This is a genomic window from Synergistes jonesii, assembly GCF_000712295.1.
Classification (GTDB): Bacteria; Synergistota; Synergistia; order Synergistales; family Synergistaceae; genus Synergistes; species Synergistes jonesii.
Genome location: NZ_JMKI01000035.1, coordinates 1 through 57,671, shown reverse-complemented (window position 1 = coordinate 57,671; position 57,671 = coordinate 1). Strand labels below are relative to the sequence as shown.

Genomic DNA, 57,671 nt, shown 5'->3' with positions numbered 1-57,671 from the left:
CGAAGCTCTCTCTTGAGCTCGTCGAATGTGTCATAGCCGCGCGCTATCCACTCGCGTATAGTGTCTATCTCTATTTCTTCGCAGCGGCATATCACGTTTGCTTTCGCCATTTCAGCACACCACCTTTACTGGACCTTCACGGCGCGGATGTCGTCCGCTTTATCTTTGGGGATGAGCACGCTCAGAACGTAGGTCTTGTCTTTCGAAGGCTCCGTCACAGATGTGATTTCCCCCTCCGCCACTTCTTCGCCGACTCTGTTCAGGCATTTGACTTTCTGTCCTTTTGACGGCAGCGGCAGCATTTCGTACGGTAGTTTGATGAGAGCCTGCCCTTTTCCCACCGTAAGGTCTATCACGAAGCACGCAAGACCCGGGCAGCGCGATACGCAGATGCCGCAGCCGGTGCATTTGTCGTAGTCTATTTTCGGCGTGTCGTTTATGTCTTCGAAGGGCAGCACGGCCCCGGTGGGGCAGCTGGTATGGCAGGGGTTGCAGGGGATGCGCTTGGGGCATTCTATCACCACGTAACCGCCTTTTTTGGCTTCCCATTTCTCTTGCGGCGGCAGCAGCGCTCCTTCCACGTGTTCTACCAGCACTCCGCTGTTGAAGAGTTTGTCTTTGTCGCAGCTCATTGTTACGCCTCCCATCCCTGTACGAGTACTTGGTTTATGCCGGCTGTGATTTTTTCTCCTACTTCGCCGGCGCGCAGGTGGTGGAGTCTCGTCCAGTATTCGTCGAATTTACCGTCGTCTACCGGAAGTCCCAGCGCTTTGGCCGCCGAGTGCCCCGCAACCCGGCCTTCTACCATCGCTGCGGAGGCTTCTTCTATGCCAGAGGCGTCTCCCGCCACCCAGATGTCGGGGTTGCTGGTGCGCATGTTTTTGTCTCTGTAGGGGACGTAGCCGCAGAGCTGCGGAACGTATTGCATTTTGCAGCCGGCCTGCCAGAAGAGTTCCGTGGTGGGCGTGAGTCCTACCGCCATGCAGATGATGTCGCACTCTATTTTCTCCGGCTCGCCTATGAGCTGGAATTTGTCGTCCAGTTCCTGGATCACGGCGCCTTCGAGTATTTTGTCTCCTATGGCCTCCACTACGGTGTGTCTTAGGAGTACGGGGATGCCCAGCCTTCTGATTTTCGCCGCGTGTACCCAGTAGCCGCCTATTTTAGGCATGGCTTCGACTACCGCCGCTACTTCCACTCCCGCCTGCTTAAGCTGGTAGCTGACTATGAGCCCTATGTTGCCCGCTCCCACCATGACGACTCTTTTGCCCGGCACTACGCCGTATACGTTCATCAGGGTCTGTACCGCTCCCGCTCCGTATACGCCGGGAAGGTCGTTGTTCGTGAAGGGGATCATTCTTTCCTGCGCCCCGGTCGCTATCACCGCTTTTTTCGCCTTGATGCGGTAGTACTCTTCTTCTCCCTGCATCACGGTGTATACCCCGTCTTCCGGGTAGTAGCCGGTGACTGTGGAGTTGCAGCTTATTTGCACTCTGTCTCCCAGCCCAGCTATCTCCTCAAGGAGGATGTCCGCTATCTTGTAGCCGCGCGTCCCCGCGTATTCGTCTTTCGAACCGAAGAATTTGTGGGTCTGTTTGACTAACTGCCCTCCGGCGTGCAGGTCGCTTTCTATAACGGTCACCTTGGCGCCGGCTCCCCCGGCTTCCGCCGCCGCGCAAAGGCCTGCGGCTCCGCCGCCTATGACCAGAAGGTCTGTCTCATATACCTTCTTCATCTTCTCTCTACCTCCTTAGCAGACTTCCAGGGGAACGCGTCCCTTGTCCTTCTGCGTCTCCACCTTCATGCCCGCGGAAAGCGGCGTTACGCAGGTGCGTACGTTGGGGACTCCGTCCACCACCATGAAGCAGGAGCTGCATTTGCCTATGGCGCAGAAGAAACCGCGCGTCCTCTTCATCTCCGGCGTGACGCGGTAGACCTGGACGCCGTTGGCGTGCAGCGCCATCGCTATGGGCTCCCCCTCATATCCCTTGAGCTCTTTCCCGTCGAAGGTGAATGCAACTTCCCGACCGTGGCTGTACTCCAGGATCGGATGGCTCTCGATCAGTTTCATTCTCTCTCTCCCTCCTTGGATTTGTTGCGCCGCCCTTTTCGGCGCGGCGAAGTGAATGTGAAATAACGGTTATTAAAAATAGATGCTTAAACGTTACATCAAAAAATTGTTATTTATCAATTTTTTGATGTAACCATAGAATATTGTTATACCATATTGAAATTTTGTCAAGGATAAAAATTAATTTACACCTAAAACTATAAATGTACACGCGGAGATGTGATTATTTAGCGTTCTCCCGCTGTTTCTGTATCTCTCTGATGTACGCGTATATCGTAAATTTTGTGTTGCCCATCTCGGCAGCGAGCGTGTCGACGGCTCCCTTCAGGCGGAAAAAGCCTCTGTCGAGGAGCTCCTGGATGATCAACTTTTTTTCCGGCTTCGTCAGGAATCTCAGCGGCTTGCCGGCGTTCTTCCTGACAGTTTCGAGAGAATCTCCTATGACCTCTTCCAAATTCTGAGCGAAAGATTCGCGCACGAGCTCGGGGAATTTACCGCCGGATTTCTCCCCCGCCTCGAGCCTTTCCGGGTATTGCTCGACCTTTCCCATGCCGACGCTGACGAGGCTTTCGATCAATTCCTGCGCCGCGAAGGCTTTTTTAAGGTCGTAGTTGATGCAGAGGAAGGCGATTATCTGCCCCTCTTCGTCTCTTATGAAGATGCAGCTGCATTTGATCAGCTCGCCCCTGTTGTTTTTAGCGAGGTAGTTGAAAATTCCTTCTTTATCGCGATATTTCTCGGACTGCAGCATGAACAGGCCGAAATCCGTCATCGGGCCGCCTTCGCTGCGGCCGGTTACATAGCCGTTCTCGCAGAGGACGAGCGAGTGTTCGGGCATCGAAACGTCGTGAAGATTCACCTCATAGTCCTTGCCCAGCGTTTGGGCGAGGCCGCGGACGACGGGGATGAGTATTTTTAATTTTGGATTCATTTTCGGCATATCCGTCACGCAATCACCTCCAACGGAAAATATTGTACACTATATCACGCGACAAACAAACAAAAAATTGACGATAACAAAAAATTAGGCCATCTCTGCGGCATCGTTCGGCTTCCTGTTCGCGGTACTCGCCAACCCCGCGTCCGTACATACGACAAACTTCGACAGCTTGAAAGCGTGTGGCAGTTTACGTTCAAGAGGCTCTAAGGGTACCTGCTCGTTAGTATTGTCGGGCGTCGTGAAGAAGCGGCGTTCTTATTTAGATACTTTCAATCGCATAAATCCACCTCCCCGTAGCGCTGTTTTAACACGGCGTCCAAAAGTACTCAATAAATAGACAAAAAAATGACAAAAACCACTAAGAAAAAGCACAGCAGGCTTTATGAGGGGTATTAGATTGAATTTATGTCAAAAAAATACAATTTAGCAAACTTATATTAAATACAATGTGTTGTCTCTTAATTTCTACTTTTCAAAATTATTACATATGATATAATAATTGTGACCTATATTTTATACACTATAAAATGTTATCTTGGACTGTTAAGTTGCTATAGAAAGGAAGCGAAAAAAATGTTAAGAAGGCTATTGACAAGAGGACGGAAATGCCCGATGCTCAGTCAGTCAGTCAGTCAGTCAGTCAGTCAGTCAGTCAGTCAGTCAGTCAGTCAGTCAGTCAGTCAGTCAGTCATAACTCATAAGCTATCATTGCTAATTGAGCGGCTGTCTATGTACGCCATGTACATGGACAGCCGCTTTTTTGTTCGAATCCATTGGGCATTGCTGTACTGCCTATAAAAATTCTTGTGTGTTTATGAGGGGAGGAACGCATGATGAAGTATGTACTCGCTAAGTCTATCGGCGAAGCTTTGGGAGCGCTGGCTGACGCTCAGGGAAAGGGACGCGTTATATCCGGCGGCACGGATTTGACCATAGACATGGAAGAGGGGAAGATAAGTGCAGACGTTCTGATCGATGTAACACAGATCCCGGAAATGAAAGAGATACGCATCGAGGGCGACGAGCTTGTGATCGGCGCGTCGGCAACGCTGACGGAGATCACGCACAACCCCCTGGTGCGCAGGTATTTCTTGTCTCTGACAAAGGGAACCGGCTGCATTGGATCATTGCAAATACGCAATTCCGCCACTTTGACCGGAAATGTGGTCAGCGCGCAGCCAGCCGCCGACGGCGGCATGGCTGTAGCTCCTTTGAATCCGGCCTATGTGATTTCCAGAGAGGGTGCGGAAGATAAGAAATTAAATACGCAGGAGATGTACGCGGGCTTCGGCCGTACGGCCATCGATCCGCACAACGAGATGGTAAAAGAAATCCGTATCCCCCTGCCTAAGGAGAATGAGGCTTCTTCGTATGTCCGTCTGGAGCTTAGAAAGTCGTTGTCTCTGCCGATGCTGAACGTCGCGGCCATGGCCGGCGCGACAGGCGGCGAAGTGGACTGGGTGCGGATTACGATGGGACCGGTCGGCGTAGGGCCCGTTCGCGCCCGCCATGCTGAAGAATGGCTGGCTGGTAAAAAATTGAACTGGAAGAATATGGCGGAAGCCGGCAATATGGCGCTCCTTGACGCGAAGCCCAGAAGCAACCCTCTTCGCGGCAGCAGGGAATATCGTGAAGCGACGCTTCCGATCCTTGTCAGACGCGCGCTGGAAGATATTGCGACTCAGCTGGGTGTGAAATATGAGAAGGAGGGGTAAGAGTATGCGCGAGAAGATTTCATTTACGCTGAACGGCGTTTTTATGGAAACGGATGTGGATCCGGATATGCGGCTTGCTGATTTCCTGCGCGACGAGCTGCATCTGATAGGGACCAAGATCGGCTGCAAACGCGGCGAGTGCGGCGCCTGTACGGTTATTTTCAACGGCAAGGCGGTTACGAGTTGTCTCGTTCCGGTAATGCGCGCGGATGGCGCGGTTATAGAAACAATCGAAGGTCTGGCTGAGGGGGACAAGCTTCACCCGATTCAGGAAGAGTTTATTAATCATGGCGCAGTCCAGTGTGGTTTCTGCACACCGGGCATGATCATGTCGGCTAAGGCGCTTCTGGATGAGAATCCAAACCCGACGCCTACTGAAGTGCGTGAAGCGTTGGGTGGAAATATATGCCGCTGCACAGGCTATAAGAAAATCCAAGAAGCTGTTCTCGCCGCAGCAGAGCGTATGCGGAAAGGATGGTAACGGATATGACAACATATGTAGGTGAAAGTATTCCCCGCAACGATGGTTACGACAAGGTCACCGGCTGCGGAAAGTTTACCGCGGATATCTATCTTCCTCACATGCTTTACGCTAAGGCTGTCCGGAGCCCTTACGCACATGCTAAGGTCCTCTCCATCGACACCAGCAAGGCGGAAGCGCTTCACGGCGTAAAAGCGATCATCACCTGGGAGAACACGAAGCACATCCCTTTTAATACCAGTGCTACGATGGTTACCACGAATCCGCCTGAGGAGCCGATCCGCGACCAATATATCGTCACGAACGAACCCCTTTACATCGGCGACGAGGTCGCCGCGGTCGCCGCAACGAGCGAAGCGATCGCAGAGCAGGCTGTGAAGCTGATCAGGGTAGAATATGAGGAACTGCCGGCGGTCTACGATCCTCTTGAGGCCATCAAGCCCGAGGCTGTCACGCTTCATCCGGAGATCGGCAAGACCGAAGTAAACAATGCCTGCGGGGTCGTCGTGCATATAGACGTTTTCCAGGGCGATTTGGAAGAGCATTTCAAGAATTGCGATCACGTTGTAGAAACGGACATTGAGTTGCCTCGTGTTAAACAGTGTCAGATGGAGACCCACGGCGCCGTCGCGGATTATAAGAACGGCCGCCTGGATGTCTGGTGCACGACGCAGACGCCGCATCCTACCAAAATGATTCTAGCTTATGCGCTTGACATGCCGGAGAGCAAGGTGCACGTTCAGAACCCGCCTTACGTAGGCGGGGGCTTCGGCGTACGAATCGGTATTTCGGGTAAGGCAGAAATCATCGCTGCGGCTCTTGCCGTAGAGGCGCATGCGCCTGTCAAATTTATCTATACGCGTGCGGAAGATATGCTTTGCTCCGATACGCGCCATGGCGGATATCTGCATTGCCGTCTGGGCGCGGATAAAAACGGCAAGTTCATGGCGATGGATACGACGGCCTGGCTCAACACCGGCGCGTATGCAACTTTTGGCATCGAGCTGCTGGGCGTCTGCGGCGCCTGCGGCACGCAGGGCACGTATTATATTCCGGCAAATCGTTACACGGGTTATCCGGTTTATACTAATCAGGAAACGGCCGGCGCTTTCCGCGGATTTGGCACGCCGCAGGGTACGGCGATCGTTGAGGCCGCCGTTGATAAAATGGCTCAGGTATTGGGCATGGATCCGATCGAGCTGCGCCACCTGAATACGCGTCGGGAAGAGAATCCTCTTGGATTCTGGCCCTTCCCGGTCGGCTCCATCGGAGTGGACGAGTGTCTGGACCGCGCGGCTCTTGCGATCGGATGGAAGGAGAAGCGCGGCAGGAAGCAGAGCGGAAACATCCGCCGCGGCGTCGGCATCGCCTGCGGGACGCACGTTTCTAATGCGGCTCCCTTCTGTGTCGACTACAACGCGATCGTTATGCGTTTAGAGCAGGATGGCTCGCTGTTCGTCTCTTCGGGTATTCCGGAGATCGGCCCGGGATCGACGACAGCTCTTATGCAGGTTGCCTGTGACCTCGTCGGCGTTCCGTTCGAATCGGCTACGATGCAGTTCGGAGATACTGCCGCCGGCCCCTTCGATATCGGTTCTCACGCGACAAGAACGCTTTATACGGTCGGCTATGTTATGAGTTGTGCGGCTAAGAAGCTTCGTGCGGATATCTTCGGCTTCGCATCTAAGATGATGGAAGTTCCGGCTGAAGAGCTGGATTTAAAGGATGGTATCGTTTTTGGCGGAGGGAAGGAGATGACGATTAAGAAACTTGCTTACCAGGCTCACCTTCGGGGACATCAATTTATTGCAAGTGAATGTCAGATTCCTCCGAACAGTCTGCCTTGGTTTGCGCAGGCCGCCGAAGTCGAGGTCGATATGGAGCTTGGCCTTGTAAAGGTCCTGAAGGTCGCCGCTGCGCATGACGTCGGTCAGGTTGTAAACCCGGTCCTTTGCGAAAGCCAGGTTGAAGGCGGCGTTGCCCAGGGTGTCGGCTACGCGACCCGTGAGGAGATGACTTACGTCGAGGGCAAAGGCTTCTATAATGACGGCTTCCATAAATATATGCTGCCGACGGCGGATGATATTTGTGAGATCGAGACGATTCTTGTGGAGAGCCGAGATCCTTACGGCGTCTATGGCATTAAGGGCATCGGAGAGTGCGGCGTTAACCCGACGCTCCCCGCTATTTTGTCGGCCGTTGAGGATGCGACAGGAGTCCGATTCGAGGCTTGCCCGCTCGTGCCTGGCCGTGTGCTTTCCGGACTTAAGAAGGCTGGGTTGGTGAAGTAGATTAGTAGATTCTATAAGAGACGTATGGACAGCGAAGAAAAACGCTGCTTCTGCGTTTTTTGCGAGTCGGCTGGCTGTAGCGTGCGATACACGCGGCGCGCCAGCCGACTCGGATTCAGAGTCTAAAGTACCGAGGCGAGCCTTTTGATGCCGTCGCGGATCATTTCGTCGGTGGAGTTCGTGTAATTGAGCCTGAAGGTGTTCACGTCGTGTTTGTCGACGTAAAAAGGATCCCCGGGAACAAACGCGACCTTCTTTTCCATCGCCTTGTGGAAGAGCGCGAGCGCCGACTGCCCTTCCGGGAGCGTCACCCAGATGAACATTCCGCCTTCCGGCTCCGTGTATCTCACGTGAGGCGGGAAGAATTCCCTCATCGCGGAGAGCATCGAGTCGGACTGTTCCCTGTAGAGCGCCGTTATCTTGTCGACGTGCTTCTGGTATTCGTTATGCGCGAGGTAATCCGCGATCATGTACTGCGAGAAGATGTTAGTGTGCAGGTCGCTCGACTGTTTCGCGGTGACGAGGTGCCCCATAAGCTCCTCGTCCTGCGTGATTATGTAGCCAAGCCGCATGCCGGGCGTGACCGTCTTTGAAAAGGTGCCGAGCAGCACGCTGTGCGCTAGCTTGCCCGCGCCGATGTAGGGCAGCTTCTTTCCCTTGAAGCGCAGTTCGCCGTAGGGGTCGTCTTCTACAAGCACGGTGTCGTATTTGTCGAAGAGTTTGCAGATCGCTTCGCGGCGCTCCTGCGTGTATGTGAGTCCGGAGGGGTTCTGGAAGTTCGGAACGAGATAGGCGAACTTCGCGCCCGCTTTCAACGCGTTTTCCAGCTCTTCGAGGTTGAGTCCCTCATGTTCGAGCGTTACCGGCATGAACTGCGGCTCGAACATGCAGAACGCCTGTATCGCGCCGAGGTAGCCGGGCTCTTCGACGATGACCTTGTCTCCGTTGTTGAGCAGAGCTTTCGCGATGAGGTCGAGCGCCTGCTGCGAGCCCGTTGTGATCAAAACGTCGGCCGGCTTGATATTAAGCCCGAAATTTTTGTTGTACTTGTCGGCGACGAACTGGCGGAGCGGCAGGTACCCCTCCGTCGTTGAGTACTGAAATACTTTCGCGCCGTAATTGTCGATGATGTTGCAGGCCGATTCTTTCAGAGCTTCCTGCGGGAAGGAAATGGGGTTCGGCAGGCCGCCGGCGAAAGATGTTACCGACGGATCTTCCGTGACTTTCAGTATGTCGCGGATAAACGATGACGGCGTAGCTAAGATTCTCCTTGAGTAGCGCATGGCGCATCACTCTCCTTTAGGCTTTCTTTCCGTATTATCAAGCCGCGCCGCGGAACAAGCCCGCGGCGCGGCTCGTTTTTAAATTGATCGCGGCGTTACTTTTCTTTTGCTTCCGCTTCCGCCGTGCGCACCTCGTCGACGATATCCGAGAATACCGCGAGAGCCTGCGCGAAGTCGCGGCGGCCGAGTCCGACGCGGAAATGGTTTGTGTCTAAGCCGTAGGCGCGCTCTCCTACGATGAGCAGATCCTTTTCTTCCATCGCCTTTTCGCACATCTCTGTGACGTCGAAGGGCGGCAACAGGCGCGGGAAGGCGGTCGCGCCTCCGTTCGGCTGCACCCACTGGAAGAGGTCCCTGTTCTTTTTGAAAAAGGCCTCGGCGATGCTCAGATTTTCGAGGACGATCTTATGGTTGCGCTGCAACAGGTCCGCCGCGTTCCTCATGGCGATCGTCGCGAGCACTTCGCCCGGCGCGTTGTTACAAAGCGTGGTATAGTCTTTGTAGGCCGCGCACTCTTCGATTATCTGGCGGCTCTTCGAGACGAGCCAGCCCATGCGCGTTCCCGGCAGTCCGTATTTATTGAGGCCGCCTATGACGACGGCGCGGTGATATATGTCCGCAAGCGACGGAATGGCGGCCGCGGGGTCGTGCTCCATGCCTCTGTAGGTCTCTTCGTTGAAGACCCACGTGCCGTTGCGGTCCGCGAGGTTGAGTATCCTGTCGAGCTCTGTGCGCACTGGGATATATCCGGTCGGGTTGTTTGGGATGTTCAGAACGAGAAGCTTCGTCTTCGGCGTGATGTTTTCCGCGAGGAAGTTCACGTCGAGGCGCCAGCCCCAGCTCGTCACTTCGAGCGGCCATTTTATCACCCTGCAGCCGAGCGCGCGCGGCAGCTCGTAGAGCGAAGGCAGCGTCGGGTGCATGACGATGACCTCGTCGCCCTCGTCGAGCATATTGTTCATGAAAATGAAAATGCCCTCTTCCGGCGTCAGCTCAAGGATGTCGGAAGGGCGTATGGAGGTGTAACGCGTCGTTATGGCCTCGCGCAGCGGGCGGAAGCCTTCGGGGCGCGTATAGCCGAGGCTGAGGTTGTCCCAGAGTTTTTTGCACTCCGGGTCGGCCATGTCGAGAACCTCCTGCATCGTGCAGCCCTCGCAGGAGGACTGGCTCAGCATATACTTCGCCTTTTCCGCGTAACGGGCAAAGAGCCTTTCGAGCTTGAACGTTTTGATCCTCATAAAAGTTGCTCCTTTCGCTTATCGTCTGCAAATCACAAGCCCAATATCGTATCTGTACAGTATAACCTCTTTTTTGAAAGCTGTAATCCCTTTTGCAAAATTATTTTTCGCTGGTTGATCACAAAATGAAGTTGCGCAGACGGTTAGAAGCTGCACAGTGAAAAAGATCCACAGCGAATCTCCGGTAGAATTATTTCGCCAAAAACAAAAGCTACGGAGGCAATCGCCACGAATCAGAAATATTTTATCTGTCATTTAGATGGCCACCTTGCAAGGTATTTATTTTTGACAGATGCTTTATGGAGCATACCGTATGTGCTGTCAAACTGAGGTGTTATAGGATAGAATGTTCTATTAGGGAAGACGAAGCCGTCTGCCTTGGGCGCACGCGCTTTGACCGGCGTTGTTCCTATTCTTGCATTCGCAAGTGTGGAATGTCAAAGAGCCGCGTCCGATATTATTTTTTACGTAGGAGGAGTTCAAATGTCAGTAAACTCGGAATCTGTCGCAAAGAAAATCAAAGAGCTGCCCCACATTTTTGTGATCCTCTTTTGCGTGATTGTTTTATCGGCCATTGCCACTTATATCATCCCGGCAGGACAATACACCAGGGTTATGGATGAGGGTATCAAGAGGATGGTGATCGATCCGACCTCTTTCAGATATATACCGAATACCCCCGTAGGCCCATTTGCAATGTTCGTCGCCATAGAGTTGGGGCTGATCGAGGCAGCCAATATCACCTTTCTCATTTTTGCCGCTTTTTCGTGCCTGTATCTGATGGAAAAGACGGGGGCTGTTGACGCTAGCATTGCCCTTATGGTAAACAAAACTAAAAAAAATCCCAAGTTTTCGATCGGGCTGATCGTCGTGCTGATGATAATTCTTGCTGTCTGGGGGTCGACCGGAACGCTGTCGTACGAGGAGATCATCGCTTTCGCGCCGATCTTTGTGGCCCTCAGCATCGCCCTTGGCTACGATGCGATCACCGGCGTGGCGATCTCCGTCGTTCCCGTGGGAATAGGGTTCGCCTCCGCGACCGTCAACCCCTTCACTATAGGCGTAGCGCAGACCATCGCGGAGCTTCCCGTGTTTTCCGGCCTTGGCTATCGCTGTGCCGTGCTTGTCGTCATGACGACGTTCACTATCGTATACGTTATGCGTTACGCAAGCATGGTAAAGAAAGATCCCTCTAAAAGCCTCGTGAGCGGGATCGACTACTCTGATTTCACCATTGACGACGCGAGGATGAGCACGCCGTTTACTTTTCAGCGCAAGCTTTCGATGCTCACGCTGTTTGTCGGCGTATGTGTAATGGGTTACGGTCTGATTTTCCTGAAATGGTATATCAACCAGGTCGCGGCGATATTCATGATCGTCTCCGTAATTGTTGGAATAATAAACCGCTGGAGCGCCAACCGTATCGCCAATACTCTCTGCGAGGGACTGTCGAAGGGGGTACTCGCCGCGCTGATAGTCGGGGTGGCCAGAGGCATACTCGTTGTGATCACGCAGGGCAACATCCTTGATACGATAATCCATAGCTGCGTCGGCGTCCTGCAGCACCTTTCGCTGCATGTGAGCGCCATCGGCATGTTGGTGTTCCAAAATTTACTGAACTTTTTGATCCCTTCCGGCTCGGGGCAGGCCGCCGTCTCCATGCCGATAATGACCCCCATTGCGGACTTAATCCATATGAACAGGCAGATCGCCGTGCTCATCTTCCAGTTTGGAGACGGTTTTTCCAACTTGCTCTGGCCCACAAGCTTCATGGTGATAGTCTGCGCTATGGTGAGGATACCGCTTTCGCGATACTACAGATGGATCATCCCGTTCTACGCCATCTGCTTCCTGCTCCAGGCGGCGTTCATTCTCGGCGCGGTCGCGATAAACTACGGCCCGTTCTAAACTCCCCTTGGCGGTGAAGGCTATGTTGACGTCGGAAAAGATAAAGGCGCAAATAAGTTTGTACGCAGACAGGATCGTTTCTTTCAGAAGGCAGCTGCATATGCACCCTGAAACAGGCTTCGAGACTAAGGAGACCGAAGCGTATATAAAACAATTCCTCATTGCGGAGGGGATCGACGTGCTCGAATCCACCGTCGGCGTGTTGGGCATGATCCGCGGCGGATGTGCCGGCGACGGACGCTGCTCCGCGCTGCGGGCTGATATCGACGCGCTGCCGCTTGCGGAGGAGAATGACGTCGCCTACAGATCTCAAGTCGAGGGAAAAATGCATGCCTGCGGCCACGACGGGCATACGGCAATGCTCATGGGTGCCGCCCATGTTTTGCATCAAAACAGGCACGAGCTGTGCGGCGACGTCGTACTGCTCTTCCAGCCGGCGGAAGAGGGGCCGTTTCCAGGAGGCGCCAAAATAATGCTGGAGGATTTAGAATCGCTGGGGCTGGCGAAAAACATAAGGGCCATCTCGGCGCTGCACCTTACCACGGAATATAGCTGCGGCAAGATCGCCGTAGGGTATGGCTCGATGATGGCCTCTACGGATGAGTTTGACATCGAGATCATAGGAGTGGGCGGTCATGTAGGTCTACCTCATAGGACTGTAGACGCCCTCTCTGTAGCGGCCAAGTTCATAACGGGAATGGAGAGTTTCATGTCAAAGCGAATAGACCCCTTCGACTCGTCAGTTTTTGCCGTCGGCATGCTGAACGCCGGCTCTGCGCGCAACATAATTCCCGAAAAGGCGTCGATTTCCGGAGGGGTGCGCTGTCAGCGTGAAGAAACAAGGGCCTTTGTGCTGGAAGGCGCCGAAAAACTCTTAAAGGCCCTGTGCAGCTGCTCCGGTGCTTCGTACAAGATGAATATTCGGCGCGGCCTTCCGGTTTTGATCAACGACACGGAAAAAAGCAGGCAGATGGAGCTCTGTGCCCGAGAGCTGGTGGGAGCGGATAATGTGATCCAACTCAAGTATTCCAACATGGGAGCCGAGGATTTTGCCTTCTTGGCTGAAAAAATTCCCGCTGTTTTCGTCTGGATAGGGGCTCGGAACGAGGAGAAAGGTTTTACCAATATGATGCACAGCCCCCGGTTCGACATAGACGAGGGTGCTTTGTCAGTAGGCGCTTCGCTGCTATGTAAGGCCGCGGTCTCCATCCGCTGATATACTTTGCGTTTGAAGCCGATAAGCAGCCGAGCTGACTTCCGCTGCCCTTCCGCACGGCGCGGGAGAGTTGTCGATTACATGGATTTCGGCACTGCGCCGTACACGAATTTTGTCAGGTCCGTTATGTCGAATACCGGTAGGCCGGTCGCTTCGCGGATGTCGTCCGCATAGGGCGGCATGTTGGTGCATTCCAGCACGATGGCGCGCACGTCGGGATTCTCTCTGCACATTTTCCTGGCGGTGGCCATGTGGTCGGCGCGTGCGCCGTCGACGTCGAGCTCACAGGTATTCTCGCGTATCGGTCTTGCAAAGTGCGGGGAATCCTCCATGCCGTAAACGACCTTTGGGATATTCTCTATGCCGGCGCCGCGGAAATGGCGCTCCGTCAGCAGTTTGCCGTTGAAGGTCATGATCCCTATTTTGCTGTCCTCCGGCAACATTGAATAAACAAGCGGGACTATCAGCAGCGCCGAAGTAAATACCGGCACGGAAAGAGCCTCGGCCAGCTCTCGCTGAAATATGGCCAGAAAACCGCAGCTCGTAGTTATCGCTTGCGCGCCCTGAGCGATCAACTCCTTAGCGCCGTAGATAAAGGGATTCAGCAGTGTCGGGTCTCCTTCGCTCACCACCCTTTGGACCGACGCGCCTCTGACGAGCTTGTAGAGAACGGGGAAGTCCCATGTAAGGGCGTTGCCGATCTCGCCGGGGATGCGCGGGAAATCAGTGTCAAGCATCAGTATCCCCAGTGAAAAACCGTAGATGTTCCTGCCTCCGCGGGCAATGCCGGTAAATCTTTTCATAGCTGTCATCCGCCTACGCCAAGAGTTTTATTTTCACTGGTTTAACTGGTGGTCTCATCGTCCCAGGGGACAGTTCGGCGACGGGTTTGCCGGTCGCCTTAGCTATCTCGCGCAGTATGATGTCGCGGCAGCCGCGTCCCTGACAGGGGCCCATGCCGACGCGAAGCTCTCTCTTGAGCTCGTCGAATGTGTCATAGCCGCGCGCTATCCACTCGCGTATAGTGTCTATCTCTATTTCTTCGCAGCGGCATATCACGTTTGCTTTCGCCATTTCAGCACACCACCTTCGAAGGAGGACGCAACTTCCCGACCGCGGCTGTAACCCAGGATCGGGGGCTCCCAATCAGTTTCATTGCGGTTGTCCCTTAGCTATATGTAGAGGAAAAGCATTCCGACAAGCACCATGTATAGGCTGAGAGGGAAGTAGCCCATCATGCTCTTAATCGGGTCGACTTTTTTGTTGAGTATGCCGCCGACGAGCGCGCAGACGACAAGCGCTGTGATGCTGGTAGGAGGGAAACCCTGCGCGCCTGATGCAATGTGAGCGGCTGCGACCGCAACTTTTTCAGGCGCGAGCCCAATGTTTACTAACGCGGGTGCAAGCCACGAGAAAATTGTGTTCTGTGCCGTCGACTGTGAGCCGGTAAGCGTAGCAACGACGATCATTGCGAGAGAACCCCCTATTTTCAGCGCATCAGGCGAAAGCTTTGTTGCAAATTCATTAACTGCGTCAATTTGTCCCGCTGTGTAGAATGATCCAAGGAGCAGCGCGGACCCCATGAAAACTCTGAGTCCTGGGACTGCGTTCAAAATGCCTCTTTTGATTATATGACCGCCGTTTTGTCTCACACTCTTATATGCGAATGAGATAATCGTTGCGGATATGAGGAATGTTACGATGTAGTTCGCAATACCTTTTATAATCGTGATGCCGCTCAGAAATTTTACAAGCGGGCCTGCAATGAGGTTGACGACGTTGATTCTCCAAACGGTATTCACTATGACCATGAGAATGAGCGCAAGAAGTGGAATGAAGGAAAGCCATTTGCCCTTCATCATGTCTGACAGCGAGCCTTTCGGTATCATGTTTTCCGGTAGTTCTTTGATTTTGACAAAACGGGCGCAGAGGTAGAATGTAACTAAAATGATACCGATGCTTATTGTAATGTAGGTGTAGTTGCAAGGAACATTAACGTCGACGCCGACAAGCGAAGATGAAAGGAATATTGCCTGCGTGATGGGCGGCATTATCGAGCCGAGCATGGCGCCCGATGTGATGATCGCGACGATGCCTTCCGGCTCGATTTTCAAGTCTTCAAGAGATTTGATGACCAAGATGCCGATAACCGTCGCGCTTGCGACCGCGTCGCCGAGCAGGGAGCCGGCTATTCCGAGAGCGATTACAGTTGCGACGACAATGCCTTTCGGCGATTTTCCGAACATGCTTCTAAGAAGCGTCAAGACGGAGTCAAGAGTTTTTAGCTCTGTCTGTGTCTCGGCGTAGATACTGCCGAAAAGGCCGAGTGCAATAATCCATGCGAGCTTGTCAAGGCCGAGTATCCACGCTTTTATCCACTCCACGGGATTGTAGACTTTCCCCATAAGAAGCGCGACGAATCCCGCTATCATCAGACACCACATTACATTTCCTCTGACAAGAGGCAGTTTTTTGCAGAGAATAAGAAATATAAGCAAACAAATTGGCACGATAACTATTATCATTGTTTATCTCCTTTATGGATTTTGTCAAATGGGGGTTAATCACATTCGAGCATAACTACCGTAAGTGCGCGCAGTACCTTTGCTTCGCGCAGGCTTCCTCCATTTACGACGGCGTCTGCCTCGTGCGAGCAGGACATATGAATATGGATTATGTAGTCCGACGCGGCGGTGTCGATAATTTCTTTCGGCAGGCTTTTTGCGGCTTCCGCTTTCGGTGTTATTTCTCCGATGAAAGAAACAACTTCGCATGGCGCTTCAATTTTTTTCTTACACAAAACTTTGAGATCGTAGGTGCCAGGATTTCCCAACATTACGTCATAGATTGAGCCGACTCCTGCGACAATTACCGCTCCTTTCCATTTTTTGTCCATCATGTACTCATGGAGAGCGGTCATTACGTCCTGATCTTTTGCGATTGTACAGATATGCATATTAGTCATAAAAATCCCTCCTCGTATAATTAAGTAGTACAAGAGAAGGCAAGAAGTTTCAGTTCTTGTACGATACGTGCAACACTGTGGACTGGTACCCCCTGTCTTTTGTGCGTCATCTCTTTCAATGCTTCTCTATTTTGCGGTCTATCGCGAACGGCGCCAGGTCGGCCTCCGTTTTGCCGTCGACGACCAGTTCGGCGATGCTCTTTCCGGTGATCGGCGTGTAGGCGATGCCGTCGCCCTCGTGGCCGGCAGCGATATAGAGGCCCCTGTACCCCGGCACGGCGCCCATGAAGGCTCTGCCGTCCGGCGTATACGGGCGCAGGCCGGCGAACGTGCGCACGATGCGAATCTCGTTCAGCGCCGGCACTATCCTCGCCGCGTGCTGCGTCACCGCCCTGATGCCGGCGATCGTCGTCGAACGATTCTCGCCCACGAACTCGCGCGTAGCCCCGATCAGCAGCCCGCCGCTCTCGGTCTGCTCAAGCGCCATGCCGACGCCGAGGCGCACCGATTCGTCGGAGGAATCCTCAAGCAGCTCCGGGTGATATTTGGCCGCGATGTACCTTGCGCAAAGCATTACACGATGAATCAGAGGATTGACCGGTTCGGTGATCGCGAGTTGCCCGCGGCGCGGCTTTATCGGCAGGTCGTAGCCGATCTGAGAAAAAAGTTCCGGCGCGCCGATGCTGTTGCAGACGACGACATTGTCCGCGTAGAGCCTCTCATCGCCGCAGCGGACGCCCTTCACCGCGCCATTCTCGATAAGGAAGCCCGTCGCCTTCGTCTGTTTGCGGATACGCAGTCCGAGGCGCTTGCCTGCGGTGATGAAGCCGTTGACAAGGTGCAGCGGGTTGACCTGCGCGTCGCGCGAACTGACCGTCGCGCCGACGATATGCTTCGCAAGCGCCGGTTCGATGCTGCGCGCCTCGTCGCCGTCGATCAGCGAAACGTCAAGCCCAAGGTCCTTCTGCTTAGACATAAATATCCTCATCGCCTCGAGCTCCGCTTCGCGCTCGATCACGACCATACCGCCGCAGTGACGGTAGCCGATGTCATAGGCGAGCTCCTCGGACAGCGTCCTGTAGAGCACCTCGGATGCCAGCGCCATCGTCAGGTGCGGCCCCGGGCTCTTTGATTGCAGAATGACGAAACCGTCGCACGCCGAAGAAGCGCCGCATCCGATAGTCTTTGCTTCGATCATCAGGACGGAAGCGCCCCTCTTCAGAATGTTGTAAGCCACCGCGGAACCTATGACTCCGGAGCCGACCACGACGACGTCTGCACATTTCTCCACTTGGTTCCCCTCCCTCTGGATCGCACGGCACAAAAAACAGATAAAGATAAAAATTCGATCAAAATGCCTGCGATACGCGATAATTGCCTTGATGTTGCCTACCTGCGTCCCCCTGTAACGTTCACGACGCAGGCCTTGCACGCGACGCATTTCGCAAAACACTACTAATTATTGATGAGTGATGCAAGTATAAGTTTCGTTAGGTTATTTGTCAATACTTTTCGCATAACTTTTTATGATATTTGTAATTTATATAAATTATCTTTAAAAAGTGCTCTAAATTAACGCGGTACTCTCGTATTTCCGGCAAAAAACGCGAGAACTCCCGCGGTTGACAAGGTCGGGCCTGCCCTGGGCGCTCGGCTGGAAGAATATTGTACTCGAATTTTTGTCTTGCGCGCTCTGAAGCGTATGTGTATGATATATTTGTGAGCGCCGCGCATCTGCGCGCTGCGCCATTGAATGGGCGCGGGAGTGTCGAGGATGAATATTCCAAGAGAAGACGAACTCATATATGAGGTGCTTTCCTATATGAAGGAAGAGGGGAAGGCGGTCGGTGCGGGGTCTGTGCAGCGCCGCCTCGAAACTCGCGGATATTTTATGGCGGAGGCTTCCGTCGGGCGTCTGCTGCGCGAGATGGAGTATCGCGGCCTGCTCGAGAAGGAAAGCAACCTCGGCCGTTCCATATCGCCGCAGGGGGAGGAGAAGCTGCGCGATCTGGACGTTGCGAGATGGCAGGGCAACTGGGCGCAGGAGTTCTTTAGCGGCAATGGCTCATCTGATAAGGAACACCTAACGGAACTGCTCATCGCCAGACGTCCGGTGGAGATCGAAGTGGCTCGGCTCGCCGCCAAGAACGCTACCAACGAGGAGATCGGCGAGCTACGCCGTATCGTGGATAAGCACGAGCAGATGGCGAAGGCCGGGAAAGCTGTCTCGCACCTCGACACCGAGTTTCACCAGTATCTAGCAAAGATAAGCCACAACTCTATACTTGAAGCGATCGTCGAACTTCTGCGCAAAAAAGAGGAGGACGCGACCAAGCTCGAAGGCATCAGGCGCCACGCCGGCAATATCAGCAACGACGAACACAGAAAGATTTTCGAAGCCGTCGAGCAGCACGACGTCGAGCTGGCTGTACTGGCTATGAAGAGGCATATAAGCAACCTTATGCACACGCTGAAAGAGAAAAAATAATTCGCCGGCGCAGATATGGCCAAAATCTATCCAAAATCAGAACAGGGCACAAGTTCTTACATTTCATATCAGGCGCAGACGACTTAAATTGGGCGGAGAAATTTGAAGCTCCCGCTTGACACGAACGTCTGCCTATGTATAATCTAATCATTATTGATGAGTGATATATTCAAAGGGCGCTTCTGCGCCCTTTGGAGAAAAAATTTTTCGCACAGACATACGCCAAGGCCGCGGCCGGGGCGTAAAAGGAGGCATATTTATGAAGTGCGGCAGGATTCTGTTGGAAATGCTGAAAAAATATGACGTCGAATATGTATTCGGCCTTCCGGGCGAGACGACTCTTCACTGGTACGATGAGTGGAAAAAATTCCCGGACATTGAACATGTGATGGTGCGCGACGAGCGCAACGCGGCCTTCATGGCCGACGGCTATGCGAAGGTCAGCGGAAAACCGGGCGTCTGTGAGGGGCCGAGCGTCGGCGCGCCGCATATGCTGCCCGGCATCGTCGAGTCGTTCAGCTCGTGTGTCCCGGTGATAGCAATCACCAGCGACATCCCACTCAACGGCGAGAAACATAACATACTGACCGGCGCCGACCAGACCTCCATGTTCAAGCCATTTGTAAAGGAGTCGCTGACGGTCTATAAAGCAACGGATATCCCCTTCATCGTCAGACGCGCGTTCCGCCTTGCGACCAGCGGGAGGCCCGGACCAGTGCACATCAGGCTGCCGCAGGACGTTCTCGGCGAAGACGCTGAAGCGGCCGACCTCTTCGCGCAGCCGGAGTTCGCGCATATCCCCGGCAAGCGCTGCGCGGCGGCCGCCGACGACGTCAAAAGGGCGATCGAGGCGCTGAAAGGCGCTGAGCGCGGCGTGATGATCTGCGGGCAGGGGGCCCTGTCGTCGCAGGCATGGGATGAGGTACGGGCCACGGCGGAGAAATTCGAGCTTGCAGTGCTCACGACGATAAACGCGAAGGGCGTCATCGCCGAGACGCATCCGCTCTCGGGCGGCGTCTGCGGCGCGCGCGGTGCTAACAGTTTTTCCAACGGCCTCGTCCTTGACGCGGATGTGGTTTTCTTTGTCGGTTCCAGCACCGATTCTGCCGGAACCTGGGGATGGAAGGTCCCGGCGAAGGATACGAAAGCGCAGATCGTTGAACTCAACGTCGGCGAGGGCGACCTGGGCAATAATTATGACGCCAAGGTCCTGATGCTCGGCGACGTCAAGGAGACTCTCGCCAAGCTGCTCGAATACAGCGGTAATTATAAAAAGGGAGCCGGCGCCTACACGGCGTCCATCGCCGCAAAGCGCGCCGCCTATGAGGAATCGCTTGCCGAGGGGCTTAAGGATTCGGCCGCCTTCCCATGCGACCCGCTCTATGTGATGGATCAGATCGCCGCGGCGATGCCGGAGGATTCTATCCTCGTCGTTGACCCGGGCATCTCGGCCGTCTACCCTGCCGGCTTCATCAAGATGAAGAAGGCGGGCCGCCGCTTCGTCTGCAACTTTGCGCAGGGCTCGCTCGGCTACGCCACCGCGGCTGCGATAGGAGCGGCGAAGGCGTCGCCCGGAAGCACGATCGTTCACATTACCGGCGACGGCAGCTTTGGCTTCTGCGCCGGCGAGTACGAGACGCTTGTGAGAACCGGCGCCGACGTAAAGGTGATTCTCGCGAACAACCGCAGCTTCGGCTGGATACGCGTCTCGAATTCCATGGCTTTCAACAATGAGCCCTTCGCGACTCAATTCGCCGAGCTCGACTATGTGACGCTGATGAAGGGCTTTGGCATACCGGCGGCCAGGGTAGACGGGCCGCTCCGCGTCGCCGACGCCCTGAAGGGGCTCTTCGCCGCAAAGGGGCCCGCGTTCCTCGAAATACCGTTCGAACCGGAGGACAAATGCGTGCCGCCAGTTCCGGGCTGGGCCGAGAAGGCGCGCAAAGCCGGCGGGAAAAACTTTTATTAGGGCGGCGGATGAGCTACGAGACGCCGTAGATGCAATATACAAAGGATTATGGTGTGTTTAGAAATCACCATTGGCCAACTAGGCTTCGTGCGGGTGCTCTCAGTTCCCGGGCTATAACGCTGGCTGGCAGATACTCTTTGGTTATTTATGTATCGACGGCGCTGCTTTGCCTGAAGAATAGTACGTAGTTAGAGGCGTTCTATGAAAGTTTTGTTCCGTTGTGGGAAAACTGTATTTCACAATGTTCTGTGATTTATTTTCTTAATATTGACAACGCTGGGATGTTTCCTATATTCTACATACAATTCATCTATGATGAATAGTAGTAGAATAATAATGATTTAAGGAGGCACTAAGATGATGTTTCGAAAGCAATTTTCAGCTGTTTTAATAACGTTTTTGCTTGTAGCGTTTTTCGCTACCGCAGCGGCGGCAAAGACCACCCTTATGGCTCTGACCGTCTGGAACGAAGAGAACTATCAGACACGAGGTCTTATGTTGATGGCAAAACGAGTCTCAGAGCTCACTAAAGGGGATTTGTCACTGCGCGTAGAATACGGCGGTTCTCTGGGATATAAGGGTGCCGAACTGCTTAACGCCGTTAATGACGGGCAGCTTGACATCGCCGAAATGGTCACATCCAATGTCGCTGGTGACGCGCCTGTGCTGGCATTGCGTACACTGCCGATGATGGTCGACAGTTGGCAGGAGGTAGAGCTCTTCGATAAGCTCGCGAAGCCTTACTATGAGAAAGTCCTCGACAGAAAAAATCAAAAATTGTTGCTGATATCGCCGTGGCCGTTTGGCGGACTGTGGAGCAAAAAGAAGGTGACTGACATCAAGGACATGCAAGGACTGAAGATACGCTCGTACGACAGGAACGGCGCGCTCTTTGCTGCCGCCTGTAAGGCACAGGCGCTGAATGTTCCTTATGCAGAGACCTATACCGGTCTTGCGACCGGACTTATAGACTCTACTATCACGTCGTCTATATCAGTCAGAGAGGGTAAGTTCTACGAAGTATGCAAATTCCATATGCCGATACGCTTCTCTACCGCTTCCAGCATCACCACTATCAACAGAAAAGTATGGGATAAGCTAACTCCTGATCAGCAGAAAGCCCTTATGACGGCAGCGGCGGAGTGCGAGAAGTTCCTGCGCGATGAAGTCAAGAGGGTAGTAGCTGAGAATGATGACTTCTGCTACCATAACGGCGTTACGAAGGTCGATGTATCCGGCACATATCACAATCAGCTCGTCGCGGCGGCCGGAATGGTAGCAAACGACTGGCTTGAGAGCAATAAAAAGGCGGCAGATGCCATCGAGCTTTACAATAAGTTCATGACGGAAAAGAAGAAACTTAAATAGATAATGCCGCTGGGGGAGGCGTCCGTCACAAGGAGACAGCCGCCCCCTTTTTAGGCTCTGAAGGGAATTGATTGAATCATGCAGCCTTTATTCAAGATCGTCGAAAAGGTGAACAAGTTGGCTGGCTGGTTGGCCGGCTTCTGTATCTGCGCTGCGGCAATCCTGATAGTCGCGGAGATAATCATCAGGAGCTGCTTTGCAAGTACTCTGTATGTCGCTGACGAGTTCACAGGCTATCTCATGGCAGCCAGCAGTATGCTGGGCCTTGGTTATGTCGAAGCTGTGCACGGACACATCAGGATGGACCTTGTAGATTTGTTGAGGGAAAAATTCCCTAAATTAATTCGGTCGCTTAACTATATAGCCTATATTGCGGCGATCATTGTAGCCTTGTATCTGACTTGGGTATCCTATAAGACCTTTGATCAATCTTTTGCTAACGGCAGTAGGTCAATGCAGATATCCGAAACGCTCCTCTGGATACCGCAGATATTCCTGCCGATTGGCTCGGCGCTGCTGCTGTTGCAGTATTGTGTAAATTTCGTGCTGTTCGCTTCAGGGCGCTCACAAAAGTAGGTGATTTTGTATGGAATGGCAGTCGTTGCTCACGGTCATACTTCTGCTTATGCTATTCCTTGGCTGCGGCGTCTGGATCGGCGTGTCTCTCTTTTTCACCAGCTGGCTTGTGCTGGCTATTTTTACCGACCTGCCTGTCATGCGCGTGCTGGGCAGTGTCATTTGGAACAACGTCAACAGCAGCAGCCTGATGGCTCTGCCGTTGTTTATAATGATGGGAGAGGTGTTGGCCAGGACAAAGATATCAGACGATCTTTTCGACGGGCTTACGCCGTGGGTCTCCGGTCTGCCTGGCGGTCTGCTGCACGTCAATGTCATAGCCTGCGCCATCTTTGCCGCTATAACTGGCTCGGTCAACGCCACGACAGCCACCGTCGGCAAAATCACGATACCCGAGTTCCGTCGCCGCGGCTACAGCGAGATGCTGTCGATCGGCAGCCTCACGAGCTCCGGCACTTTGGGTATTCTTATCCCCCCCAGCGTACCGATGCTGATCTACGGGGTCACGGCCAATTGTAGCATCGGCAGACTTTTTATAGCCGGTCTTGTGCCGGGTTTGCTGCTGATGCTGTTTTTCTGCGGTTACATCATGATAGCGTCGAAAGCTAAAGGCGAAAGCGGCGCAAGAATAAACAGTGAAAGGTACGGCTGGTGCGAGAAAATAAAGAGCACGCCTAAGATTTTTCCGGTAGTCGTACTGATAGGCTTCGTGCTCGGAAGCATATATGCTGGATGGACTACGCCTACAGAAGCGGCTGCGGTCGGCCTCACTGGCGCGCTGGTGCTTGCTATCGCTACGCGTTGCCTGACATGGAAGCTGTTCGCTGAGTGCCTTATGAGCGCGGTGCGCACGAATTGCATGGTGATGCTTATACTAATCGGTGCATCTTTCTTCTCGGTTGCGCTTGGCTTCCTGAACCTACCGCGCTGGATTAGCGAGTCAATAGTGACGCTGGGTGCTGGCAAATACACCGCCCTTGCACTTATGACAGTGGTTTATATCATTCTCGGCTGTCTCGTTGACGGCTACTCTATGATAGTAATGACGGTGCCGATGTTCCTGCCGCTTGCGAAGACCTATGGTCTGGATCCGATCTGGTTCGGCATCTTCGTTATTCTGCTCGTGCAGATCGCTAACATAACGCCGCCGATCGGTTTTAACCTCTTCTTGATGACAGGACTTGCCGAGCGCAGCATCGGTTTTATATCGCGCTCTGTGATGCCATTTATCCTGATAATAGTGGCCTTTGCATTCATAATGGCGGTATTCCCACAGGTCGTGATGTTCCTGCCGGATCTGATGGCGAACTGAAGCCCTAGCACAACTACATCAAGCGGGCGGGGCCTGTTTCATATGCTTCGCCCACTGTTTTTTAATCTGCCTCATATCCGCATGCTGCTGCATCGGCACAGTAAAACGTTGCCTGGGTTAGCTCTTTATACCCGTCTTTCGTCGACGACCCCGTCGTCTATCATTGCGCCCTCGTGCGCCTGCAGCGCGGTCTTTGCGTAGATGCCGAGTATGCCGCGCTCCCTTTTCTTCGGCAGCTTCCACTTCGCCAAGCGCGCGTTTATTTCTTCTTCGGGAACATCGAGGTCGAGCCGGCGTTTTTCAATATCGATGCTGACGATATCGCCCTCTTCTATAACTGCGATGGCCCCGCCAACTGCGGCTTCAGGGGAAATGTGTCCGATGGCCGCGCCCTCGGTGAAGCCGGAGAAGCGCCCGTCGGTCAGCACGAAGACGTCCTGTCCCATGCCGAGGCCGACGAGCGCGTCGGTCGTCATCATCATCTCGCGCATTCCGGGAGCGCCGCGCGGTCCCTCGTAGCGGATCACTACGACGTCGCCCTTTTTGATTTTTCCCGCGACGACGGCACCGTGCGCCTCTTCGTCCGAGTTGAAGACACGCGCGGGACCTGTGAATTTGCGCGCCTTTTCCGAGATCGTCGTAGTGCGGCAGATCGCGCCGTTCGGAGATATGTTGCCGCGCATTACGGCGATGCCGCCGTTTTTGAATACCGGATCGTCGGCTGAGGTCAGCGTTTCGCGGTCGGAGGAGCGGCACAGCTCAGCGAGCTCCCCGATCGTCCGGCCTGATACGGTGACGCATTCCCCATGCAGATAATCCTTCAGCTCTCCAAGCACCGCCGGAACGCCGCCGGCGTTGTAGAGGTCTATCACAGTCGCGCGCCCGGTCGGGATCACGCGGCTTATGACGGGGATCTCGCGCGATAGCCTGTCGAAGTCGTCAAGTGTCAGCTCGACGCCGACTTCGCGTGCGAAGGAGAGCAGGTGCAGCACGGCGTTCGTCGAGCCGGCGAGCGCGAGGGTGATTATAACGCCGTTCAGCAGCGCTTCGCGCGTCAGTATATCCCTCGGGGTCACGCCTTCCCTCACGAGCTCGACGATTCTGCGCCCGCTCTGCGTCGCATAGCGCTCTTTTTCGGCGTATACGGCAGGTGCCGTCGAGGATCCGGGCAGAGCCATGCCGAGCCCCTCGGCGAGTATCTGCATCGTGTTCGCCGTGCCCATAAGCGAGCAGGCGCCGGGACCAGGGCATACGTGATCCTCAAGGTAACGAATCTTTTCCTCCACTTCGCTGCCGGCGTAGCCGGCGCCGAAAACGAGCTGGTCAAGCTCGCTCATCACGACGCTGCGCCCGCCGCTTTTGCAGACCTCCTGCGGCCCGCCCGTCAGCATGATGCACGGAAGGCCGGAGCGTATGCCTCCTATCAGCACGCCGGGGATGATGCTGTCGCAGGAGGCGAGCAGGACGAGCCCGTCGAGCAGCTGGACGCCGGCCATTATTTCGACGGAGGAGGCTATCACGTCGCGAATCACGAGCTCGTAGCGGAATTGCGGCATCCCGATCGGCACTGCGCCGCAGGTCGCTATCGTGCCGAATTCGAACGGCGTGCCTCCCGCCTGAAGTATCCCGGCGCGCACGCGAGCGGCGAGGCGGTCTAAGTGGACGTGCCCGAGCCCAGCGTCGTTCGCGGTGTTGACGATGCCTATCAAAGGCTTCGAAAGGTCTGCGTCGTCGTAGCCGCAGCCTTTGTAGATCGCGCGGCGTGACGAAGAGCCGCGTCCTGAAAAAAGAGCGAGTTTCTTTGACCTGTATGTCATTGTGCCTGCCTCCTTCTTTCTTTTCCCGTAAGCGGCGTTTGCTGCGAACAGACCCGCGTTGCGCCCCATTATTTTTTATCACGCGGGTCTGCTCAGGGCTAACGCCCTTCATCCTAAAAATTTATGAAACGAATCTCTCCAGCGGCGCGGGCGTATATCGCGTCGATGTACCGCGCAAAATCCATCGTCGCAGGCTCCTCCCTGTCCCGTCGACTCGATAATATTATATGATAATTGACAAAAATCAGCTCCCCGGCAACAGACTCAGCCCTAAGGATCCTGAAGGTCCCGAAGCACCGCAAGACGAGCGGCGAGGTCGTCGAAGCGTCTCTTCCGGCGCCAGCCGGCTTTTATATATGAAATTTATTACATAAATATTTTTAAAATAGTTCATTTATTTATTGACAAATGAAAAGTAATTATGTAGCATTTAGATAAATGCTGTTATTTACATTTTTTAAGGAGGTGTGCGGAATGAGCGAGAAAAGACTCAAATTCAAGATGCCGCATGTATTCGTCCTGCTGATGCTTATCATAATGATCTGCGGAATTCTGTCGTACGTCGTGCCTGCGGGACAGTACCAGCGCGTGCATCTGGATCCCGCCGACGAGACGAGCAGGATGGTCATCGACCCGGCTTCGTTCAAATACGTTGACCAGACGCCCGTAAGCCTTATGACGGCGCTGTCCTCTCTGGCTGGAGGCATGTCTCAGGCGGCCGACATAATTTTCTTCATCTTTATCGTCGGCGGCTCCATTGCCGTACTGCAGAAGAGCGGGGCGCTTGAAGGCGGTCTCAGGAGGCTTGCCAAAGGAATGGCGGGCAGGGAAGTGGCTACGATTCCGGTCATCATGGTCTTGATCGTTACGATGACGGTTGTAATGGGCGCGTGCGAGGAATTTATTCCTGTGATTCCTATCATGGTCGCGCTTGCGCTCCGCGTGGGCTTCGACTCCATAACCGGCACGGCCATGATCATATGTTCGACGTCGACCGGCTTCGCCTGTTCCATCCTCAATCCTTTCAACGTAGGAGTGGCCCAGAGCATTTCGGAGCTGCCTCCCTACAGCGGATGGCAGTTCAGGGCGGTCATGCTGGCCGTCATGTTCGGCGTCACTATCTTTTTGGTGTGCCGTTACGCGCTGAAGGTAAAAAAGACGCCGCAGCTCAGCGCGATGTATGAATTCGACCGCACGAGAGAAGAGGTCGTCGAAGAAAACGAAGAGATGCCTTTCGGGACGAGGGAAAAATTGGTCATCGCCGTCTTCCTGGCGACTATCGTGATGCTGGTGGTCGGCGTGCTAAAGTTCGGATGGTATTTCAGCGAGATCGGGGCGCTCTTCCTGGGAATGTCGATCGTCATAGGAGTCGTCGCGAAAATGGGCTTGGACGGCTATGGACAGGCGCTGGCGGACGGCATGGCCGACATATGCAGCGGGGCGCTGGTGGTCGGTTTTGCGACCGGCATCCTCTACATCCTGAATCAGGGCAACATCCTTGACACGATTCTTCACGGAGCCGCGACTCTTCTTCAGGGGCTCCCTTCGCAGGCGTCGGCAGTCGGGATGTACGTCTTCCAGTGCCTGATGAACTACCTGATACCGTCCGGCTCGGGGCAGGCCGCCGTGACGATGCCGATACTCTCCCCTCTGTCGGACTTGGTCGGCGTCACCAGGCAGACTGCGGTCATTGCCTTCCAGCTCGGCGACGGCATATCCAACGCTATAACGCCTACTAGCGGGGTGCTGATGGCAAGCCTCGCTCTCGCGAAAATTCCGTGGGCGAAGTGGGCGAAGTGGTTCCTGCCCGTCATGATGATTCAGTACGCCATCGGGCTCGCTTTCGTCATAGCGGCGCAGTCTATCGGGCTCGGCCCGTTCTGATCTGAACTAACTATACGACACGGCGTATGCTCTTGCTGAACGCGGGAGCATACGCTTCAAAAGGTGGATGCGCATGGAACAGAACATTATGCAGAGAATAGATTCGGCGGTCGAACGCCTGAAGCCCGAGCTGACGGAGCTGACCCTGAAGATACATGACAATCCCGAGCTTGGCAAGGAGGAGCGCAAAGCCGTCGAATGGCAGCTGGCGCTTCTTCGGAAATACGGCTTCGACGTCGCGGAGAAATACTGCGGCATCGAAACGGCGTACCGTGCGGTCTACAAAGGCGCCAAGGCCGGGCCGAAAATAGCGCTGCTTGCCGAGTACGACGCGCTGCCGGGAATCGGACACGGCTGCGGGCATAACCTGATAGCCATGATGTCGGTTGGAGCGGGGATAGCGCTTGCGGAATTCGCGGACGAGTACGGGGCCGAAATAAACGTCTTCGGCACCCCGGCGGAGGAGACCGAGGGGGCGAAGGTCGTGATGTCTAAAATGGGAGCCTTCGACGAGATGGACGTAGCGATGATGTCGCATCCTTCGATGGAAAGCACAAGCTCTATCAACTCGATGGCGCTCTGCTGCCGCACCGTCGAATTCTTCGGCAAAACGTCGCACGCCGCCTCCGCTCCCGAGAACGGGCTCAACGCGCTGGACGCGATGATCAATTTCTTTAACCTCGTTAACGCGCTCAGACAACAGACCAAGCCGGACGTGAGGCTGCACGGCATAATCACCGACGGCGGCAAGGCTCCAAACATCATCCCGGACTATACGAGCGCGCTCTTCTACGTCAGGAGCAGCAAGGCGGCGGAGATCGCGCCGCTGCTCGACAGGGTCGAAGCCTGCGCCAAGGGCGCGGCGATCGGGACCGGCACCACGTATAAAATCACGCCCGCCGAAGTCGATTTTATGGACACGTGCAGCAACATGGCCCTCAACAGGCTTGCCTGCGATAACATGGAAGCGCTAGGCGTAAAGATGAAATGGCTCGGCGACGAAGCTCATATGGGCTCGTCGGACTTGGGCGACGTCAGCTACAGATGCCCGGCCATACAGCTCAACAGCGGTATGGGGCCGTTGTCGGACGGACGCGCTTATTCCGCCCATACGGCGGAATTCGCCGAGAAAGCGCGCAGCCGGGAGGCGATAGAGACGTCGTTCCTCTTTATCAGGGGGCTTGCGAAAACCGCCGTCGACCTGATGATGAAGCCCGAGCTCCTTGTCGAAATAAAAGAAGAGTTCGCCAAACTGAAAAGATGATCGCAGCGGCGTATCCGTAAAAAGCGGGTGAGCGGAAAAGTCCGCCCTCCCGCTTTGCCGCCTGCGCCTCTATGCTCTTGCGGTCGCCATCAGCAGCTTCAGCCTGTTCAGCTGGTTCGTCGTGCTCACGCTCGCGTCGTAGTCGAGTGGCAGGATGTTCGCGCCGGGGTAGCGGCGCTTTATTTCTTTCACGACGCCCTTGCCGGTGATATGGTTCGGCAGGCAGGCGAAGGGCTGCACGCAGAGCACGTTGCGTACGCCGGATTCTATCAGGGTCATCATCTCTGCCGTGAGGAGCCAGCCCTCTCCGCCCTGATTGGCCGGCGAAACGACCTGCGAGCTGCGCGCCCTGAGGTCGCTTATTTCGTGCATCTCGCCGAAGCGCGTCCCCGCCAGCGCTTTTGCCACGGGCGCCTTTATCTTTTCGAGGGCCCATATGCCGAATTCGCCGCCCAGGCGCGGCAGATAAGCGCCGTTCAGATGTTCGTTCGCGACTATCGGGTCGCAGAGGCAGTAGGCGAGGAAGTTCGCCATGTCCGGAACGACGGCTTCGCCTCCCTCTTCTTCTATCACGTCTATCAGCCTTTCGTTCGCGTTCGCGTGGTATTTTACGAGGATTTCGCCGACGATGCCGACGCGCGGGCGCTGTACGCCGCAGATCGGCAGCGCGGAGAAGTCGCGCACCATTTCGGCTACGTTCTTCTTATACTGGAACCAGCTGCCGCTGCGTATGTTTTCCTTTATGCGCCTGACCCAGCCGTCGTGGAGCGCGTTCGCCGAGCCCTTTTCGACTTCGTAGGGGCGCGTGCGGAGCAGCAGGCGCATCAGCAGGTCGCCGTAGAAGAGCCCGAGCAGCGCGCGCCAGCCCGTGCGAGGCTGAATCTTGAAAGCTTCCGCTTCGCCCTCCTTCTGGCGGTTGACTGCGAGCACGCGCACCTGCGGGAAGCCGGCCGCGTCAAGCGCGCCGCGCAGCAGGTGGATGTAGTTGCTGGCTCTGCACGGCCCGCCGGTCTGAGCGTAGAGGCAGTCGGTCCTGTCGGGGTCGTAAAGGCCGCTTTGCAGTGCCGAGATGAATTCGCCGACGACCATCATAGCTGGGTAGCAGACGTCGTTGTTGACGTAGCGCAGCCCGAGCTCGACCGTTTCGCGCGTGCCCTGCGGCATTACGCGCAGGTTAATGCCGCTGCCCTCGAACACGCTCTCCATGAACTGGAAGTGGAACGGCGATAGCGGCGGGCAGAGCAGTGTGCGCGGGCCGTCCGAGATCTGCGGCCGAGATATCGGAGCGCGCTCGACGTAGGCGTTCCCGCTCTCTTTGCGAGCCTTCATCGCCGCGAGCAGAGAGCGAATCCTTATCCTCACCGCGCCGTTGTTCTTGCCCTCGTCGATCTTTATCAGAGTGTGCAGCTTGCCGCTGCGCGTCAGCAGCTCGGCCGTCTGCTCCGCGCTTATCGCGTCCAGCCCGCAGCCGAAGGAATTGAACTGTACGAGCTCGACGTTTTTGAAGGCCGGATGGCGCGCGACGACCATCGCGGCGCGGTAGAGGCGCGAATGATAAGCCCACTGGTCGACCGCTCCGACGTCTTGTGGCTTTTCGAGGCCTTCGGCGAGCCCCATGATCGAATCTTCTGTGAAGAGTGTCACGCCGTAGCCGTTTATGAGCTCCGGTATGCCGTGATTGACCTCCGGCGAGAGATGGTACGGATGCCCCGCGAGCACGACGCCGACGCCGCCCTCCCTCCTGAGCTCTTCAAGAGCGGCGGCTCCGAACGCGGCTATGTCCGCCTTGTACTTTTCGCGCGCCTTCTGCGCCGCTTCCGCCGCGGCGCGCAGCTCGCGCTTCGCCACGCCGAATTCCGCAAGCGCCGGATAAAGCGTCTTCGCTGCCGATTCTCCGCTGTCGATGCATACGGCCGGCGAGATGAAGTTCACGCCGCTTTCGCGCGCCTTGTCGATGTTGAGGCGCGAAACGTCGGGGTAGCCAGTGACGACGGGGCAGTTGTAATCGTTCTGCGCGCGGTCGAATTCTCCCTTCTCGTGCAGTATGACGGGATAAAAAATATTTTTCACGCCGCTTGCTATCAGCTCCGTTATGTGCCTGTGCGCAAGCTTCGCCGGATAGCAGAGCGTCTGCGAAGGTATCGTATCGATGCCGAGATTCTCGTCGGGCGACTCCGACGAAAGGCGCACGGAGAAGCCAAGCTCCGTAAGCAGTGTGAACCAGAAGGGATAGTTGTCGTATATGTTGAGGACGCGCGGTATCCCCATCACGCCGCGCGGCGCTGCGCTTTCGGAGAGCGGCCTGTAATAGCCGAAGAGGCGGCGGTACTTCTTTTCGAAGACGTTGGCGGGCAGCCGCTTCCTTTCCTCAGAGGTGCCGCCGCGTTCGCAGCGGTTTCCCGAGACGTATTTTCTGCCGTCGGGGAAGCGCGTCAGCGTCAGAAGACATTTGTTGCCGCAGCCGCCGCAGTTCGTCGTCGTGACCGTCGTCTTGAACTCGGCGATCTGCTTCGCCGAAAGCAGCGTGCTTCTCTCGCATTTCTGCTCCTTCGCGGCGAGCGCGGCGCCGAAGGCGCCCATCAGCTCGGAGATGTCGGGGCGCGCCACCTCGCGCCCCGTTACGAGCTCGAAGGCGCGCAGCAGCGCGTCGTTCTTGAAGGTGCCGCCCTGAACGACGATCTTCTCTCCGAGCTCGCGCGGGTCCTTGATCTTTAAGACTTTGTAAAGCGCGTTTTTGACGACGGAGTAGACGAGACCAGCCGATATGTCGCGCACCGACGCTCCCTCCTTTTGCGCCTGGCGCACGCGCGAGTTCATGAAGACCGTGCAGCGCGAGCCCAGGTCGACCGGGGTCTGCGACTTTTCGGCTTCGCGCGCAAATTCGCCTATCTCCATGTTCAGAGACTTGGCGAAGCTCTGTAGGAAGGAGCCGCAGCCGGAGGAGCAGGCCTCGTTGAGGAAGACCCCCGTTATAACGCCTTCCTTTATCTTCAGGCATTTCATGTCCTGTCCGCCTATGTCTATAACGAAGTCGGCGCCGGGCAGCACGAAATCCGCCGCCTTAGCGTGGGCGACGGTCTCGACCTCGCCTACGTCTATGCCGAACGCGGCCTTTATTAGCTTCTCGCCGTAGCCCGTTACTCCGCTTGCCGCTATTTTTATATCCGGCGTCATATGCGAATAAAGCTCCGTCAAAGCCTCGCGCACGGCCGCAAGCGGCTCGCCGACGCCTGTCAGCCTGTACTTTGCGAAGAGCAGTTCGCCGTCTTCACCGATCAGCACGAGCTTTGTCGTCGTTGAGCCGACGTCGACGCCGAGATAGGCGTTTCCCTTGTAATCCTTCATATCAACGCGCTTCGCGCGGCAGCGGGAATGCTTTTCCCTGAAGGCGGCCAGCTCCGCGTCGCTTTTGAAAAGAGGTGCGCAGCTGCCGCGGCGCTCGTCGCCGTGCGAGATGAAGAAGCGTTCCGCCCGCCGCTGCAGAGCGCCGGCTTCCATCGCGTCGCGCTCCTTCGCGCTTATCGCCGCGCCCATCGCTACGAAGAGGTGCGGGTTCCGTGGGAAGACGCACTTCTCCGGCGTTAGGTGCAGCGTGTCGGCGAAGCGCGCGCGCAGCTCGGAGAGGAAGTACAGGGGCCCGCCTAGGAAGGCGACGCGCCCCGTTATCCTGCGCCCGCAGGCGAGGCCGCTTATCGTCTGGTTCACTATCGCCTGGAATATCGACGCCGCTATGTCCGGCTTCGCCGCGCCGTCGTTGAGCAGCGCCTGCACGTCCGTCTTGGCGAAGACGCCGCAGCGCGACGCGACGGGGTAAATCGTCTTATAACCCTTCGCGAGCTCGTTCAGCCCCGAGGCGTCCGTGCCGAAGAGCGTCGCCATCTGATCTATGAACGCGCCCGTGCCGCCGGCGCAGGTCTCGTTCATGCGCTGCTCCGCGCCGTTTTCGCCGAAGAAGGTTATCTTCGAATCCTCGCCGCCGAGCTCTATACAGACGTCGACGCCGTGCAGGAAGCGCGTTATCGACGCAGCGCAGGCGATCTGCTCCTGTGTGAATGGCACATCCATGCCGCGCGCTATTTCCAGCGCGCCGGAGCCCGCCATCGCGAGCGTCAGCATCGCGCCGGAGAAGCTGTCCTTTATCTCGCCGACGAGCCTTTCCACGGCCGCGCGTATGTCGGCGAAATGTCTTCCATATCTGTAAAATATTATCTTGTCGCGTTCGTCCAGGACGACTGCTTTTGCCGTCGTGGAGCCTATGTCAAGGCCGGCGTGCAGTAACTCCATCGCCATTCCCCCTAAAAATACCCTGTCGTGCAGGAAGCTCCGCTAAAGCGCCTTGCCGCCTGCGAAAGCCGTGCCGCTAACTGCGGCGTCAAATATGAAGTATTTTTATAAAAGGGAAAATTATTTCCTTGCCACCATGTTGGAGGAAGATTGCGATTCCTTTATGCCGTCTATGAAAATGCTCCAAAGAGCGAAACGCTCGGCGCAGAAGGCGTCGAGCTCGGATTTTTCGGTAAAAGCGTCGCAGAGCTGCCTCGGCGCCTGCACACATCCGGAAAGCTGCGCCAGAGAACCGTAATCGGTATTGCGCTGCGTGACGGCGGCGTGCGAAAGCGCCGTCATCGCTTCCATGATGTAGATGCTGCCTGTGTCTTGAAGGGGAGAGGCCGACGGCCCCTCGCAGAAGGCGAAGAGGAATATCTGCATCACAATATAGCAGAAGACGACGGCCGCCGTGCAGCCGCATTTTTTCCTGATGCCGCAGATGGTATCCATATGACCGCCTCCCTTCGCCGATTTAGAACAGCATAGCAAAAAACGCGCCAAAGCGCAAATTTTTATATAAAGGAGAAGGGAAAAATTATCGAAAGTTAAACTATTTAAAAAATAAAAGCCGCAAACGCTAAGTACGGAGAGTGGCTTTCACGCGCTCGGTATTCAGCAGCAAATCAAGCCCATCGAGCGCGCTGCGCACCAGAATATCAGCGTGCGGAAGAAGCGCGGCGCATACGCCCTCGCGGTCCATCACCGCTATCGAAAGCTCCGCCGCGTCAAACATCTCTATATCGTTGAAGCCGTTGCCGACGCAGGCCGCGCCGCCGCCGAGGGCGTGGACGATTCCCTCCTTGCAGGCAGCTGCCCCTGCGCGCGGAAAAGTTTTCACGGCCGCGCCGAGCCCCCCGCACTGTGCTTCGGCCGTGCCGTAGCTGTCGGCCGTCAGTACGAAGACCTCGGCGAGCCCGCAGAGCTCTTTTATTTTTTCCGCGGCGCCCGGCAGGAGCTCGCCGTCCGCCGCGATCGTACCGTTGTAATCCAGCACGACGTAATTTATCTCCAAAGTTTTCCTTCCTGGTATTTCGATTTTTATCATCATCCCGCCTCCTCAATATATTCTCCTCGTATTTATAACACGAAAAACGCCGAAGCGCCGTTTTCGAGGGCGCCGAGCGCGCGGAAATTATTTTCGCCTTGTCTTGCGCGGTACTTTTGAAGTATTATACTCTTTTGAGATGAGAGCCGTTTTTGCCGCGTCCGCGGCGCGGCGGTAAAGAACGCATTTTAAACTACCGGGAGGCGGTTGTTATGGAAGCAGTGAAGGCCCCGCGCGGCACGAGGGACATACTCGGCGACGAATCTTGGAAGTGGGCTTACGTGACCGGCGTTTGCCGCGACGTGGCGGATGATTACGGATATAAAGAAGTTCATCTCCCGATATTTGAACATACGGAGCTATTCTGCCGCGGCGTCGGCGATACGACGGACATCGTTGAAAAAGAGATGTACACTTTCACAGACAAAGGCGGCCGCAGCGTGACGCTGCGCCCCGAGCTCACGGCGTCGATGGTGCGCTCCTACATTGAAAATGAAATGAGTAAGGGGCCGCAGCCAGCGAAGCTCTGGGGCATCGGCCCGATGTTCCGCTACGAGAGGCCGCAGAAGGGGCGCTATCGCCAGTTCGTCCAGCTCGACATCGAAGCGTTGGGCGCGCAGGACGCTCTCGTCGACCTCGAAGTCATAGATTTTTCGATGGAGCTCTACCGCAGGCTCGGGCTCCGCAACCTTCAGGTCGTGCTCAACTCCGTCGGCTGCCCGAAGTGCCGCCCCGTCTACCGCAGGGTGCTGCAGGACTTCCTTAGCCCGCGCTTCGACGAGCTCTGCGACACGTGCAAAAGCCGCTTCGACAGGAACCCTCTGCGCATACTCGACTGCAAGAGCCCGATATGCAAAGAGATAACGGAAGACGCGCCGGCCGTGACGGACTGCCTCTGCGACGAGTGCCGCGAGCACTATGAGCGGCTCAACCGCGGGCTTGAAAAGATCGGCGCATCCGTCGTCCACGACAAGCGCCTTGTGCGCGGTCTCGACTATTACACGAAGACCGCCTACGAGATTCAGTCCGGCGACTTGGGCGCTCAGAACGCGGTGTGCGGCGGCGGACGCTACGACAATCTCGCCGAAGCCATAGGCGGCCCGCACGTTCCCGGCGTCGGCTTCGCCTCCGGCATCGAGCGCGTCGTGCTTACGATGGAGGCTCAGGGCTGCTCCTTCGGCGAAAAGCCGGAGAGCAAAGTCTACGTCGTCGCTGCGGAGCCCTCGGCGCGCCTCGACGCGATGGCCCTCCTGCGCGAGCTGCGCATGAACAGAATCTCCGCCGACATGGATTACATGGGACGCTCGATGAAGGGACAGATGAAAGCGGCCGGAGCTGCGGCCGAATACGCCTGCATCATAGGTACGAGTGAAATCGAAAAGGGCGTCGTCACCGTCAAAAATCTCAAAGAGGGCGCGCAGGAAGAGCTTACCGCGGAGCAGCTGATAAACAAGCTGAAGTAAGAGAGTAAATCATATAAAGAGGGATAATTATGGAACGACATTATGACGCCGCATGGCAGAGGACGATGTACTGCGGGGCTCCGCGCGTCGAAGACGCCGGAAAGAAGGCCGTGCTCAACGGCTGGCTCAGATGCCGCCGCGACCTTGGCGGAATCATCTTCATCGAACTGTGGGACAAGACCGGGGTGACTCAGGTGGTCTTCAACCCCGAGCTCAACGCCGAGGCGCACGGACGCGCCGGAGCGCTGCGCAGCGAGTACGTCTTAGCCGTGCGCGGCACGCTTCGCAGGCGCCCCGAGGGGACGGAAAATCCGGAGCTCGCGACCGGTGAAGTCGAACTTCTCGTCGAAGACTTCATCGTGCTGTCGCCGGCTAAGCTCATCCCCTTCGAAATAGACAACGCGGACAGCGTGAACGAAGACCTCCGCCTTAAGTACCGCTATCTCGACCTGCGCCGCGCGTCGATGCAGGCCAACCTGAAAGCGCGCCACGACGTCACGCTTTACACGCGAAACTACTTCTCCGACAACGGCTTCATCGAAATAGAGACGCCGATGCTCACGAAGTCGACGCCGGAGGGCGCGCGCGACTACCTCGTGCCGTCGCGCGTCAATCCAGGCAAATTCTACGCGCTGCCGCAGTCGCCGCAGATATTCAAACAGCTGCTGATGGTAGGCGGCTGCGACCGCTACATGCAGATAGTGAAGTGCTTCCGCGACGAAGACCTGCGCGCCGACCGCCAGCCGGAATTCACGCAGATAGACCTTGAGATGAGCTTCATCACCGAAGAGGACATAATGACGCTCGTCGAAAACTACCTCGCAGGGCTCTTCAAGGCAGTCAGGGGCGCGGAGGTCGAAACGCCCTTCCCGCGCATGACGTGGAGGGAAGCGATGGACAAATACGGCGTCGACAAACCGGACATGAGAATCCCCATGGAGATGGTCTCGCTGGAAGAAGCTTTCAAAGGCGGAGAAAATCCCTTCTCCGGCCTCGCCGAAAACGGGACGATAAAGGGGTTGCGCCTGCCCGGAGGGGCCGCGCTCTCGCGCAAAGAGCTCTCGGAGCTCGAAAGCCGCGCGAAGGCGCTCGGCGCGAAGGGAATGGCCAACTTCCAGGTCAAGGGCGGAGAGCTCAAAGGCCCTCTCGTCAAATTCATGAGCGAAGAACAGACGGCGAAGCTGAAAGAAATATCCTGCATAGAAGACGGCGACGCGCTCTTCATCATGGCCGATGAAAACTGGCGCAAGGCCTGCGAGATATTAGGGCAGATCCGCCTCGAGCTCGGACGCGACCGCGGCATGGTGCGGGAGGGCTTCCGCTTCCTCTGGGTCACCGAATTCCCGCTCTTCGGATGGGACGACGAAGAGGGGCGCTACACGGCCGTCCATCATCCCTTCACCGCTCCGATGAACGAGGACGTCGATTTCCTGCTAACGGAGCCGGGCAAAGTGCGTTCGCGCGCCTACGACGTCGTCCTCAACGGCACGGAGCTCGGCGGCGGCTCGATAAGGATACACAACCCCGAAATGCAGCAGAAGGCCTTCCAGGCGCTCAACTTCACGCCCGAAGCAGCGAAGGAACGCTTCGGCTTCCTGCTCGAAGGGCTCAGCTACGGCACGCCGCCGCACGGCGGGCTGGCGATCGGCCTCGACCGCCTCGTCATGCTGATGACGGGCGGCAAATCGATACGCGACGTCATGGCCTTCCCGAAAAACCAGAAGGCGCAGTGCCCGATGAGCGACGCGCCGTCCGAAGTCGAAAAAAAACAGCTTGACGAGCTATCTATAAAAACGATAGAGCCGCTCGTGAAATAAAAAGGCGACAAAGCCGCTCCGACGCGCGGAGCGGCTTATTTTAAAAAATCAGGAGGGAAACTCAATGGAAAAATTCATCGAACTTGCGAAAAAGCGCGGAAGCTGCCGCGCCTTCACCGACAAAGCTGTGGAAAAGGAGCTGCTGCTCTCCTGCGTCGAAGCCGCCTCTCTCGCGCCTTCGGCGTGCAACAGCCAGCCCTGGAAATTCACGATAGTCACCGATCCGGAGAAGAGAAAAGAGCTCGCCGAACTGACGCACGACACCGGCTTCAACCAGTGGGCCGACAAAGCGCCGGCCTTCATCGTAGTATCGGAAGACGCGCACCCCGCGGTCATCAAGAGCGTAGCAGACCGCTACGGCGAAAGCCGCTTCTCCGAAGGCGACGTCGGCATGGCGACCGCCTACCTGCTGCTGCAGGCCGAAGAACTCGGCCTTGGCAGCTGCGTGATAGGGACCTTCGTCGACGCGAAAGTCAAGCGACTGCTCGGCATCAGCGAAGCGGACACCGCGCGCGCCATAATCGCGCTCGGCTACCCAGCCGAAGCGCCGCGTCCCAAAAAGCGCAAGGGCGTCGAAGAGATCGCGAAAATAATATAAGCTCAATACCGCCGCGGCGCCGCGGATCTCACGCGCGCCGCGGCTGATTTTTTCTTAACGCCGAGTTTGGACAGGAATTTTTTATTTCAGAAACGGAGGAGTAACCAATATAAAGGGCTGTGGGCAAAACCGGTACTCCGGACAAAGCTTTAAGGAGGATAATTTTGTAATGACTTTGCAGGAGGGAGCTGAAAAATATTTAAGCCCTATAAATGACGATAAAAAATATGCCGAACAAAAGCGCCGCCTATTCAAGGAGTTTTGGAAAGAGAAAAGCGAAGAGTTCAGAAAGTATGAGATCAAATCGCCTGAAGACATAGCTAATATCACAAAGGTCAGAAAAGTAGTAGTGAACAGTTATGTGAACAGCCCGGATTTCGAAGCACGTCTGCGTATGCGTAATGCAATCAACTCAACGATTTTTTTGACACTTTCGATAAAAAATGGAAAAGCATCCAGCCGATGTGCATGATATATAAATATCTGAGCCCGACAGAGAAAACAGGCTTTACAAAGACTCCCTCAGGCAGAGATGTGAAAAAGGGTTACAGGCCGGAACAGATCGGTGGAGAGGAAGTCTGGCGGCTCGGTATGTTGGAAAAACTTACTTATGGCAGGCATGATGTCGAAATGAAACAGCCAATTGCAATAAGAAGTTTCACAGCGATCCACCCTGTGGTAAAAACCTCGCAGGCGCCGCGTCTTTTATGTGGCGCTGCTTTCGCGCTTGACGAAAAGCGCGCGGCGCGGGCAAAATATAGTGGCGGCGTTTCGCCGCCGGGAACGAGCCGCGCGCCGGCATGATCGACATCATTTTCAGGGGGCGGTATAGTGCCTTTGACAGTCGCTGCCTATTATAATATTTCCGATAGGGCGAAGGAACTGCGCGCTTTTTACGACGAGTACAAAACGGACGCGGCGTTCGTCGTCCCGTCGGGGCTCGACCGAGACGCTTTGAGCGATCTCATCTGCGGCGACGAACCATTTTTCGGCGCGCGCCCGACGGTCTGGACGCTCGGCGACCTGCTCGGCGAATTTTCCCATATCACGGGCTCCCGCGTTCGGATCATCGACCCGCCAGACCATCATTTGATTCTCAGGCATCTTCTTGAAAAATATATCGCGGAGCGCGAAGCGGCCGGCGCCTCCGTAGCGCCCGGGCTGCGCCACCGCGGTTTCGTCTCCCTGCTCGGAGAAAATATCAAGGATCTGCTCTCGGAGGAGGTTTCGCCGGAGCGCCTCAAGTCGTCGCTCTTCGGCGAAGAGGAGCCGGACGCGTCGCGCCCGGAGGACATCCTGCTCTCTCTTTACGAAAGATATGTGGATTATCTCAGAGAATACGATTTAGCCGACGCGGCGCAGATTCCCACGCTTGCGCGCGAAGAGCTGAATAATTCTCTCGTCCTTGATTTCGTCAAAAGCAAAAAATTTATTTTCGCCGGCTTCCTCTCCTTCAACGGCGCTCAACTCAAATTCGTCAAGGCTCTCGCCGAGGCCGCGGAGCTTGCTATGTTTCAGCCGGAGACCGGGCTGGACGATTTTTACGACGGCATAAGGCAGCTTGACAGCGAATATTCGCAGCGCCCGGAATGGGACGTCCCCGTCGTCAGGCTCGAAGCGGGCTCCGACGGCCTGGAAGCCGAGTCGGCGGCGCGCGAGATAGCGCTGTGGGCGAAGGGCGAAGGCGTTCTGACGGCACTCGGAGAGCTCGACAATTACGGCGAGATAGGGATTTCGGCACCGGCAAGATGGCTTGCGCTGATGGAGTACGCGCTGTCGCGCTATAAGATCGCTTACAACGTCAGGGTGCGCGGCACAGTCGCCGAAACGCTGGCAGGCGAGCTGCCGGGGATGATATGGCGCGCCTGCGCCTCCGGCTTCGACAGTTACAACACGTCTATACTGCTCGCGAACCCGCTGCTTTTTTCGAGCGTGGACGGCAAAACGCTCGGCGCGCGCTGCCCCTCCTCTCTACTGCCGGAGGGGCGCAAAGGCTGGCGCGCGGCTCTGAGCGGAGAGGACAGAGCGCGCTTCGAAGAGATATGCGTGCTCTGCGATGATCTTTACGGTGATAAAAAGAGGCACAGACCGTCGGACGTCCTTTCCATCTGGCGTGATTTTCTGGAGAAGTGCCGCGTCGTCGAGGCCGCGTCGCGCGTCGCGGCCGACGAAAGCGGGCTCGACGGCGGCGTCCGCGACGTCTCTTACGCGCTGCACGAGCTGGAGAAGAAGATTCGAAATCTTGACGACGCCGCGAAGTATATCGGCCCGGCGGCCGATATATCTCTTTGCGGAGCGGAAGCGGCCGCCTTCGTCGACGACTGGGCGGCTGCCGCGACGCTGCCGATACAGCTGCCGCAGCGCCGTTCGCTGACGCTTTACGCCGGGATGCCGCCGACGCTCACGGAACATAAGTACTGGTTCGTAATGGGGGCCGACGGGAACAGCTGGCCGGGCGTCATGCGCGAGTCGATGCTGTTGCGCAACGAATATAAGTCGAAGTTCAACGCGGCTCAGTTGAAGGGCGAGCCTGAAAGGGAGAAGGGCGCGCCGCATCTGCCTGAAATACGCGAGGAACGCGAGCGCCGCGAGGCGATATTCCGCCGTCTCGCCGCGACGGGGCGGGAGGGAGTCGTCTTTTGCCGCGCGCTTTACGACGAGTCTCGCGAGCAGGCGCCGGATTCGCAGTTCGTACTTTCGATGCTCAAAGAGAGGCCGGGCTGCGGCAGGAAGTGGCGCCTTGCCGCTTCGGCGCGCTTCGGCACCCAGGATGCCCTTCCGGACGGCGAAAGGCCGCGCTTCCTGGGCGCGGAGGTCTCGGGCTCGCGCTGTGAGCGCGGTGCGGAATTCGTCAAACCTGTCGGCGTCGCAACGCCGACAGGCGAAAAGCCGATCGTGCGCGTGAGCGATCTCGACCTCTGGCGCGCCTGCCCGTATCTTTACTGGTGCGAAAGACATCTGCGCCTCGAAGTCCCCGGCGCGGAGCTATACGACCCGCTTGCCGCTGGGACGCTCTCCCACAGGGTGTGGGAGGAGGCTTTCGGCGGAAAGAAGAAAAATCCGGAGCTTTCCCTTCGCGGCTGCGCGGCGGAGAGCTGGACGCGCCTAAAAGCGGAATCTTACCCCGCGCTCGACGCGGACAGGCGCCTCGCGCGCTTTGAAAAGAGCCTGATGCGGCAGATTTTAGACCTCGCAGCTTTGCAGGACGAAATAGAGGCGCGCATCCCGCGGTTCGGAAGGCTCGAAGTCAAAAGCGAATACAAGCTCGACGATTTTGAAGTCGACGGCGTGATTTTCAGAGCGAAGGCGGACAGGGTCGACTTTTACGAAAATGGCGCCGTCGTTATGGATTACAAGCTCGGGAAGAGCTACCCACATATGCCGGAGCTTCAGGTCCCCGCCTATGGCGTTATCCTGAACGCAGCGGGGATCGATATTCTCGGGCTCGGGTGGTTCGGACAGAGCGACTGCACCCTTTCGGGATATTTCAGCGGCGAAATTTTCGGCGCTTACGATGTGCAGGGCACTAAAAGGTCGCGCAAGTGCCCGGAGGAGCGCATGGAGGAAGCGACGGCCTCGATGTCCGAAATGGCCGGCGCGGTCAAAAGGGGCGTTTACGAGCCGAGCTACAACTCTGATTCGGCTCTCTGTAAAAATTGCCGGTATTTCACTCTCTGCCGCAAGCGCGATCTGCCGTGGTATTTAGTGAAGGAAGAGGAGGAGGGGAGCGATGAGTAAAGAAAATGGCGCCCCCGCGTGGCATTCGCTGATAAATGGCACTGAGGCGCAGATAGACGCGCTCAAGAGCGACAAGTACCTCACGGTCGTGAGCGCCGGAGCCGGAACGGGAAAGACTCAGACGCTCGCCCAGCGCTTCGCTTGGCTGCTCGCCTCCGACCCCGAATGCCGCGCCGGCGAAATACTCGTGCTGACCTTTACGAAGAAGGCGGCCGGCGAAATGCGCGACCGCATAAAAAATACGCTCGTCAAATGGCGTTCGGCGTTTCCGAAGGAGCTCGCACACCTTCAGTCTGCGATAGATTCGATGGATGACGCGTACATTTCGACGATCCACTCCTTCGCGATGAAGATGATCAGGGAATCGGGACTTGAGCTCGACGTCGACCCCGCCGCGTCGATCATGCCGGAGGCGAAGGCCGATATATGGTGGAAGGAATACGAGAGGGCGCTCTCGGCGCTCGACGCGGAAAAGATAGCGGCGATGCTGCCGGAGGAGTGGAGAGCGCGTGCGGCCGCGCTGCTTTCCTCGCCCGATCTCACGGAGCTGCTGAACGCTTACGGCCCGCGCGCGATAGCCGAGGCGTCCGAAAGCTGTGCGGAAAAGCTTTACTGCGCTGGGCAGACGCCGGGAAGCCTCTGGCGGCACGACGACGCGGCGCTGCTCGACGATGTGGCCTCTTTGAAAAAGAGCTGCCCCGAAATATTCAGGCTGTGGAAAGAGGCGGTTTTTCCCGCGATACTTTCTACCCCCGAATTTACCGCCGGCGGCAAAAAGCCCTCGAAGACGAAGGAAAAATTCGAAGCCTTCGTCGAACGCTGGAAGGGCGCGGCGGCAAGCGTCGAGAGCGCCGAAGAGTTCCTCGCGGAGCTCATTTCCGGCCCTCTTTCCAATCTGAACATGTCGCGCGAAATAAAGGGCGCGATAGAGGCCGGGCTCGGATGCGCCCTCTCCGAGTGGCGCGACGAGAAAAGAAGGGCGCTTTTGATGATGAAAGCGCCGTCGAAGGGCGAAAAAAAGGTGAACGGAACGCTCTGCGAAATCTGCGCGCTCGGCTGGGCCGCCTGGGACGAGTTCCGCCGCCGCGAGAGCATGCTTTCGCTATCCGACCTCATACGCTGCGCACGCGATGTGCTTGAATCGTCCCCCGCCTATAAGCGCAGATTCAAACATATCATGATAGACGAATTCCAGGACACCGACCCGTTGCAGGACGAGCTGGTCGAAGCCATGTGGACGGCGCCGGACGCCGAAAGCGATTTTCACAACACGCTTTTTATCGTAGGAGACCAGAAGCAGTCCATCTACCGCTTCCGCCACGCGGACCTGATGCTTTTCCGCAAATACATAAAAAAGGCGCAGGTCGAAGGGGCTGAGGGGTGCTGCAAATACGTTTCCCTCGACAGGAATTTCAGGACGTCGAGCGGGCTGCTCGAAAAGTTCAACGACGTCTTTGAAAATATCTGGGAGGGAGATCCCGAAATTATTTACGAGCGCCTGCTGCCGCCTGACGACGAAGTTTTCACGGACCGCAGGAACGAAAAGGCCGGCGGGCCGTATCTCAGGCTGCTGTGCGCACTCTCCGGCGAAGAGGAATCGGATGTGAAGGCGGCCGATCTGCGTCTGCGCCTCTACGCCGCGCTCGGACGCGAGATAATGAAGGCTCACGCCGAAAAAAAACAGATATGGGACAAGGAGGCGTACAACCCCGACGGAGGAAAGGGAGCCTTCCGCGCCGCCGACTGGAAAGACTTTGCCGTGCTCGTGCCCTCGCGAGCCGAATACGACATGCTCGAAAGGGCTTTCGACTCGCTCGGCCTTCCGTATCTTCTTTCGACTTCGAAAAAATATTTCGCGCGCGGCGAGACCGGCGACCTAGTGAACTTTGTCTCCCTGCTCTCCGCCCCGGAGGAACCGCTCTATTTAGCCGGATGGCTGGCCTCCCCCTTATCAGGCCTTTCTTCCGAGGAAGCTGGGCGGCTTTTGCAAAGCGCGTTCGAAATGAGGGAGAGGGGGATGCCGATACCTCTTTCGCGCCTTTTGCGGGAAAAGAATCCGGCCCTCTCGGAGCGCGTCGACAGGCTGCGCAGGAGAGCGCACTTCTCGGGCGTTTCGGCGGCGATACGCGAACTGATGAAAAGGCCTTTCTTCCTCGAAAGCTACGACGGCACGCGCAGGCGCCGCGTCTGCGCGAACATTTCGCATCTCGCCGACGTCGCGGAGGAGTACGAAAAATCGGAGGGGTGCTCGCTGAAGGGCTGCGCGGAATATCTTCTGTCTGAGCTCTCGACGCAGGGCGCCAAGGAGGAGCCCGACGTCGCCGACGAATCCGCCGACGCGGTGCGCGTGATGACGGTCCACGCGTCGAAAGGACTCGAGTTCCCGATAACGGCGCTCGTTTACAGAGAGGGAAAGAGAGGCGCGGGCGTAGGCCCCCTTTATGTCTCGAAGAGGTACGGCGTGACGGCGAAGCTCTCTCCGCACTTCGCGTCGAAAGAGGGCGAGGAGCTCTATACGGCCGCGCTGTGGGAGGAGAGCCGCGAGGCGGAAGAAGAAAAAGCCGAGCGCAAGCGCCTCTGGTACGTCGGCTTCACGCGCGCCGCAGACGAATTGATACTGTGCGGCGCTTATAAAAAAAGAAAAGGCGGAAGCTTCGGCGGCAAAGATTCGATAATGCTGCGCCTGCTCGAAAGCGGCAGAGAAGATGCGACGCTGCTGACCTGCGATGTACGGGAAAGAAAAAACTCCGCCGGCCTACCCGCGCGCCCCGCCGCGGAGCCGATGGAACTCGCCGAGGAAGTCCCCGCGAAGCTTGGACGGATATCCGCGTCCGCCTACGCGCTGCTCTCGTGGTGCCCCGCCGCCTACCGCACCGTTTACAGACAGGGGCGCGCGGCGAACTGGCTCGTCAAAGGCGGCGACGGGGGCGGTTCGGAGTTCGGCTCCCTATCCCACTGGCTGCTCGCGCGCTGGGACTTTGACGCCGCGAGCCTCGCCGGCTGGCTGCCGCTTCAAAAAGACGATCCGCTGTTCGAACGGGTGTCGCGCCGCCTGCCGGCGGAGCTTCGCGGAGAGTTTGCCGACGACGCCAAGCGGCGCGAAGCGCGCGAGCTTTTAACGGAATATTCGCGGAGCGCGGAGTGCGCGAAATTCGCCGCGCTCGCCGCCGACGGCGCGCGCCCGCTGATGCGCGAAACGCGCTTTCGCGTGCCCGACAGGGGTACGCTGCTCGTGGGCTCGACGGACGTATTCTGGCAGGACCAATCCGGGCTGCACCTCAGAGACTGGAAGACGTCGGCCGAAAAATATTCTCCCTCGTGGTACTACGAGCGGCAGCTCGAATTCTACGCCTACGCGCTGCATAAGAATCAGAAAAAAAATAGCGGCGCGGCGCCCATCGACTCCGCGATAATCTACCTGCGTTCGCCTGAGCGCGTAAGAGAGCCGCGCGCATATAGCGAAGAAGATTTTTCGGCGATAGCGGAGGCGATCGAAGCCGCGGCCGTCACGGCGCTCTCCGGGAGCTTTGCCGGCGCGGTCGAGAGGTGCGGCGAATGCCCGTGGAGAAGAGAGTGCGCCGCGCGCACATCGGGCAAGGATGATTAAATATTTATTTTATTCGTTGGAATAAAAAATAAAAATTTGCGGCCCATATTTCGGCGATGCGATGCAAGCGGATATGCAGCCGTTCATTGCTTTGAACAACAAAAAGCGGCGGCCGCGTATTCGTCCGGAAATGTCGCACGATATTTAAAGGCCGGGATTTTCATGCTTTTTTAAATAAAATCATAAGTAAATGCGTGTTTTCGACGTGCAAAAGCGAGCAATGAACGAATTGCGCTGACTACTTTTAATTACCTATTTATTTCCCCCGAACGACTGCAAAAGTTAAAAATAATAGCGCTTGTTGCTTGTTTCATGATATTTTTTGGTGATGTGTGAAAATTGACGCAATTTAAAGTTGCGGTTAAAATCACTTCTTGTAAGATGGGTAATATTATGATTTTTATCGAGGGCGATCGAGAGGGGGTGAGCTTGTTGGCAGAGAACCTTGCGCAGGAAATAAGAGATCAGGAAGATATTGCAAAGAATATGATTTCCGAAGCAAAGGCCGAAGCTGCGAGACTCGTAGCCTCGGCGCGCGCCGAGGCCGAACAGTCTGTCAAGAGCACGAGGCAGCGGTGCCACAGGCAGTGGCGCGAAAGAGTCGCGGCCGCTGAAAAGGAAGCCGAAGCCAAAGCCGCCGAGATGACGGCGAAGGGCGAGGCCGACGCAAAAGCATTCTATGAAAGTAAGAAAAATGAAACGGCAAAAGTTGCAGATTGGCTTGTTAGTGAGGTGATGGCGGCTTATGGCTCTCGCTGAGATGTGTAAGGCGCGTATGGCCGTCCATAGGGCCGTAGCGAATGAACTTGCGGCGAAACTTCAATCTTTGGGGTGCTGCGAGTTCGTAAAAAATGAAGGCGAAGCGAAAAGCGGCGCAGCGATGACGGCTTTGCGCGTAAAGCGCCGCCATATCGACGAGCTGATGAGCGACGCCAAGTTCGTCCAGCGTCTTCTCGAACCGTACGAAACCAAAAAAGAGGGCTCTTTCGCTAAGGCGTTAGGAGATCTTCCCGCCATTTCGCTCAAACGTCTCGCTGTTCTTGCCGACGAAAAACGATTCACTTCTTTCGCCTCGAAAATGAGGGAGACGGAGCGCGGACTCACGGAGACGCGCTCGGAGATTTCTCGTTTAAGAGGGCTTGCCGCGCAGGCCGAGTTGCTCGGGCGCGTCAAATACCCGCTTGAATTTTTCACGGCAGGCACCGAGGGGATCGCGGGGATAATTTATTCGCTCCCCGCCGCGGAGGCGGACGCTTTCGCATCCGGCGTCGAAAAGGAGCTCGGCGAAATGTCCGAATTCCAGCGCATACCGCCGGGAGGAAAGGACGCTTCCGAAATTTTTGCGCTGCTGTGCCGCAGGAACGATTTCGATAAGCTTCAGCAGATCGCGGCGCAATTCTCAGCTTCGCGCGTCGAGGTACCGAAGGACTTCAAGCTCTCAGCTGCCGAAGAGATAAGCTCTCTATCGTCAAAGGCCTCGGAGCTGGAAGCGAAGGAAAGGAGCCTGCTGGAAGTCCTCAAATCCTCTTCGGACGAAGGGCTTTCGATGGCGCGCACCTACGGCGATTACTGGTCGATACTGCGTGACAGGCTCGAAGCGATGGAGACGGGCGAGCCTACGGACGACACTCTTATCTGGGAATTCTGGCTGCCCGCTTCGCAGCTGAAAAAAGTCGAATACGCGGTAAGCGAGTACTCCGAATATACGGAGTTCGCGACGATTCAGCCGGGCGAGGGCGAAGAGCCGCCGACCCTGCTTAAAAACCCGGCGTGGTCGTCCTCGGTCGAACCTCTGACGATCATGTACGGCACGCCGACCTACGGTGGGGTTGATCCGACGTCGCTTATGGCGCCCTTCTTCTTCCTCTTCCTCGGCATGTGCTTCGGCGACGCGGGGTACGGCCTGGTCCTTACGGGCATCCTCGGATATATGCTTGTCAAACACAGGCTGTCGCCCACTCTGCGTAAATTCTTCATACTGATGACGGTCGGCATGGTCGTCACCGTCCTCTTCGGCGCGGCGACCGGCTCGTGGTTCGGCGACTCCGTCACCGCTTTCCCGCTCCTCAAGGGCCTCGCGCCTGTCGCGAAGAAGCTCCAGCTGCTCGACCCGATGAACGACCCGATGACGCTGCTTATGATTTCGCTCGGCCTCGGTTTCGTACAGGTCATGTTCGGCCTCGCGATAGCGTTCTGCGACAACTGGAGGAGCGGCAATAAGCTCGCTGCGGCGGCTGACCAGGGCGGCTGGATGATGTTCCTGCTCGGGCTCGTCCTCACGGGCTGCTCGGCGGCGGGCTACCTGCCGGCGCCGCTGGCCTTTCCGTCGAAGCTTCTCGCCTGCGCCGGCGCTCTGCTCTTGGTAGCGACCCAGGGCAGGGAGAAGAAGAATATCGCAGGAAAACTTTTCTCCGGCGTGCTCAGCCTCTACAACGTGACAGGCTATCTCGGAGACGTTTTGAGCTACAGCCGTCTGCTCGCCCTCGGGCTCGGCTCGGCGGCCGTCGGCATGGTCATCAACCTGCTTGCGAACCTCGTCTCCGGCACTCAATACGTGGGCGTACCGCTCGCGATATTGATATTCGTCCTGGGGCATTCGTTCAGCATCGTTGTGAACCTGCTCGGCGCGTTCATACATTCGCTGAGGCTTCAGTACGTCGAGTTCTTCGGCAAGTTTTACAACGCGACGGGGCACGATTTCACACCTCTCCGCAATTCAGCGCAGTATTCGATAATTCAGGAAGAATCTTCCGTCAATTAATTTATTACGCACATTTCTCAAGGAGGTAAAGTTCATCATGGAATCAATTCTCGCAACAATGGGTGATCAGCTCGGACAGATGCTCGTGGTGCTCGGCGGCGCTCTCGCGGTCGGCTTCGCCGGCTCCGGCTCGGCGTGGGGCATAGGCTTGGCAAACGAGGCGGCGGCAGGAATCATGACCGAAGACCCGAAGAAATTCGGCTACGCGCTCGTCCTTCTCGCGCTTCCCGGCACGCAGGGCATCTACGGGCTCCTCGTCGCGGTCCTGGCGATGCAGAAGGCAGGGCTGCTCGGCGGCGGCTCTGTAGCCCTCACGGTGTGGCAGGGCTTCGGCATCTGCTGCGCCTGCCTCCCGATAGCCATCGCCGGTTTCTATTCGGCGATCTGGCAGGGCAAGTCTTCCGCCGCGACGATTCTCATGATTGCGAAACGTCCCGAGCAGATAGGCAAAGCGGTCATCCTTCCGGCCATGTGCGAAACCTATGCCGTCTTCGGACTTCTCGTCAGCATACTGATGCTCAACGGCATAAAGCTCTAACAAAGAAGAGCGTTTGTCATGTCTTTAGCCCAGATTACGGAAAAAATCAAAAACGACGCTCGGAAAGAAGCCGACGGGATTCTCTCAAAGGCTAAAGAGCAGGCGGAATCCATCACCCGGAAGGCCGGAGAAGAATGTGATGAGATACAGTCGGGTTTTGACGCACGTTTTGACGCTGAGCGTCCGGAGATATTCAGACGCAGGGAGATAGTAGCGACCCTTGACGCCGCTAAGATGGATCTGCGCGCGAAGAGAAATCTTATTGAAGACGTCTACCACGCCGCGCTCGAAAAACTCGCCTCTTTAGGGAAAGACGATTATCTGGCGTTCTGCGGGCGCCTTCTTGACGAAGCGGTAAGAGCGAAGGACGAAAAGGTAGCGGTCGGTAAAAACGAAAAATACCTTGACGACAGCTGGCTTGACTCGTATAACGCGGCGCACGGCACAACCCTCGCAATGTCAGACAGAAAGCCCGATATAGCGGGAGGCTTTATTCTTATGCGCGGCCGCACAAGCGTCGACTGCTCGTGGGATATGCTCGTAAAGGTCCTGAAGGAAAAACAGGAAGCCGACGTTGTGAAGCGTTTGTTCCCGCGGGAATAGTGGAGGAGGTGGTCCGATGTCACGTAAGGAGGCTTATGGTTACGCCGTGGCGCGCATCCGCGCCATGGAGCATCGCCTTCTTGATGCCGCGGCTTTTGCGAGGCTGCTGGAAGCCGAGGACTCTGCCTCTGTCCTGAAGATTCTTGGGGAGACCTCTTACGCGCCCATGCTGACGTCACTTTCCGGCGACGGCGCTTTCGACAAGATTCTTGAGGCCGCCCTGCACGAAACCTACGAGGAGATGGCGTCCTTCGTTCCGGACAAGGAACTGATCGACCTTCTTCGCCTGCCGTACGATTTCAGCAACGCGAAGGTCATGCTGAAAAGCCTCTTCTCCGTGAGAAGCGGCGGCAAAAAAAGATGGGATCTGCTCTCATCTCTCGCCTCGTATCCGGTCGACAAGCTGATAACCGATATCGAGGGCGAGGAGTACAGGCTTCTGCCTTTCGGCCTCAGCACGCTCTACCCGAAATGCATCGCGCTATGGGAGCAGAGCCGGGATGCGCTTGAGACAGAGCGCCTGCTCGACATACAGATGTTCGCCGAGATGCGGAGAATCGCCGAAGGCCTTGCAGTAGCTGAAGTTACGGAATGGGTAAGAGCGAGGATAGACGGCGAGAACCTGCGTACGCTGCTCAGGCTGAAGAGATTCGGCTTCGACGCCGCGCGCGCCGCGGCTTTCATGCACGACGGCGGAAAGATCGACAAAACCATCCTATCGGCGATGATCGCGGAACCGTTTGAAACGTGGGGGAGGATCGTTGATTTCTCGGACTATTCGAAGCTGCTCGTCGAGAGTGGCGCGGCTGCGGGATTCTCGGAAATAATCATGGATTTCGAAAAGAAATATGACGACTTCTGCCTGGACCTCGCCGCGGCGAGCAAATACAGCCCGGATTCGCCGTGCAATGTAATAGCTTACCTCTGGTCGAAAGAGCTCGAGGTAAAAAATATCCGCATGATTCTTGTCTCAAAGTCCGCAAGCGGAGAGAAAGAGAGCGTAAGGAGGCTCCTGCGCCATGTCAGCTAAGGAAAAAGCGCCGATGGCGGCCGTAGGAAGCTACGAAAGCATACTGCCCTTCAAAGCGATAGGGCTGGACGTCGTAGTCCTCACAGGGGAAAACGAGGGTGAAATCGGGCATATCCTGAATAAATTTGCCCGTTCCGGCTACGCGGTCCTGTTCCTTGAAGAAGAGCTTTTTGTGAAATACCGTGCCGCGGTAGACGAAGTCAACGAACATAACGATATAAGCGTGATGCCGGTGCCAAACCAGAAAGGTTCCATCGGGGCGGGGCTCGACGCCATACGCCGCAACGTTGAACGCGCGGTAGGCATGGATATATTTGGCGAGAAATGATTATGATGGAGGCGATGTAATTGACCACACCAAACGCCGTTACCGGGTACATCGAAAAAATATCCGGACCGCTTGTCATAGCAGGCGGAATGGCAGGCGCCTGCATGTTCGACGTCGTTAAAGTCGGCAGCTCCGGACTCGTGGGCGAAATAATAGAACTCAGGGGAGACAAGGCCTCTGTCCAGGTCTACGAAGAAACATCCGGCCTCGCGCCGAACGAACCTGTCGTCAGCACCGGGGAGCCGCTCTCCGTCGAACTGGCGCCGGGGCTCATAGAAGAATTCTTCGACGGCATACAGCGCCCGCTGGAATCGATAGAGCAGAAGGCCGAAAGCCCGTACATCCTGAGGGGCATAAGCGTTCCCGCCGTAAGCCGCGCGCACAAATGGAATTTCGAGCCCTGCGCCGAAGTCGGCGACGAGGTAGGGCCGGGGGATATCATAGGTTCGGTGAAAGAGACGGTCCTCGTAGACCACAGGATAATGGTCCCCCATAAAGTCAGCGGGAAGATCAAAGAGATAAAGAGCGGCGAGTTCACAGTCGAAGAGACTGTCGCCGTCGTGGAAGACGCCAAGGGCGAAGAGCACGAGCTGAAGCTGCTGCAGCGCTGGCCGGTGCGCACGCCGCGCCCCGTCGTCAAGCGCCTGCCGCCCGAAGTGCCTCTTACGACGGGACAGCGCGTCGTCGATACATTCTTCCCGATAGCCCGCGGCGGCACCGCATGCGTGCCCGGCCCCTTCGGCTCCGGCAAGACGGTCATTCAGCACCAGCTCGCTAAGTGGGCCGACGCGGAGATCGTCGTCTATATAGGCTGCGGCGAACGCGGCAACGAGATGACGGACGTCCTTCTCGAATTCCCCGAACTGGAGGACCCGCGCTCGGGTCAGCCCCTTATGAAGAGGACGCTGCTTATAGCGAACACCTCCAATATGCCCGTCGCGGCGCGCGAAGCGTCCGTTTACACGGGCATCACTATCGCCGAATATTTCCGGGACATGGGATACTCAGTCGCGCTCATGGCCGACTCAACTTCACGCTGGGCCGAGGCTCTGCGCGAAATGTCCGGACGCCTTGAGGAAATGCCCGGCGAAGAAGGCTACCCCGCGTACCTTGGGACGCGCCTCGCCTCCTTCTACGAGAGGGCCGGACGCGCGATATGCTTCGGCAGGGATGGGCGCGAAGGCGCAGTCTCCGTCATAGGGGCGGTCTCTCCTCCGGGCGGCGACCTTTCCGAGCCCGTCACGCAGAATACGCTCCGCGTCACAAAGGTCTTCTGGGGGCTCGACGCGCAGCTCGCCTATCAGCGCCACTTCCCGGCGATCAACTGGCTGAACAGCTATTCGCTATACGCCCAAAAGCTCGGCGAATACTGGGACGGCTTCTACGACGGGGAGTGGAGCGTATTCCGCACGGACGCCATGTCGCTCCTCGAAGACGAAGACAAGCTTAAGGAAATCGTCCGTCTCGTCGGAGTCGACGCGCTTTCGAAAGAAGAGCGCATGGTGCTAGAAACCGCGAAGTCGATACGCGAAGACTTCCTGCACCAGAACTCCTTCCACGAGATAGACACATACGCGTCTATGGACAAACAGTTCAAAATGCTCCGCAACATCCTGACCTTCCACGACCTCGGCATGCAGGCCCTGACGCGCGGCGCGACGCTGCGCTCGGTCATCGACCTGCCGATACGCGACGACATAGCGCGTATGCGCTACGTCGAAGAACAGGATCTTGTAAAGCTCGACGAGCTCGAAGACAAAATAAAGGCCGTACTCGGCAAACTGCTTGCAATGGGAGGTGAGCACGATGAGGTTGCCTGAGAAATACAGGACCATAGCCAACCTTTCGGGCCCGCTTATGATGGTCGACAAGGTCAGCGGCGTGAGCTATGACGAGCTCGCTGAGATCACTCTCGCCAACGGAGAGCGCCGCCGCGGGCGCGTCCTGGAAATAGACAAGGACAGGGCTCTGGTGCAGGTCTACGAAGGCAGCAGCGGAATAGACGTCGATTCCACCGAGATCCGCTTCCTCGGCGACGTGCTGAGGCTCCCCGTCTCAAGAAGCATGCTCGGACGCATATTCAACGGACGCGGCGATCCTGTGGACGGAGGCTCGGCGATAATCCCGGAGACATACCTTGACGTCAACGGAAACCCGATGAACCCCTTCTCGCGCGACTTCCCGTCAGAATTCATTCAGACGGGCATCTCGACGATAGACGGCATGAACCCGCTCGTCCGCGGTCAGAAGCTGCCTATCTTCTCCGGAAGCGGTATGCCGCACAACAAGATGGCCGCTCAGATAGCGCGTCAGGCGACGGTCATAAGCGGACACTCCGACTTCGCCGTCGTCTTCGCGGCGATGGGCATCACCTTTGAAGAGGCCTCCTTCTTCATGGAAGACTTCCGCAAAACCGGCGCTCTTGAACGCACGGTCATGTACGTCAACCTGGCCGACGACCCCGCCATCGAGCGCATATCGACGCCGCGCCTCGCGCTGACGGCCGCCGAATATCTTGCGTTCGAAAAGGATATGCACGTCCTCGTCATCCTCACGGACCTTACGAACTACTGCGAGGCGCTCCGCGAAATCTCCGCGGCGCGAAAAGAAGTTCCCGGGCGCCGCGGCTACCCCGGCTACCTCTACACCGACCTTGCGACGATGTACGAGCGCGCCGGACGGCTTCGCGGCAAAAAAGGCTCCATCACGCAGATTCCTATCCTGACGATGCCCGAGGACGACAAGACGCACCCGATCCCCGACCTTACAGGATACATCACAGAGGGACAGATAATGCTTGCGCGCGGACTGCACCGCAGGGGCATCTATCCGCCTGTGGACGTCATGCCGTCGCTCTCGCGGCTCAAAGATAAAGGTATAGGCAAGGGCAAGACGCGCGAGGATCACGCCGACCTGATGAACCAGCTCTTCGCCGCTTATTCGCGCGGCAAAGAAGCGAAAGAGCTGGCGGTCATACTCGGCGAAGGCGCCCTCTCCGACGAAGACAAGGCGTTCGCGAAGTTCTCGGACGAGTTTGAAGACCGCTACGTCCGCCAGGGTGAATACGAGAACCGTACGGTCGAAGATACGCTGCAGCTCGGCTGGGAACTCCTGACGATAGTCCCGGCCCGCGAACTCAAACGCGTCAGAGACGAATACATTGAGAAATATCTGAATCCGCTCATCGCAGCGAAAGAGGATCTCGCGCAGCAGGACGAACAGTAGAGAGGGGTGACTTTCGATGGCAAAGGCGCTTAACGTCAACCCCAACAGAATGGAGCTGTCGCGGCTGAAAAGACTGCTCGTCGTGGCGAAGAGGGGACACAAGCTCCTCAAAGACAAGCAGGACGCGCTCGTCAAGGAATTCCTTGTCCGCGCGAGGGCCGTGTACTCTCTGCGCAAAGAAGTCGAAAGCGAACTCGGAGGATGCTACGGAGGCTTCCTTATGGCGCGCGCTCAAACGCTGCCTCAGATGCTCGAACAGACTCTAATGATGGCCGGCGGCGACCTCAAAGTCGGCGTCAGCTACAAAAACGTGATGAGCGTACGCGTGCCGGAGTACGAATTCCCCAAGCAGAACGCAGAACTCAGCTACGGTTTCGCGACCTCCCCCGGAAGCCTCGACGTGGCCCTCGATAAATTTCTCGGCGTCATGCCGAAGCTCGTCCGGCTCGCGGCCGAAGAAAAGGCCGTGCAGTCGATGGCGCTCGAAATAGAGAGGACGCGCCGCCGCGTCAACGCCCTCGAACACGTCATGATACCGTCGTACGGCGAGGCGATCCGCTCGATCTCGATGAAGCTCGAAGAGATGGAGCGCTCGACGCTCTCGCGCCTGATGGTGATAAAAGAGATAGTCAGGAGCCACTGACGGACGTGGAAAACAAATAAAACACAAGAAGGCTGCCGCGTCGAGCCGTTTTTTAGCTTCGCGGCGGCCTTTTATTGTCTCTCCGTGCATATAGTCATTCAACTTGTATGCAATAACGCAGGGCGGAATCGAACGACGGCATATATTTCATTACGCCCTGCATGCGTCTCTTCAAAGCAGACCAACAATGTTCGATCGGGTTCAGCTCCGGCGAGTAAGGCGGCAGGAATATTACTTTATGCCCAAAACCGTTTGCTATGTTTTCAACTTTCTTCTTGCGATGGAACGATGCATTATCCATTATTATCGTGCTGCCTTTTGACAACTCCGGACATAAAAAGTCTCGGAACCACGCTTCAAACAGTTCTCCGTCCATAGTGCCGTCGTACTACATCGGAGCCGCCAGTACACCGCGGATCAATGCGGCGGCTATTCCCGTGCGCCTGTATTTACGTCCGCTCACTTTACCGTAAACCGGAGCCCCACGCAGGGACCATGCCCGCTGCCTGTAGATATATCTGTCTATACCTGTCTCGTCTATATATGCGATCGTATCAGGCGGTATATCTTTGATTTTATACAGATACTCCGCTAATTTTCGGGCGTCTTGTTCTTTGTATGTTACGGTCTTTTTTTCTTAGTATAATGCATGCGTTTTAGTGCTTTAGATACGGCGGCCTTGGAGCAGCCGAATATTTCCGCCGCTTCTCTGAGATAGGCGTTCGGACGTTCCCGAAGAAAATCTTCAAGCTTCTTGGGGTCTATCTTTCTAAAATACTTCCTTCGCGGCTTGTCCTGACAATTGCTTCGAAACGAATTTCTTATAGTCAACTCTGAGCAAAGTACAGATAGCTTCTTTTCTGCGGCCTCCCGCTCCTGTGGTAAACATCTCTGAGATTCGTAGCGATCTCTTCCGTAGCTTTTGTCTTGGGCGAAATAATTCTACAGGATATTTGCTGCATATCTCTCTATCCGGCAGTGAAATCTTTATCTATGTAACTTCATTTTACAATTAACCAGATGTGTCATGTTACAAATTGACACATCTATTTTTTATGATGATGTATGTTCCACCATTGAAAAATGAAAAGGGTATAATTGATGTGTAAAGATTACAGAGAAAAGGAAAAATAGCGAGTGAAAATTGTAAAAATTATTGATAGCGATAAAACAAAGTACATGGATTTACTGCTTATTGCAGATGAACAGGTAAGTATGATAGAGAAATATTTGTATCGCGGTGATATGTTTGCCTTGTGTGATGGAGATATTAAGGCGATTTGTATTGTGACACATGAGCAACCCAGCGTATATGAAATTAAAAATATCGTTACTGTTCCTAAATATCAACGCAAAGGATATGGACGATATCTGATCTCATTTATCGCTGATTACTATAAGAAGTTTGGTAGTGAGTTATATGTTGGAACAGGCGATTGTTATAAGATACTCCGTTTCTACGAAAGATGTGGTTTTGAAAAATCGCATATTGTTAAAAATTTTTTTATAGACAATTACGACCACCCTATGTATGAAGATGGGAAACAGTTAGTTGACATGATTTATTTAAAAAGGATTCTATAAAACCAGGTAGCGCAAAAAATTTTGTGTAAGCACTCGCAGGCATTTCAGATAGAGCGAGATATTTTCATGGCGGCAGCGGCTTCAATGCCGCCGCATCGTCTACAAGATAACCCCGGCTGTGTAGTATGTCGAGGCTTGGCGGCGGGCTTCATGCATCCTCCGCCAAGCGGGACGCCTGATCGGGCTTTCGACCGCTCAGCGTCAGTCCTGCATCCGGCCTGCAAAATACAAGGACGGCTGGGCAGAGCCTGTGAAAGCAAGTCTGTAAATATATAAGAGCAGGGTCTTCTATGATAAACTCTAAATCATAGGAGGGCTTTACATATGTCACGCAGAGAGAAAAAACCAGTTCACCACGTTCAGATGACAGAGGGTAAACGGAACATTATCCGCCAGCTTCTGGAGGAGTATGACATTGAGTCCGCAGAGGACATCCAGGATGCACTGAAGGACCTTCTTGGCGGGACAATCAAAGAGATGATGGAAGCCGAGATGGACGATCATCTCGGCTACGGGTAGTGTAACTTATTCTGTGTAAACCCCTTGCCCCTGGATCGATGTAAGACCATCAAGGTAGTGTAACTTATTCTGTGTAAACCCCTTGCCCCTGGATCGATGTAAGACATCAAAGGGTTACCGTTACTGCTTCAGTATCACCATAATGACATACGCTATCCGGGCTGTCAATGGACTGCAGCCCGGACTTTTCTTATAGGCGTTTAGGGCTATTCCAGATCTCCGGGTTCTATGCGTTCCTCAAAGTAAATGCACAGCTGTGACAGAATTTTACTCCAGTCCCTGTCCCTGCCGGTCCACTTTTCAGTGATGTCCATCGTCGCAAGATAAAGGAGCTTGAGAAGGGCGTCGTCTGAGGGGAAGATCGTACGTGTTTTTGTCACTTTCCTGAGCTGCCGGTTGTAGTTCTCGATCTGGTTTGTCGTATAGATCATCCGGCGCAGCTCATAGGGATACTTGAAATAAGCGGATAACTGAGGCCAGTTGTTCCGCCAGCTCGCTACCGAAGACGGGTATTTCGAGCCCCACTTCTCTTCAAGTCTGTCAAGCCCTTCCTCGGCCTGCTCCAGTGTAGGAGCCTGATAGACACCCTTCAAATCATTCATAAAAGCCTTAATGTCCTTGTAAGAGACGAATTTTGTCGTGTAACGGATCTGATGGACAATGCAGCGCTGGATTTCGGCCTTGGGATATACGGCGCTTATCGCATCTGCAAAGCCTGTCAGGCCGTCGACGGAGATAATGAAAATATCTTCGGTGCCGCGATTACGGATCTCGTTAAGGACACCGACCCAGTACTTGGCGCTCTCATTTCCGCCGACCCACAGGCCAAGGACTTCACGATGCCCGTCCAGTCTTGTCCCAATAGCAACATAAACGGCTTTCTTGACGGTTCGGCCGTCCTGCCTCACATTGAAATGCACGGCGTCCATAAAGACGACTGCATACTTTTTGGCCAGCGGCCGGTTCTGCCATTCTTTGGCAATCGGCAGAATTCGATCCGTCATTCGCGAAATCATTTCAGCAGAGGCATCCACACCGTAGATAGACTGCAGGKAGC

The 57,671-nt window shown here is 56.0% G+C and carries 47 protein-coding genes and 1 pseudogene (1 of these 48 running past the window's edge); 29 read left to right on the top strand and 19 right to left on the bottom strand.

Annotation, left to right across the window (positions count from 1 at the left end; genetic code table 11):
- The 5 genes from EH55_RS07905 to EH55_RS07885 all read right to left on the bottom strand — a co-directional run.
- Nucleotides 1–110, bottom strand: the 5' portion of a protein-coding gene (locus EH55_RS07905; protein ID WP_037976519.1) for a (2Fe-2S)-binding protein. 175 nt of this gene lie to the left of the window's left edge; the window shows 110 of its 285 coding nt (coding positions 1–110); it begins with the start codon at nt 108–110; its stop codon lies off the left edge, out of view.
- A 15-nt stretch (nt 111–125) separates the two neighbouring features.
- Entirely contained in the window at nt 126–632 is a 507-nt protein-coding gene (locus EH55_RS07900; RefSeq protein ID WP_037976518.1) for a 4Fe-4S dicluster domain-containing protein, read from the bottom strand.
- Nucleotides 633–634: 2 nt separating this feature from the next.
- Complete coding sequence (locus EH55_RS07895; RefSeq protein ID WP_037976515.1) at nt 635–1,735, bottom strand: NAD(P)/FAD-dependent oxidoreductase; 1,101 nt, start codon at nt 1,733–1,735, stop codon at nt 635–637.
- A gap of 15 nt (nt 1,736–1,750) precedes the next feature.
- A complete protein-coding gene (locus EH55_RS07890; protein ID WP_037976514.1) occupies nt 1,751–2,071 on the bottom strand; it encodes a (2Fe-2S)-binding protein in 321 nt (106 codons plus the stop codon).
- 223 nt (nt 2,072–2,294) lie between these two features.
- Nucleotides 2,295–3,011, bottom strand: coding sequence for a helix-turn-helix transcriptional regulator (locus tag EH55_RS07885; protein ID WP_037976556.1), 717 nt, complete (start codon nt 3,009–3,011; stop codon nt 2,295–2,297).
- 833 nt (nt 3,012–3,844) lie between these two features.
- Between EH55_RS07885 and EH55_RS07880 the strand changes: the two genes are divergently transcribed.
- The 3 genes from EH55_RS07880 to EH55_RS07870 are packed head-to-tail and all read left to right on the top strand — an operon-like array spanning nt 3,845 to nt 7,498.
- Nucleotides 3,845–4,726, top strand: a complete 882-nt coding sequence (locus tag EH55_RS07880) for an FAD binding domain-containing protein (protein WP_051682753.1) — start codon at nt 3,845–3,847, stop codon at nt 4,724–4,726.
- Between the two features lie 4 nt (nt 4,727–4,730).
- Nucleotides 4,731–5,207, top strand: coding sequence for a (2Fe-2S)-binding protein (locus EH55_RS07875; RefSeq protein ID WP_037976510.1), 477 nt, complete (start codon nt 4,731–4,733; stop codon nt 5,205–5,207).
- A gap of 5 nt (nt 5,208–5,212) precedes the next feature.
- A complete protein-coding gene (locus EH55_RS07870) occupies nt 5,213–7,498 on the top strand; it encodes a xanthine dehydrogenase family protein molybdopterin-binding subunit (RefSeq protein ID WP_037976509.1) in 2,286 nt (761 codons plus the stop codon).
- A gap of 122 nt (nt 7,499–7,620) precedes the next feature.
- On the opposite strand, the gene EH55_RS07865 is transcribed toward EH55_RS07870, so the two are convergent.
- Together EH55_RS07865 and EH55_RS07860 are read right to left on the bottom strand one after the other, a co-directional pair.
- The gene (locus EH55_RS07865; RefSeq protein WP_037976508.1) at nt 7,621–8,781 is read right to left on the bottom strand and encodes an aminotransferase-like domain-containing protein; all 1,161 of its coding nucleotides are present in this window, start codon (nt 8,779–8,781) and stop codon (nt 7,621–7,623) included.
- A 95-nt stretch (nt 8,782–8,876) separates the two neighbouring features.
- Nucleotides 8,877–10,019 (bottom strand): aminotransferase class I/II-fold pyridoxal phosphate-dependent enzyme, encoded by a 1,143-nt coding sequence (locus EH55_RS07860; RefSeq protein ID WP_051682752.1) that lies wholly within the window; start codon nt 10,017–10,019, stop codon nt 8,877–8,879.
- A gap of 483 nt (nt 10,020–10,502) precedes the next feature.
- On the opposite strand from EH55_RS07860, the gene EH55_RS07855 reads away from it, so the two are divergent.
- Both EH55_RS07855 and EH55_RS07850 read left to right on the top strand, forming a co-directional pair.
- A complete protein-coding gene (locus EH55_RS07855; protein WP_037976507.1) occupies nt 10,503–11,927 on the top strand; it encodes a YfcC family protein in 1,425 nt (474 codons plus the stop codon).
- 22 nt (nt 11,928–11,949) lie between these two features.
- Entirely contained in the window at nt 11,950–13,143 is a 1,194-nt protein-coding gene (locus tag EH55_RS07850) for a M20 metallopeptidase family protein (RefSeq protein WP_037976506.1), read from the top strand.
- Between the two features lie 77 nt (nt 13,144–13,220).
- On the opposite strand, the gene EH55_RS07845 is transcribed toward EH55_RS07850, so the two are convergent.
- From EH55_RS07845 to EH55_RS07825, 5 genes are all read right to left on the bottom strand, one after another.
- Nucleotides 13,221–13,946 carry an aspartate/glutamate racemase family protein gene (locus EH55_RS07845; protein ID WP_051682751.1) on the bottom strand — a complete coding sequence of 242 codons (726 nt, stop codon included), beginning with the start codon at nt 13,944–13,946 and terminating at the stop codon, nt 13,221–13,223.
- A 13-nt stretch (nt 13,947–13,959) separates the two neighbouring features.
- Nucleotides 13,960–14,217: a (2Fe-2S)-binding protein gene (locus EH55_RS07840; RefSeq protein WP_037976502.1), complete on the bottom strand. Its 258-nt coding sequence runs from the start codon at nt 14,215–14,217 to the stop codon at nt 13,960–13,962.
- Nucleotides 14,218–14,315: 98 nt separating this feature from the next.
- Nucleotides 14,316–15,668 carry a TRAP transporter large permease subunit gene (locus EH55_RS07835; RefSeq protein WP_037976501.1) on the bottom strand — a complete coding sequence of 451 codons (1,353 nt, stop codon included), beginning with the start codon at nt 15,666–15,668 and terminating at the stop codon, nt 14,316–14,318.
- A gap of 35 nt (nt 15,669–15,703) precedes the next feature.
- Nucleotides 15,704–16,108, bottom strand: coding sequence for a PPC domain-containing DNA-binding protein (locus EH55_RS07830; RefSeq protein WP_037976500.1), 405 nt, complete (start codon nt 16,106–16,108; stop codon nt 15,704–15,706).
- A gap of 115 nt (nt 16,109–16,223) precedes the next feature.
- Complete coding sequence (locus tag EH55_RS07825) at nt 16,224–17,399, bottom strand: NAD(P)/FAD-dependent oxidoreductase (protein WP_037976499.1); 1,176 nt, start codon at nt 17,397–17,399, stop codon at nt 16,224–16,226.
- Between the two features lie 483 nt (nt 17,400–17,882).
- Between EH55_RS07825 and EH55_RS07820 the strand changes: the two genes are divergently transcribed.
- The 5 genes from EH55_RS07820 (at nt 17,883) to EH55_RS07800 (ending at nt 23,821) form a co-directional block, all read left to right on the top strand.
- Nucleotides 17,883–18,596 (top strand): FCD domain-containing protein, encoded by a 714-nt coding sequence (locus EH55_RS07820; protein WP_037976496.1) that lies wholly within the window; start codon nt 17,883–17,885, stop codon nt 18,594–18,596.
- A gap of 259 nt (nt 18,597–18,855) precedes the next feature.
- Entirely contained in the window at nt 18,856–20,565 is a 1,710-nt protein-coding gene (locus EH55_RS07815; protein WP_037976495.1) for a thiamine pyrophosphate-binding protein, read from the top strand.
- A 357-nt stretch (nt 20,566–20,922) separates the two neighbouring features.
- Complete coding sequence (locus EH55_RS07810) at nt 20,923–21,933, top strand: TRAP transporter substrate-binding protein (RefSeq protein WP_037976491.1); 1,011 nt, start codon at nt 20,923–20,925, stop codon at nt 21,931–21,933.
- 117 nt (nt 21,934–22,050) lie between these two features.
- On the top strand, nt 22,051–22,509 hold the full coding sequence (locus EH55_RS07805; RefSeq protein ID WP_160170737.1) for a TRAP transporter small permease subunit: 459 nt from the start codon (nt 22,051–22,053) through the stop codon (nt 22,507–22,509).
- A gap of 10 nt (nt 22,510–22,519) precedes the next feature.
- Entirely contained in the window at nt 22,520–23,821 is a 1,302-nt protein-coding gene (locus EH55_RS07800; RefSeq protein WP_037976487.1) for a TRAP transporter large permease, read from the top strand.
- Between the two features lie 125 nt (nt 23,822–23,946).
- Here the strand turns inward: EH55_RS07800 and ilvD are convergent, their stop codons facing one another.
- On the bottom strand, nt 23,947–25,638 hold the full coding sequence (ilvD, locus tag EH55_RS07795; protein WP_037976486.1) for a dihydroxy-acid dehydratase: 1,692 nt from the start codon (nt 25,636–25,638) through the stop codon (nt 23,947–23,949).
- A 474-nt stretch (nt 25,639–26,112) separates the two neighbouring features.
- Between ilvD and EH55_RS07785 the strand changes: the two genes are divergently transcribed.
- Complete coding sequence (locus EH55_RS07785) at nt 26,113–27,522, top strand: YfcC family protein (RefSeq protein ID WP_051682750.1); 1,410 nt, start codon at nt 26,113–26,115, stop codon at nt 27,520–27,522.
- A 73-nt stretch (nt 27,523–27,595) separates the two neighbouring features.
- Nucleotides 27,596–28,786, top strand: coding sequence for a M20 family metallopeptidase (locus tag EH55_RS07780; protein ID WP_160170736.1), 1,191 nt, complete (start codon nt 27,596–27,598; stop codon nt 28,784–28,786).
- A gap of 69 nt (nt 28,787–28,855) precedes the next feature.
- Here EH55_RS07780 and EH55_RS07775 read toward each other — a convergent pair whose 3' ends face one another.
- The 3 genes from EH55_RS07775 to EH55_RS07765 form a co-directional block, all read right to left on the bottom strand.
- Nucleotides 28,856–33,070 (bottom strand): acyl-CoA dehydratase activase-related protein, encoded by a 4,215-nt coding sequence (locus EH55_RS07775; protein ID WP_037976481.1) that lies wholly within the window; start codon nt 33,068–33,070, stop codon nt 28,856–28,858.
- A gap of 120 nt (nt 33,071–33,190) precedes the next feature.
- Entirely contained in the window at nt 33,191–33,565 is a 375-nt protein-coding gene (locus EH55_RS07770; RefSeq protein ID WP_037976479.1) for a hypothetical protein, read from the bottom strand.
- Nucleotides 33,566–33,692: 127 nt separating this feature from the next.
- Nucleotides 33,693–34,160 carry an HAD family hydrolase gene (locus EH55_RS07765; protein WP_037976477.1) on the bottom strand — a complete coding sequence of 156 codons (468 nt, stop codon included), beginning with the start codon at nt 34,158–34,160 and terminating at the stop codon, nt 33,693–33,695.
- 212 nt (nt 34,161–34,372) lie between these two features.
- Between EH55_RS07765 and hisS the strand changes: the two genes are divergently transcribed.
- From hisS to EH55_RS07685, 15 genes are all read left to right on the top strand, one after another.
- Entirely contained in the window at nt 34,373–35,623 is a 1,251-nt protein-coding gene (hisS, locus tag EH55_RS07760; protein ID WP_037976475.1) for a histidine--tRNA ligase, read from the top strand.
- Nucleotides 35,624–35,652: 29 nt separating this feature from the next.
- Nucleotides 35,653–37,440: an aspartate--tRNA ligase gene (gene aspS, locus EH55_RS07755; RefSeq protein ID WP_037976473.1), complete on the top strand. Its 1,788-nt coding sequence runs from the start codon at nt 35,653–35,655 to the stop codon at nt 37,438–37,440.
- 64 nt (nt 37,441–37,504) lie between these two features.
- Complete coding sequence (locus EH55_RS07750; protein ID WP_037976471.1) at nt 37,505–38,038, top strand: nitroreductase family protein; 534 nt, start codon at nt 37,505–37,507, stop codon at nt 38,036–38,038.
- Between the two features lie 169 nt (nt 38,039–38,207).
- Nucleotides 38,208–38,510, top strand: a complete 303-nt coding sequence (locus EH55_RS07745; protein WP_037976470.1) for a hypothetical protein — start codon at nt 38,208–38,210, stop codon at nt 38,508–38,510.
- Between the two features lie 359 nt (nt 38,511–38,869).
- Nucleotides 38,870–41,776, top strand: coding sequence for a PD-(D/E)XK nuclease family protein (locus tag EH55_RS07735; protein ID WP_037976465.1), 2,907 nt, complete (start codon nt 38,870–38,872; stop codon nt 41,774–41,776).
- Nucleotides 41,769–45,383: a UvrD-helicase domain-containing protein gene (locus EH55_RS07730; protein WP_037976463.1), complete on the top strand. Its 3,615-nt coding sequence runs from the start codon at nt 41,769–41,771 to the stop codon at nt 45,381–45,383. Before EH55_RS07735 ends, EH55_RS07730 begins: the two co-directional genes overlap by 8 nt.
- A 432-nt stretch (nt 45,384–45,815) precedes the next feature.
- Nucleotides 45,816–46,142 carry a hypothetical protein gene (locus EH55_RS07725; protein WP_037976460.1) on the top strand — a complete coding sequence of 109 codons (327 nt, stop codon included), beginning with the start codon at nt 45,816–45,818 and terminating at the stop codon, nt 46,140–46,142.
- A complete protein-coding gene (locus EH55_RS07720) occupies nt 46,129–48,144 on the top strand; it encodes a V-type ATP synthase subunit I (protein WP_037976458.1) in 2,016 nt (671 codons plus the stop codon). The genes EH55_RS07725 and EH55_RS07720 overlap by 14 nt, the downstream gene beginning before the upstream one ends.
- A gap of 37 nt (nt 48,145–48,181) precedes the next feature.
- Nucleotides 48,182–48,682, top strand: a complete 501-nt coding sequence (locus tag EH55_RS07715; protein WP_037976456.1) for a V-type ATP synthase subunit K — start codon at nt 48,182–48,184, stop codon at nt 48,680–48,682.
- Between the two features lie 18 nt (nt 48,683–48,700).
- Nucleotides 48,701–49,285, top strand: coding sequence for a V-type ATP synthase subunit E (locus tag EH55_RS07710; protein ID WP_037976454.1), 585 nt, complete (start codon nt 48,701–48,703; stop codon nt 49,283–49,285).
- Nucleotides 49,286–49,301: 16 nt separating this feature from the next.
- Nucleotides 49,302–50,315 carry a V-type ATPase subunit gene (locus EH55_RS07705; RefSeq protein ID WP_037976451.1) on the top strand — a complete coding sequence of 338 codons (1,014 nt, stop codon included), beginning with the start codon at nt 49,302–49,304 and terminating at the stop codon, nt 50,313–50,315.
- Complete coding sequence (locus EH55_RS07700; protein ID WP_037976449.1) at nt 50,305–50,643, top strand: V-type ATP synthase subunit F; 339 nt, start codon at nt 50,305–50,307, stop codon at nt 50,641–50,643. The genes EH55_RS07705 and EH55_RS07700 overlap by 11 nt, the downstream gene beginning before the upstream one ends.
- Before the next feature lie 20 nt (nt 50,644–50,663).
- Nucleotides 50,664–52,463 (top strand): V-type ATP synthase subunit A, encoded by a 1,800-nt coding sequence (locus tag EH55_RS07695; protein ID WP_037976446.1) that lies wholly within the window; start codon nt 50,664–50,666, stop codon nt 52,461–52,463.
- Entirely contained in the window at nt 52,450–53,868 is a 1,419-nt protein-coding gene (locus tag EH55_RS07690) for a V-type ATP synthase subunit B (protein WP_037976445.1), read from the top strand. The genes EH55_RS07695 and EH55_RS07690 overlap by 14 nt, the downstream gene beginning before the upstream one ends.
- A 16-nt stretch (nt 53,869–53,884) precedes the next feature.
- On the top strand, nt 53,885–54,511 hold the full coding sequence (locus EH55_RS07685) for a V-type ATP synthase subunit D (RefSeq protein WP_037976443.1): 627 nt from the start codon (nt 53,885–53,887) through the stop codon (nt 54,509–54,511).
- Between the two features lie 94 nt (nt 54,512–54,605).
- On the opposite strand, the gene EH55_RS14895 is transcribed toward EH55_RS07685, so the two are convergent.
- Both EH55_RS14895 and EH55_RS14890 read right to left on the bottom strand, forming a co-directional pair.
- Complete coding sequence (locus tag EH55_RS14895; protein ID WP_081839497.1) at nt 54,606–54,887, bottom strand: transposase; 282 nt, start codon at nt 54,885–54,887, stop codon at nt 54,606–54,608.
- Nucleotides 54,888–55,132: 245 nt separating this feature from the next.
- Nucleotides 55,133–55,342 (bottom strand): IS630 transposase-related protein, encoded by a 210-nt coding sequence (locus EH55_RS14890; protein WP_081839496.1) that lies wholly within the window; start codon nt 55,340–55,342, stop codon nt 55,133–55,135.
- Nucleotides 55,343–55,648: 306 nt separating this feature from the next.
- On the opposite strand from EH55_RS14890, the gene EH55_RS07675 reads away from it, so the two are divergent.
- Both EH55_RS07675 and EH55_RS07670 read left to right on the top strand, forming a co-directional pair.
- Nucleotides 55,649–56,095 (top strand): GNAT family N-acetyltransferase, encoded by a 447-nt coding sequence (locus EH55_RS07675; protein ID WP_037976442.1) that lies wholly within the window; start codon nt 55,649–55,651, stop codon nt 56,093–56,095.
- Between the two features lie 363 nt (nt 56,096–56,458).
- Nucleotides 56,459–56,608, top strand: a pseudogene (locus EH55_RS07670) (IS256 family transposase); the annotation flags it as partial.
- A gap of 212 nt (nt 56,609–56,820) precedes the next feature.
- Here EH55_RS07670 and EH55_RS07665 read toward each other — a convergent pair.
- The coding region (locus EH55_RS07665; RefSeq protein WP_037976437.1) for an IS256 family transposase at nt 56,821–57,671 on the bottom strand (851 nt) is incomplete at its 5' end.

What these genes read in the sequence shown, in the direction of transcription:
- EH55_RS07900 (WP_037976518.1), bottom strand. Translation starts at nt 632, where the DNA reads ATGAGCTGCGACAAAGACAAACTCTTCAACAGCGGAGTGCTGGTAGAA.
- EH55_RS07705 (WP_037976451.1), top strand. Translation starts at nt 49,302, where the DNA reads ATGTCACGTAAGGAGGCTTATGGTTACGCCGTGGCGCGCATCCGCGCC.
- EH55_RS07730 (WP_037976463.1), top strand. Translation starts at nt 41,769, where the DNA reads ATGAGTAAAGAAAATGGCGCCCCCGCGTGGCATTCGCTGATAAATGGC.
- EH55_RS07840 (WP_037976502.1), bottom strand. Translation starts at nt 14,217, where the DNA reads ATGGCGAAAGCAAACGTGATATGCCGCTGCGAAGAAATAGAGATAGAC.
- EH55_RS07875 (WP_037976510.1), top strand. Translation starts at nt 4,731, where the DNA reads ATGCGCGAGAAGATTTCATTTACGCTGAACGGCGTTTTTATGGAAACG.
- EH55_RS07815 (WP_037976495.1), top strand. Translation starts at nt 18,856, where the DNA reads ATGAAGTGCGGCAGGATTCTGTTGGAAATGCTGAAAAAATATGACGTC.
- EH55_RS07855 (WP_037976507.1), top strand. Translation starts at nt 10,503, where the DNA reads ATGTCAGTAAACTCGGAATCTGTCGCAAAGAAAATCAAAGAGCTGCCC.
- EH55_RS07775 (WP_037976481.1), bottom strand. Translation starts at nt 33,070, where the DNA reads ATGGAGTTACTGCACGCCGGCCTTGACATAGGCTCCACGACGGCAAAA.
- EH55_RS07810 (WP_037976491.1), top strand. Translation starts at nt 20,923, where the DNA reads ATGATGTTTCGAAAGCAATTTTCAGCTGTTTTAATAACGTTTTTGCTT.
- EH55_RS07690 (WP_037976445.1), top strand. Translation starts at nt 52,450, where the DNA reads ATGAGGTTGCCTGAGAAATACAGGACCATAGCCAACCTTTCGGGCCCG.
- EH55_RS07850 (WP_037976506.1), top strand. Translation starts at nt 11,950, where the DNA reads ATGTTGACGTCGGAAAAGATAAAGGCGCAAATAAGTTTGTACGCAGAC.
- EH55_RS07770 (WP_037976479.1), bottom strand. Translation starts at nt 33,565, where the DNA reads ATGGATACCATCTGCGGCATCAGGAAAAAATGCGGCTGCACGGCGGCC.
- EH55_RS07820 (WP_037976496.1), top strand. Translation starts at nt 17,883, where the DNA reads ATGAATATTCCAAGAGAAGACGAACTCATATATGAGGTGCTTTCCTAT.
- EH55_RS07715 (WP_037976456.1), top strand. Translation starts at nt 48,182, where the DNA reads ATGGAATCAATTCTCGCAACAATGGGTGATCAGCTCGGACAGATGCTC.
- EH55_RS07710 (WP_037976454.1), top strand. Translation starts at nt 48,701, where the DNA reads ATGTCTTTAGCCCAGATTACGGAAAAAATCAAAAACGACGCTCGGAAA.
- EH55_RS07785 (WP_051682750.1), top strand. Translation starts at nt 26,113, where the DNA reads ATGAGCGAGAAAAGACTCAAATTCAAGATGCCGCATGTATTCGTCCTG.
- EH55_RS07765 (WP_037976477.1), bottom strand. Translation starts at nt 34,160, where the DNA reads ATGATAAAAATCGAAATACCAGGAAGGAAAACTTTGGAGATAAATTAC.
- EH55_RS07830 (WP_037976500.1), bottom strand. Translation starts at nt 16,108, where the DNA reads ATGACTAATATGCATATCTGTACAATCGCAAAAGATCAGGACGTAATG.
- EH55_RS07870 (WP_037976509.1), top strand. Translation starts at nt 5,213, where the DNA reads ATGACAACATATGTAGGTGAAAGTATTCCCCGCAACGATGGTTACGAC.
- EH55_RS07895 (WP_037976515.1), bottom strand. Translation starts at nt 1,735, where the DNA reads ATGAAGAAGGTATATGAGACAGACCTTCTGGTCATAGGCGGCGGAGCC.
- EH55_RS07750 (WP_037976471.1), top strand. Translation starts at nt 37,505, where the DNA reads ATGGAAAAATTCATCGAACTTGCGAAAAAGCGCGGAAGCTGCCGCGCC.
- EH55_RS07700 (WP_037976449.1), top strand. Translation starts at nt 50,305, where the DNA reads ATGTCAGCTAAGGAAAAAGCGCCGATGGCGGCCGTAGGAAGCTACGAA.
- EH55_RS07720 (WP_037976458.1), top strand. Translation starts at nt 46,129, where the DNA reads ATGGCTCTCGCTGAGATGTGTAAGGCGCGTATGGCCGTCCATAGGGCC.
- EH55_RS07880 (WP_051682753.1), top strand. Translation starts at nt 3,845, where the DNA reads ATGAAGTATGTACTCGCTAAGTCTATCGGCGAAGCTTTGGGAGCGCTG.
- ilvD (WP_037976486.1), bottom strand. Translation starts at nt 25,638, where the DNA reads ATGACATACAGGTCAAAGAAACTCGCTCTTTTTTCAGGACGCGGCTCT.
- EH55_RS07890 (WP_037976514.1), bottom strand. Translation starts at nt 2,071, where the DNA reads ATGAAACTGATCGAGAGCCATCCGATCCTGGAGTACAGCCACGGTCGG.
- EH55_RS07845 (WP_051682751.1), bottom strand. Translation starts at nt 13,946, where the DNA reads ATGAAAAGATTTACCGGCATTGCCCGCGGAGGCAGGAACATCTACGGT.
- EH55_RS07780 (WP_160170736.1), top strand. Translation starts at nt 27,596, where the DNA reads ATGGAACAGAACATTATGCAGAGAATAGATTCGGCGGTCGAACGCCTG.
- EH55_RS07800 (WP_037976487.1), top strand. Translation starts at nt 22,520, where the DNA reads ATGGAATGGCAGTCGTTGCTCACGGTCATACTTCTGCTTATGCTATTC.
- EH55_RS07835 (WP_037976501.1), bottom strand. Translation starts at nt 15,668, where the DNA reads ATGATAATAGTTATCGTGCCAATTTGTTTGCTTATATTTCTTATTCTC.
- EH55_RS07885 (WP_037976556.1), bottom strand. Translation starts at nt 3,011, where the DNA reads ATGCCGAAAATGAATCCAAAATTAAAAATACTCATCCCCGTCGTCCGC.
- EH55_RS14895 (WP_081839497.1), bottom strand. Translation starts at nt 54,887, where the DNA reads ATGGACGGAGAACTGTTTGAAGCGTGGTTCCGAGACTTTTTATGTCCG.
- aspS (WP_037976473.1), top strand. Translation starts at nt 35,653, where the DNA reads ATGGAACGACATTATGACGCCGCATGGCAGAGGACGATGTACTGCGGG.
- EH55_RS07745 (WP_037976470.1), top strand. Translation starts at nt 38,208, where the DNA reads ATGACTTTGCAGGAGGGAGCTGAAAAATATTTAAGCCCTATAAATGAC.
- EH55_RS07685 (WP_037976443.1), top strand. Translation starts at nt 53,885, where the DNA reads ATGGCAAAGGCGCTTAACGTCAACCCCAACAGAATGGAGCTGTCGCGG.
- EH55_RS07865 (WP_037976508.1), bottom strand. Translation starts at nt 8,781, where the DNA reads ATGCGCTACTCAAGGAGAATCTTAGCTACGCCGTCATCGTTTATCCGC.
- hisS (WP_037976475.1), top strand. Translation starts at nt 34,373, where the DNA reads ATGGAAGCAGTGAAGGCCCCGCGCGGCACGAGGGACATACTCGGCGAC.
- EH55_RS07860 (WP_051682752.1), bottom strand. Translation starts at nt 10,019, where the DNA reads ATGAGGATCAAAACGTTCAAGCTCGAAAGGCTCTTTGCCCGTTACGCG.